We start from the raw sequence: 57,671 nt of genomic DNA on the forward strand, positions 1-57,671 counted from the left end.
CAGAGGCGACATCGAGGATAACAGCACAATAAACTTTGATGCTGCCATGGATGTTTCAGGTGTTGAAAGAATCGCTCCTCTCTTTTTTTTTGACAGCAAAACCACTAAAGGTGAACTCGAACTCAATGTGGTAGTGAGAAGCTTAAAGTTCCCCGTAAAAAAGCTACCATACATAAACGGATATGCAAAGATACGCAACGGCATTTTAAAACTGCCGCAGATGCATAAACCATTCGAAGATATCAACCTCACATCAACCTTTCAAGGTGATAACTTTAATATTGATGTGAATAATTTAAAGTTTGACAAGAACATTCTCAACACCGGAACACTCCATGTCGAAGGGTTTGAATTCCCCCGTTTTTCCCTCTTTATCAACATGGATAATTTTGAATACGATGATTTACAACCTGCCGGAGACTTTGAAATTCCCGTGGTTTATAAGAACAGTATAATGTCGAATGCAAGCGGCGACATATTCTTGCGGACAAAAAAGATAAAAATAGGCATTGTAACGGGCGAAAACCTCAACATCAAAGGAGCATTCAACAATAGAATACTGAATGTTTCTGAATTGAAGATGGATTCTCTTGAAGGTAATGTGGATTCCCATGGTTCAATAGATTTTTCAGCCCCGCTCCCGCATATGTATGCAAATGGAAAATTGAACAACATTGCGAGTGGGGTTTTTCTAGAATCATTTGGTGGAAAGTCACAGGTAATAGAAGGCAAAACAACTATATACGGGCATATAGACTCATCAGGAAAAACTATGAAAGAACTGTCCGGCAATATAAGCGGTGATCTTGCCATATACAGTCAAAATGGGTTAATAAAGCGCTGGAATCTGCTCTCGAAGATTTTCGGACTCCTCAACGTATATGACGTCTTCCGGGGAAAATCCGACCTGGCAAAGGAGGGTCTTCCGTATACAAGGATGGGTGCAACTTTTTCAATAAAGAATGGTATATTCAGCACAAAAAACTTCCTTATAGACAGCCCCTCCATGCTGATTAACGGTGACGGTAAACTGAACATGAAAAAGAATGAAATAGACGGTACCATTACTGTATCACCCCTTGTGACGGTGGACAGAACAATAGACAGGATACCCATCCTGAGGAACATCCTGAAAGAAAAGGAAAAGGGGTTTCTCTATGTAGTGTATAATGTAAAAGGCCAGTTAGACAACCCTGATATTAATGTCAGCTTTACGAACAGTGTGGGGCATAAAACCATTGAAATTTTGAAGAACATATTAGTGCTGCCGAAAGGAATGTTTGAATGAGAAACTGGGGTCTAAATGATTCAATGAAAATAGGCATAATAGGCGCGGGCAAAGTGGGTACATCCGTCGGGCATGTGATGAAAGACAAAGGGCTTCATGTGGTGGCGGTATCTGATAAATTTGAAGCTCAGCTCAATGTTGCAAGGAACTATATGGGCAATGGGTTACTCTATACCCATGACAACATGGAAATCATCCAATCTTCAGATGTAATTGCCATTACCACCCAGGATAGGGCAATTACAGAGGTGGCAGGCGAAATATACGAGAAATCGGAGAGGCTTGACGGTAAACTCTTTTTCCATACAAGTGGCGCACATCCGGCTTCTATTCTTTCACCACTTGATATGAAAGGGGCTCTTTTAGGCTCCCTTCACCCTTTACAGACCTTTCCTGATATTGAGAGTGCAATCCGTGTTATCCCTGATACATATATATTTATTGACGGTCATGAAGAGGCAATTCCTGTTTTAACCCTTATAGGCAAGACAATCGGCTTTGATGTTGTGAGGATAGAAGGGAAAAACAAGGTTCTCTACCATTTATCAGCGGTCTATGTATGCAATCTTTTGTGCGCCCTCCTCTATGCAGGACAGGACATTATGAATAAAGCCGGTGTGGAGCTTCAACCGTTTTTCCCTATCATAAAGGCCACATTGAAAAATATTGAAACCAAAGGTCCTCTCATGTCACTCACCGGTCCGGTCATCAGGGGTGATGCAGAGACCGTTTTCTCCCACCTCCAGGCGATGGAAGGCCTTGAACTCTATACAAAGGTCTACAAAGCCCTCTCTTCGGTAGCGCTTGATATGGTCAGGAAGAGAGGTGTGCTTGATGATGAGATACTTGAGAAGTTGCGGGAAATACTGGATAGTGAAAGGTAAAAGGTGCAAGCCTTAATCCTGCCGAAGGCAGGACAAGGTGAAAGGAGCGGGCTGAAGGAGAAAGACCGACTTGAAGTGTCTATGAATTAATACAAAAGCGTTACCCATCAACCCGGAATAATCTGATACCTATATGCATGTTCGGTCAATCAAGCCTTCAAATACTGCTTTAAATCCCGATAATAGTTTTCATGAGGACCGATCATAACAAGTTCCAAGTCTTCACCAATTTTTCGATATGCAAGCAGGTGCTGCATACTCTTAAGTTTAAACTTATGCACAAAAACTCCTCGCAGGTCACCTTTCTTTTCATCCCCGATGCTCGGGTCTTCCACAATTTTATTTATTTCTTGATCCAACGAATCCTTCTCCGGTTTAGACATCTTCTTTACTTTTTTCTCAAATGATCTGGACTGATATACTTTCATTAAGGTCTATCCAAAAATGTATTCGGTCTTCTCTCCCTGATCCAGTTCGTCCAATCCAATTAACATTTCTTTGATAAGAGAATATGGCAGGTCAGGATTTTCTTCGACACATTTGCCCATTTGTGCCCAGTGCTCAATCTGCCCGGCTAAAGATCTATGGTCAATTCGTCCAAATCTCTTTGCTTCACCTACAAGTCTTTCTGATATTCTTACTGCTGTAGCCATAATCGTTCCTCCGAATATCTTTATTGCAATATGCTATCATTATATGTCTATAGACTGCATAATACAACAAAAGATTGCACATTCGTTCTGAGGGTAACACCAGGCATCAGCCAGAGGCCGGCTTTATGGCCGATTCGCTGCATCCATTCGTTATGTGCGTCTACTATTTACCTTTTCTTTCATCTTGGCATCAAACTTTTCTTTGATGATAATGACCCGCTCGTGTTTCGGTACAGTCCGGTCACTCAGTTTCTCTCCTCTGCCTTTTCGTGTTCATGCTGCAGCCGCTTCTGCCTCTTGAAGAGCATGGTGAACGTGAGGCCCGTTAGAATTATGCAGAGAGTAGCATCGAAGTACACCCACCCCGGTAAGTTGATCATGGAGCTTCGCCGAAGAACAGACAGCCCGGCCGACAGGGACATAAGGCACGCCCAAACCAGGGTGATGAGGCGACACCCTTGGATAAACTTTGGGTCGTTCCATCGTTCTTTGGGCACGTCTCTTCGGGCATACTGCAAAGCAAATGGCTTCCCCACCAATATGGTTAGCCACATGGTGCCGGCAAGTGCGGTGTTGGCCAATAAGTCCATGTTGTCTGCCACCCAGACCACCTTGAAGAGATTCACGAGAACAACGCAAAAGCAGAAAAAAAACAACGTTCCCCACTGAAGAATATAGCCCCGTCTCAGTTCACCAAACCCGAACACGAGGGACGCAAAAAGACTTACAATTATGGCGCGTTCCAGGCTCATCAAGGTGTGACCAGCAAAAAAGAGAAAGAGCATCCAGGGAACAAAACCAAGTAGCAAAACACCGAGTTCTTTTAAGTCGCGCATATACCCTCCAAGAGATTTTGTAGTCATGTTCTAAGGCCAGCCCAACACAAGCGTCAGCCAGAGCCCGCTTTCCGGGCGATTGGCTGTATGCCTTTGTTATGCCATTCTTGAACGGATACTTTCCCTTCGTTGTATTTATGAATAAGCATCGAGATGAGGGATTGATAGGGGAGACCTTCTTCAATCGCCTTTGCCTGGATTTTCTTTAGGTCTCGCTCGGTCATTCGGATGTTGATCCTTTTCTGTTTGGTCAAGCTATTGCGGGCATATTCCTCATACTGCTTCTTTTCTTTCTTGGTGAGATCGGAAACCCACTCTTCGGTTTCAAGCGACCTTGATAGTTCCATTTCATCTTTATCAATATATTCTGCTTTTTTCATCTTTTTCCTCCTAAGCGCTTCTTCGTTGCCTTGCTGTTGGGTATTATTGTTTTTAAGAATATTTTCTCACCATCCTCAACATACGGCACCGAATAGATATAGTCCTCGATCTTCACCAAGAATATTCTCTGATTCGGGTATTTCTCCGGGTTCGGATGCCTTATGCGGTCAACCAGATCTCCCGAGACAATAGCCAGTACAACTTGTTCAAACGACACTCCGCGCAGTTTTTTGAGCAACTCATTTTTGTCATCATTCCAGTCATAATATTTCATAAAAGTGTGCCTATTGTATTCTTCTTATAGAGTAGCCGAGTTTGATGCTTCTGTCAATCATTTTGAAGGCATAACGGGAAGCTAAGCCGGAGCGGCCCAAGGGGCCACGATTGGCTCCAGCGGCTTATTAAGCCTTTTTTCTCTCGATAAGATATCCGGAAACATACTTATGAATGATACTGGATACCAACGTCTGGTAAGGTATGCCCTCTTGTACCGCGATAACCTGTACTTGATCCAAGTCTTTTGAAGACATGCGAATGTTTATCCGCTTGTCTTTTTGCAGTGTATTTTTTGCATACTGCTGGAGCTTCTTGATTTCCTTCTTCGCATTCTTAACTGGTACCCATTCTCCACGTTCATATGATTCAAGGATATCTTTTTCCTCATCATCCAGGATTATCTTTTTCATTTCTTTTCCCTCACATACTTGTTTGTAGCTTTTCTGCTAGGTATAATTGTTTTAAGAAATATCTCTTCATTGTGTTCAACATAAGGAACAAGATATGCGTATGCATCAATCATTAACACAGCAATTTTCTGTCCTGGATACCTTTCTTGATTTGGATGTTCAATGGTATCGAGAACTTCACCTCTTTCCATTAGCAGGACAACTTGCTCAAAGCAAACGCCCCTATTGTTCTTTAACAATTCATTCTTTTCATTGTCCCATCTGAATATATTCATATGCTTATATTACGACAACGTGTGCCTTATGTCAATATATTTTTGTGGCTTTTTTGGCATAATCGCCATCACCCAGAGCGTAGCGATTGGGTGTATGGGGTGGTTATGTGGAGTTTTTTGTTGTTTTTTCCGTGTCAATAATGCCTCTGTTTTCACAGGTTACTTACTTTTTAAAAACGCCCCCTTGGTCTCTACTGCTTTCCGAAATTCAAATGGCTTGGACTGCTTGAACTGCCCCGTGACATCGCCTACCCGATCAAGCTCGTTCACCAGATCGAGCTTCAAAACCGGGCTGCCCTCTTTTAACTGCAGCTTATCGAGATAGACCCAGATGATGTTCGGACTTATTGTAGACTCGAAGTAATAGGCCCGCTTGGTAAGATCGGCCACCGTCCGCCAACGAGTGGAAGAAATGTTGGGCCTTAGCGGGTCGGAAACCCCAAAGGGCGCTGACACGTTTCGCATCACACTCAGCAGGTACGCAATCGTTTCGCGCTTGTTTTCCGGCTTGGGCAGGCTTTCCAGATATCGCGCAGCACGGACGAAGCGGTCAGGGGACTGCTCTGAACCGGGCAAATCCTTAGCACCACCGAACGGCTTGTATTGCTTGAGGTTGGCAAGCTGTTCATCGAAGGGCGGCGAATTTGTCATGACCGTGTACTTGCGATCGTGATAGATTTTGGGCCTGCCATCGATGTACTCGATCACGGCCGAGTCTCCCGTCGCATCAGCCAGTGCTAAATGCCCGGCTGCTACTCTGTTCGTCGAGCCCATAGGGCCTGTGACTATCTGGAACGGTTTTGTTTCAATGAATCTGACCGCATCTGCCACAGTCTCGAAGCTATCCAGGAAGTATTGGGTTGCCAGGGTGAAGGATATGCCGGGGATGGACTCATCTCTCTTACCGTAATCCGACTCCGCCAGCCATAGCGGGTTGACGGCCAAACCTTTCTCGTTCATACCGTCAACAGTCATGATATTGTAGCCCGAAGCTATCAGGCTCCCGTACTTCGACGTCCACTTGAGCGAATTCTTGCCGACTCCGCCATCTCTCTGGATTCCCCGTGGAAAAACCCAGAGGTCGGTCTTCATGTCTTCGAACCAGTCCATATTGCGGCCGACTACGATTGCTTGTCCATTGTTGTTCCACAATACCCTGGAACAAGGATATACGGGGCAAACAAACAAGGCCAATAAAATCAGGGCCATTAAACATGCACTCCATAATTGTTTTTTTAGATTGCTCATGTCATCCTCCTTCTTCATATGGTTATCTTTCTGCCTAAAACACAAAGCTGAGCCAGAGGCAACGCTCTTTGTTGCCGATTGGCTCCAGAGATTTGTTGGAACTTTTTTGCCTCTATCTGCTTCTCCATGTTTTTGTTTTATTATATCTTCTATTCCGTTTTTTGTCTTTATTCTTATCTCAACTTTCAATAAGATGAAAACCTGCCATTTTCAAGAACCTTCCTTTTTACCTTCCTGTACTCAAATAAAGACATTTTTCAAAAGGTTTCCAAGATTATATTCACAGTGAATATAAATAATATATGATTGTTCAAGCCCAAGCCTGTATTGACTTTACAGAGATTTCCTGTTTTACACCAACAGTTGGTGTTAGCGCTACAGACACAGTGTCTGTAATCGCCAAAAATAATCTGAAATCGAATTTCTTTTCCATAACGCAGAGTTGAGCCGGAGCGTTAGCGATCGGCTCCAACGACTGGTTGGCCAATATATTCAACATGAAGACCTGAATTCTTTGCAGCCATAAATTGCCTTATGTCAGACGTTATAAACAAGTCAGCCCCCCATTCAAGGGCACATGCGACATGAAGAGAGTCCATAGCGCGTAACGCATTGTTCTCCAAGAGTTTTACCGAGCGCGAGACTACTGAAGGTGTTATATGCAAAACCGTTATATCGCTGACATCATTCAACAGTTGTTTTTTTACGGCACGATAATCAACAAGAGTTAAAATATTTTCTCTCAGTCGCCTATTGAGGCCAGAAATAATTTCGGGCACCAAAACAACAGAGAAAGCTAACTCCGAAGCATCTTCCAAGAAACATTCCAGTTTTTCGCTGCCGATCTCTTGCACATATCTTTTGGCAAACGATGATGAATCAACTGCAAGCTTCATGGGGTCATCTCACGCTCTTCTAAGATAGCCGAAGATAAATCGCTTCCCTGAATGCGCAGACGGATTCCTGGTTGCTTCCATGCCGGGGATCTGTGTACTTTATCAGAAAACGGGACTACTTCCGCTACGGGCTTTCCGCGCCTGAGAAGAATAATTGTCTCTCCATGTTCTACCTCAGTTATTAAATCTGAAGCCTTTTTACGGAAATCTGTGAATGCAACACTTTTCATTTACGCACCTCCTAATGTGTACATTCAACTGTACATTACAGGTGGTATTTTGTCAAGATTAGATTTTTATGGCCAACGGGGAGCTGAGCGGTGGCACGACCCTGCTCACACCAAAGGTGTGACTGCAGAGGGAGTGACAACGTTCCAGCGTTTTGTTAGGCGGACCGCTGGTAGCGGTACGCCGTGCCCGTAAGGGCAACAAATCGATGAGAGCGTAGCTCAGCTCCACGTAAGGCGGACGAGGAACCGAGCGGATCAGCGAACGCAGTGAGCAGCGAGGTGACGAGAGCGTGGAGGAGCGCCCATTGCTTTTAATTGCTTTTAATTGCCTTTATTATGCCTTTATCATTCATAATATTATCCGGGCGCGACTCAAGCGGTCCGCCTTACACGGGGATCAGCCAGAGCCTGATTTTTAGGCGATTGGCTGAATCCATTGGTTATGCTGTCTTTCCATTTCATGTCCTTTGTCACCGACTGATGTCTGTCTTTCTCCAAATGTCCAAATTTACCCACGCCCCTTTGGCCCCCTGTAGCCTGTTGTATTATTCATACTACAATGAACTTAACATTATAGTTTTTCCACAAAGAATTTATCAGAGCTTGTTCTTTGTCAGCACTTACAGAGCTTTTAATATCCTGTGCTGGCGTTGTGTCCACCAATAGATAGATTATGAAATTGAATTGTGTCGAATAAACAAGTGCTTGACCGATACCAGAGCGTAAGGATTGGCCAGAATCTCCTTTTTTTAACTCCATGGCAATTCTAAGCTTCTCGTTTATTTCCAGTACAGAATCGGGATGATGATTTGTCGCGAAGAAATTAAAACTTGGAACTGGGGTAGCAATTTTTTGTTCCCATTTAAAGCCTTCCTTTACAATTCTTGTTGATTTTTTTTCCGAAAACCCAAAATGACTCGACAGAATGGATGGCAATTCTCTTTCCAACTGAAGGAACAGCATCATTTGAATTTGCCTTTCGGAATTGTGTTTTAGACTTACAATCTTTGCAAAGATTTCATTCTTTTCCAACGATGATATTATTGCATTCACCAAAGAAGATTTTTTTCGTGTTTGAGCGGTTTTTTTCATATGCCTTCCTTTTTCAACGTGGGATATTGCGTAACTATCCTGTCCCTATATTTGTTGTCTAACTCAATTGGCCCCTTCGATACATCTCCTCTATTGCTGTGGCATAACAAAGAGCTGAGCCAGAGGCAGGTTTTATTGCCGATTGGCTCCAGCGTCTGGTTCGACGGTCCTCAAAAGATGCGACGCCAACGTTTGAAGGCACGCACATCATCGGCTGTCAGTGCGAACCACTCGTTCTTCATACGCTTATCCGTAAACCTACGATGCCAATAGACTTCAACCCCTGCGGGATCATCTGTCTCGATGACATGAATCGGCTCGATCTTCTCCGGAAGCTCAATGCCTATCTCACCTTCCCGTCGTAGTTGGTTATTTGTGCGACCGATTTTATACTCCCGACGAGAGCCATGTTTCAGAAGATAGACATAGCCAACAACAATTTTACCGCTCGACGCAACATCATCATTGTCCACCGGCAAATGCGCACGGAGGTAATCCTCACAATGCTCAACCACGTCGTCGAAGCCTTGTAGTAAACGGCAATGCTCAATGAGTTTCTTGGCCAAATCTGTTTTGGTTCCTAATCGGCCAAAGGTTCTCGAGCTTGGGAATTCGGGATCGCTCCGGCGCTTCAGGCGAAGCTCGCCTTCAGTTGGTAGCTGCCCCAATTCTCGGGTATATTCCGCATATTTTTCAAGAAGCAATTTGATATCGAAAGCTGTGTTGAATTCATTCGCGATAAACCCTGCCTCCCGAACTGCATCACCCCATTTTGCCCAATGGACGCCGAACCAGTCTGTTCGTTTGATTCCAGTTTCTGCCTCGAAACGTGCCTCGCCCAACGGGGCACCGCCGTTGGCAGCTGCCGTGCGGGTAATCTCGTTAAGAATATGTAGCTTCTTCACGTTTTACCTCTGTCGTCGAATCGGGGCAGTTAAGCCGTGCCCCGAAGGGGCATCGGTCTTCAACTCCTTGTTCTCCCGAAGCGGAGCGACGGGAAGGAGTTGACGGCTTAACTGCCCCGATTCTCCCGGCGCGAAGCGCCGGGAGAACAACGAAATCAGCCGCGAGTGTAACGAGTCGGCTGCATTGCTTCGTTGGACCTATGTTTTCCACAAATGTACAGTTTCGAAATCTTTCTTTCGCACGATATTGAAAGAGCGAAACGCTAACCTTGCCTTTATGACAGCCAACTTTGAGGTTTTAGGCAAGGAATCTTCTATTTTCTGAATTGGAATATCACAAAGAGGACCTAAGACAATGCCCTTTAAGCTTATGTCTTTTCCAAGTTCATAGAAGTACATATCCCCTTCCTTATGGCACTCAGATTTCCTCAATATTACACGGACCTCTTTCTCGTATTCCCATTCAACGTATTTTGTAAGCCATAAGCCTTCAATGTCTTCCCTATCTAAGCCCGTCGTGAGCTTTTCATAATTTAAGGAATACCGGTTTATTCTATACGCGATGGGATGAGCAACACTGTCCGAGACGTAGAACTCAAGGGCAACCCCTTTATGTCGATTAGCATAGTGGCTCCACAATAATGGACTTTCCCAATTCTTGCTAAAGCAGAGTATTCCATAGTCTCTCGCCATAGCACTTTTAAATTCTCTGATCTTTTTCCTAAATTGTCTGTCTGGCAACTCCACTGCGTTAAGCTCAAAAGGATCATTTAAGTCGTCAAGCAATGAGACTTTGAGCCTCTGAGCAGCTACCACATCTAACGCATGTTCTTCAGGTATGAAATGAAACAATCTCACATGGTCTCCAGATGATTATGACTTCACTAGTCTAACGACCACATAACCCGCAGGGGCTTTATCCCTGTCGGGTTGATGTGTTTGTTATGGGATCTTTTATGAAATATTATAATGAAGACCTCCTGCTTTTAAAAATGCGAGCATATATATTAGAACAGTGTTTTTTAAGAATGGCCACCATTGTAGATTATGATAAATATAAAAATTGGATTGAGAAGAGTCATGACAATAACAACCTTATCAAGAACAAAAAGCAGCCGACTATATCGCTTTATTGTCTTCGGTTTTTTGCTGTCATCAGGTTTATCGGGCACAGTATTGAACAGTTCGGAAAACGCCTCATTAAGTTCTCTTGTCTTTTGCCCGGTGGTGTCAATAAAGGATTGCCTCATTTGGTAAATGAGAACCACAATACCAACAACCGGAGTAAACGAAAGCACAAAATAAGGAATGATAAACGGAGAGTAAAGAGAAGGCTTAATGGCAACCATGATTGAAAATGCCGTAATCAATATGCCGTTGAATGTCAGCAGGGAATTATATAAGAGATGATGCAAACTCTCCGCACTATCAGCATTGTATTTGAGCGATTCAAGTATGTTGTTAATTTTATCTATACCCATAACAAGTTATTATGAGTCATACCTTTGTCCTTGCCATGAATTCGGTAACAGCCATGCACATCATTTTTACCTGCTCTGCATTGTATTGTTCGTAGGCACCGTGCGCAGCTTTGTTGCGCAAATCTAACCAGGCCGTGACGTTCTTCTGATCCAGCTTGCCATATACGCCCTTTTTCGCCAGCTCAGTGTTTAGGAAATCTGCCTTCAGGGGAAGTGCCTTTCCGGTCTTATCGTCACGAGTGGTATCTATTGCATTTCTGACGGATAGCTCTCTTAGGTGCTGCTCCAGAACACCACCAGCCATTACGGCAGAAGCGTCCTTGTACCCCTCGGTAAGAAGATACTCCGCCATTTCCAGAAAACCGGAAAACACTTCTGAAGCAACAATTCCTTTGAGAGAGGAAAGCCAGCCAGACTCAATTTCGTTCTTTGCAGCTTTGATTATTCCGATACCCCATTTTGCCAAGGATTTGAGGGACGACGTGACCTTCTCGTTGAATTCGCGGTAATATGGGTGGTCCTCTCCAAATACCTTACGTAGATAGGAAATACTTGACGACCTGAATTCACCAAATAGCTCGGGGGATACCCAGACAGTATGGTGTGCATCGACCATTTCCGTTGCCAGCACATCGTTGCCCAAATCAATCAAACGTTCAGCTTCTTTGATGAGGTTGTCAGTCTTCATGTCGTTTCTTCAAGCTCATAACCCGTGGCTTACCGTCAAGGGCCGCCTTCTGGTCTGAGTCCGCTGTAAACCCGTGCCATGAGGTTCTATTCATGATCATTTCTATGATAAAGAATACATGATAGAACGCCAGCCAGAATTTTCCGGTGGCCTTCTTCCATGTCGTCAAAATGTAATTGGCCTCTTACTATTGCGGCCCTTATTCTTCCGGCCGCAGCTAATACCAAGTTTTTTTGTTGAATGTCACTAAGACTTCCTTGTTCAAGAATGGCCTCATAATCTTCGCCAACCCAACGACCACTAATCTTCCTCACGTTCCATCCAAGATCCGAAATAACATGCTCTGCGAGCCGATCTTCATGGTCATGATATTTCGATGGTGGATTGACGTTAGCCAACTCTGCAATAAGAACGTTTAATAGGTTTGAGCAGCTTTCTTCTTCTACGAGATATTCTTTTTTCTCATAATCCCAAATCAATTCCCAATTCGGTCTAATATGTGACAGAGGTCTTGTAACAAGATAGCCCAGATATTCACATCGATGGAAAAATGACACTATGTCCTCACTCGGTACTTGCAATGCATCCATTTTCTTTCTCATAACAAGTTATTCTATAGTTTCTGCCTATTTCCACAAATCAATTATTCTTTCGCGATTCTATCCAATAACAATGCTCTGATGTCCATACAAATTATGGTCTTACCAACCTCTCAGTGACAACTTAAATCGTTGATATAATAATGTATAATCTCTTGATAAACTATTTGCAATAATATTATTTTATCTTTCCGTATATCATGTCAATTTTAAGATTATATAGAAATCGGAGGATTCCGGATGTTTGCTATCCCTTCTGCTTTACAGGCCAAATTTGAAGAACATTTACGGAACAAGACCGGATAAGAATCAGGATCGGACCAACCCCTAAAAATACTGGATTATGGAGTAGGGATTATGGATTATCAGCCTGTTGCCCAAACATATATGCAACCAATATAATATTGAAATATGAGCCGGAAGAACTTTTTGCGAATCGCGACTTCAAGCTTCCTTGGGACCCTGCCGGTAAGCAGAAATGTGCTCGCGGCCAGTGCCGCGCCTGGGCCGGCCTGATTTGTTCGAAGCCCAGTGGCAAGTTAGAAGGCCGAATGGATGCGAACCGTTGCATGGGTAAGAAAGCGCAGGGAGCAGAGAGCAAAACAGTGTTCCGGCGAAAACCATTTTGGACAACAGGCTGTTAACACTGTCTCTTACGGCGGGCATTTCGCACAGATCGACCTGAACTGCATGGTGCTGAGGTAGCGGTCACCACGGTCGGGTAGTATTACCACGATTATGCCCTGGTCTATTTTTCTCGCTATCTGGAGGGCCACTGCCGCTGCGGCGCCGCTGGATGTTCCCACGAAAATCCCCTCTCTCAGCGCAAGGAGTCTTGTAACTTCAAAGGCTTCACCATCTTCAACCATCACTTTCTCATCCAGCATCTCCGGCTTATAAATCCTTGGAACCATCGATTCTGTCATATTCTTCAGTCCCTGTATCGTATGCCCCTGGACAGGCTCTACACCGACAATTTTTACAGAGGGTTTCTTCTCCTTTAAATACTTTGCAGTCCCCATGAGCGTGCCGGTGGTTCCCATTCCTGCCACAAAATAATCAACCCCGCCATTTGTCTGCGCTAAAATCTCCGGCCCTGTTGTTTCGTAGTGAGCAAGTACATTATCACCGTTATCGTACTGATTGGGCATAAAGTATTTGCCGGGGTTCTGTTCAAGAAGTTCGTGTGCCTTTTTTATTGCACCATCAATATTCGATTTTGCCGGTGTGAGAAAAACCTGAGACCCAAGCCCTTCAAGGATTAAACGCCTCTCCATACTCACGCACTCAGGCATGCAAAGGTCAACCTTGTAGCCTTTTGCTGCTCCTATCATTGCAATTGCAATCCCTGTATTGCCTGATGTGGGCTCAAGGATGGTCTTGCCCTTTGTAAGTTCGCCGCGCTCTTCAGCCTTCTCTATCATATAAAGGGCCGGGCGGTCTTTTATTGACCCTCCGGGGTTACATCCTTCGAGTTTGCAAAGGACTTTTACACCAGGCTTGCTGACAATGTTCATGAGTTCAACGAGTGGTGTATTCCCTATTGCAGATAATATGTTCATACAGATATACCTCCTGATTTGTTCAATTCATAAAACAGTGGAAAAGATTATCAAAATAACATCATTTTAACAAGCAAAAGAAAGGCAACTCAATTACTTATTTACTTGTCCCTCTCATTCCTATTATACTTTTCAAAATTTCTGGCAATACTTGCTATAGGTGCTTAAATGAAAGCAATACTTTTCGACGGAGAGCTAACATATACCAACAAATATCCTGCGCCGGAACCGCAGGAAGGTGAAGCGCTCATAAAGGTAAATATGGCCGGGATATGCAATACTGACCTCGAAATTATCAAAGGATATCTGGGCTTTAAGGGTGTTCTGGGGCATGAATTTGTTGGAATGGTTGAAAAGGTGAACGGTGTCAGCCATGATTTATCGGGGAAACGGGTAGTGGGGGAGATAAACTGTGCCTGCGGCGTATGTGATTATTGTTTAAAAGGGTTAAAAACCCATTGCCCTGACAGAAAAACACTGGGTATCACCAATAAAGACGGGGCCTTCGCCGAATATACAACCCTCCCGGTGGATAACCTGTTTGTACTACCGGATAATATAACCGATGAAGAGGCAGTCTTTACCGAGCCATTGGCCGCAGCTTTTGAGATATTGGAACAGATCCACGTACATCCCGTTGATAAAATTCTCATCATGGGAGACGGCAAACTGGGCATCCTCATCGCCCTTGTACTGAAACTCACTCAGGCCGATGTAACGCTCGCCGGAAAACATGATAACAAGCTCATGGCAGCAAGCAATCAGGGTGTCAAAACCATAAAAATTACCCCCTTATTTCCCCTCACCAAATCCTATGACATTGTTGTGGAGGCTACCGGCACGCCTGAAGGCTTTGAACTTGCCCTTCAACTGGTAAAGCCGCGTGGGAAAGTTGTTTTGAAAAGTACCGTCGCCAAAGGGAAAGAGATAAACCTTGCACCCGTGGTCATCGATGAAATACAGGTCATCGGCTCACGGTGCGGCCCTTTCGAACCGGCGCTGAGAGCGCTTTCCCGGAAGCTCATCGATGTCAAGCCCCTTATCACGGAAGTTTACAGACCCGAACAGGCAAAAGAGGCCTTCGAAAAGGCGAAAGGGAAAGATTCGCTGAAGGTGCTTATCGATTTCCGGTAAAAAAAGCCAGGGAAACAGGGCACGAGGAAAACTGTTTAGTCACGCCCTGCACTGCTGACCATCTTTAAAAGGGAAGCTGCAATATCCAGAGAAGTAAAATCGTCCTTCAGAAGCGGTTCGATCATCTGAATATATCGTTCGAGTTTGCCCTCCTCAACGGTTTCCTTTATTTTATCAAGAAGCGCCGTTGTTCTCGCTTCTTCCACATCGGCAAAAGAGGGGGTGGGGTGACGGTCAATTTTTATATTGGCGTAATTCTGAATCTCTCTCAATTTGTATATTTCCCTTCCAACAACAAAGGTAAAGGCGCGCCCTTTTTTTCCTGCACGGGCTGTTCTCCCGATACGGTGAACATAATACTCTTCATCCTGAGGAAGGTCATAGTTAAAGACCGCCCCGATATCCTCAACATCAATGCCTCTTGCCGCTACATCGGTTGCCACAAGTATTTCAGTCATGTTTTTCCTGAACTTACCCATTGCCCTGTCCCTTTGCTGCTGTGTCAGATCACCGTGGAGGCTGTCAGCCACGTACCCTCTTGCCTGGAGATGCATCACCACTTCATCCACCCGTCTTTTCGTGTTACAGAAGACAAGGGAGGATTTCAGGTTATGCATATCGATGAGGCGGCTGAGCACCTCAAGTTTCATACTCTCCTTCAATTCAAAATATACCTGTTTAACACGGGGGACGGTAAGCTGTTTGTGGACTACCTTTATAAACTCCGGGTCTCTCTGGTATCTTCTGGTAAGGTCAAGGATGGGCTTGGGCATGGTAGCCGAAAAGAGGAGTGTCTGCCTTTCTTCCGGGACTTTTCTGAGGATAGTCTCCACATCGTCAATAAAACCCATGTTGAGCATCTCATCCGCCTCATCCAGAACAACCGTTTTCACATTGTTCAGCTTTAATGTGCCGCGGTTGATATGGTCAATGGTACGCCCAGGAGTGCCGATAACGATATGGACGCCGCTTTTTAAAGCCCTGATCTGACGGTCTATGGGCTGCCCGCCATAAACGGGCAGTATATTGATATCTTTCCTGTACTTCAGGAGTCTTTTCAATTCCTCTGCTACCTGTATGGCCAGTTCCCGTGTAGGGCACAAAATGATGGCCTGTACGGTTTTTGACCTTGCATGAAGCTTTTCTATTATAGGAATGCCAAATGCGATTGTTTTTCCGGTGCCCGTCTGCGACTGGCCGATTATATCCTTCCCTTCAAGTACAGTAGGAATGGTTTGTGCCTGGATAGGTGTTGTTTCTTCGAAACCCATATCCGCAACTGCTTTGCCTATTTCCCTTGACAGGGAAAGGTCTTCAAATTTTTCTGTCAAAATGCATCTCCTTTATTGTTCTTTTGTAGCCGTGGACCAGTCAATCCTTATTTCATTTCGTTGTTCTGTGATTAAGAAGAGGGATGGGTTGAGAACACGACAGCACACTATACCATTATTCGCCAAATACTGCAAACTAAAAGGAAAAATCTTACTTCTTGATATATGCGATGAATGATCTGCTTTAATATTTGAACATGCCGTTTTCGTAAATTACCATTTTTTTTCCCGACGTGAGGTGGGCCGTAACTGTCTTATCCTCTGTATTGACAAGGTCCCAGTGAAGGGCTGAATCGTTAAAACCCATCTTCTTTTTGAATTCCTTCGTGATGTCTGCGGGATCGCCGGCATAGGTATCCACATAGGATGCCCCGAGGGCAACATGGGAATTGCCGTAATCTCCACCGAAGTTCTCATCAAAGAGGGTGTCAGCCATGAACCTGTCAATCCTGGAGAACCGCCTGTCGGTGAGAGAAAACTCGCCCACTTTTGATGCTCCGGGGTCCATGGAAATCTGTTTTTTCGTGAACTCTTCCCCTGTCTTAGCCTCCGCCTTTATAACCGAACCTTTCCGGAAAGTAAGACGCACTTCTTCAACATAATTTCCGCTCCTGAAGGATGGGAGGTTCGCATAGTATGTCCCTTCTGTACCACGCCAGTCCGGGGAGAAAAAGACCTCAAAGCTCGGTATGTTGTGCCCTGAAACGCCACTCCATTTTCGTCTCTCACCAGGGGTAATCTTCAGGTCAACATTCTGCGACTCCATGTGGAAATATTTCACTTTAAGACCGTTTAACCATTTCTTGATGGAGGTAACGTTTTTCAGGATGGCGCTCCACTCTTTAACCGGGTTGTCTTTGTCGAGGTAACACGCCTTTATAATCTGCGCCTTGTATTCATCCATGGTGGTCTTTGCCTGCTCTGCAAGCTCAACAGTAGGAAAGGTGCACAGTGTCCACCCGTAAAGTCCCTTCTGCTCGCGATTTTCAAGAATTTCGCGCAGGGGTTTTCTGGAAACGAGAAACTTTCCAATCTTTGCAGGGTCTACATCTTTGAGGTGTGTAAGAGATTCCGGCGCCCGGAGAAAGATCCTTCCGCTCAGATTTTCCATTAACTCTTTATCGCCCGGCGCCTGAAAAACAAGCTGCCTGTTATTCGATAATGCATAAAAATTGTGCTCCATGCCATAGGTTGCGATCATACGCTGAACAGGATTCATACCCCAGCGAAGGAGCTTTTCATAGAGTATCCCGGCAAGCCCTATGGCAGGAAGGTCATATTGCAGGAGTATAATATCATTCTTTTTAAATCTCTCTTTCCGGGCTGTTTTTAATCCCCAGATCAGCACATCGGCATATTTGTTCAGCTCAGTTTTGGTAAACATCGTGTCATTGCCTCCCGTTTTTAATTGCCTCACCTTATCGGAAACATGATGAAAATAAAGGGGTCCCATACCATGTGGGAAATGAGGACCGGTATCAAACTCCCCGTGCAAACATACAGACCTCCCCAGAATACACCGCACACAAGGGCTGCAAGGATCATGACCGGATTAGCCGTCGGCACATGTACGCCTGTATAAAGGACTACTGTAACAAGAAAGGCGGTCCGCTTCCCCCACCTGCCCTGGAAATACCTCTGAACAAAACCACGCCAGTATACTTCTTCACCAAACCCTATCGGGAAGAAAAGGAGCAACCCGACTAACGATGGAGAAACATTCTCCTTATTTGCATAGATAGCATTCAGGTTTTCGGCCCGCTGCGGCAGCAGGCCGGTATATTCATTAATCAAAACAAGGATGTGGTGCCCGAACCAGAAAATTCCATAGAGAACTGCGGCGGCGGCAAACCCTGTGATCACATGATTTAGAGTACATTCCCCCCATCGGAAAGAAGGCCCGCCGAAGCAAAATGATATTGCACTGAGAAGTATTGTGCTTATTGTCATCATGAGCCAGAAGTTAAAAGGCCTTATATTGAACATGACAAACCAGAGAATGAAGGCAATAGCTACCGAAATAACAATACTTTTTCGCAAGGCAGGGGCATTAATGGATGACAAAATGCTGTACCAGGAGGGATATGAGAAACAGTATGCTGAAAACTGAATGCAGTTGCGCTGTCGCTGCATCGATCATGACAAACTGCTGTTCCGGGACTTTATTCTTCAGGTTTACGCGCTTGATAAGTTTCAGGGCAAGAGGCAACGAAAGAAGTGTAATGAGGGATATTGCAGGCAACCCGTTTGCTATAATAAGAACTACTACTGAAACATAGGCGCTGAGGACAAGCCCGTAATACATGAATTTCGAATTTCTTTCGCCGATCACGATAGCAACGGTCTTTATGTTAACCATTGAATCATTTTTTATGTCACGTAAATTATTGCTATGCAAAACGGCATCAACAAGGAACGCTACAGGGATTGCATAGAGTACCGGCGCCCATGAAAAATGGTGAGCCTGAACAAAATAAGCCCCTAACGTCATGGCAGGACCGAATGAGATAAAAACCGCAAGATCACCAAGGGCATGATACTTAAAAGAGAAGGGCTCTGCCGTATAAAATAAACCTAAAGCAGCGCCTATGAGGATAATCCAGATCAGAACTCCGCCATGGGGGGTAGTTGCGACAAGATATATCCCTATGCTTGTGGCGACAATATAAGCAATAATTGAGCCAATGAACAGTTTTGCCGGGTCGATCAGGTTGTCCACCAAAACCCCGCTTGAACCGAATGTGCCTTCCCGGTCCACCCGTTTCTTAAAATCAAAATAATCTGCAATCATATTTGCGCCGGCATGGGCAATCACGCAACCAACCAGCGCAAGCACAAAATGCAGCCAGTTAAGTTTTAGGCCGGGATTCTCGAGCTTTGCGATAATTCCGCCAAGTATAGGCGGAAGGATACTTACAGTAAGCGAAAAGGGCCTTGCCGCTTGCCACCATATTGATACTTTTGACATTTCTAAGCCTCCTCCACAAAAATGCTTATCCGAATAAGTATAAACAGCCTCAATATCAAGAAGACGATAGCCGCTTCACTTCCTCATTATAACCCACAAACCGCCTTCTGACATAAGGTCAATAGTGCCCGGTATTTTACCTGTCTGAATCTCCTGTCTTAGCATGTCTTCAGAAATTTCAATCTTGCCGGCCCGAAGGTTAAACTCACGAGACCTCTTCCCGATACCATCAATAACAGGCGAAGGGGTGTATTTTCCAAAACCTCCTCCGATAAGGGCAATCCCCCCAGTCCTTAACGCCCGGTAAACTGCTTTGAAATCCAGGCTGAAGAGCGATGGAAAAAACAAAGCACCGCGGAATAGTATCAGGTCATACGTATTATCACGTACCCCCTTCAGCGCGGCATCTGAGTCTATTACCTCAATTACGTCAGTCGTATTATGTCTTTCTGCTTCTTCGCGATAGAATTCTGTCAAACCTGACGGGAACGTTACAAGGGAAAAAGAGCTTCCAGCTTTAATCTTCTGTAAGGCAAATATGACGCCGCAGAAAGGACCTATTTCAGCAACACTGCCGTCATTCCGGTTATAGCATTCCCTGATATGTTCAGCCAGGAATGGATAGACAGGCTGCCAGAGATAGTATAGTTCTTTGACCGGCTCAAGGCTCTTGATTAATAGTGTCACAGGATAACCTTCAAACCCCTCTCTTTAAGATAAGTTTTTACTTGTTTTATAGAGAAAGTACAGTCCCTTTACAACACGCCCATCCTTCATATCCAGACAGGGCATAATTTTAATTACTGTTTCCATGCAGACTCCTTTCTTCCTGTGTATTAGGCGCTATTGAACGATATTTATAATGATTTCGCTCATATAAGTCAAGAAAAGATAACCTATTCCCTGAGGAGTTGCTTCAGCCTCTCCATGTCTTCCCAAACCTCCTTGACCCGATTCTGGTTGCGGAGGAGGAATGCAGGATGGTATGTGGGAAGAAGCTTTATGCCCTCATATGAGGTAAGCACACCTCTGATTCTGGTTATCTTCTCATCAACGCCAAACAGTGTATTATAGGCGTGTTTGCCCAATGTACAGATTATCTTCGGGCTGATAAGTTCTAACTGGGAAAGGAGATAATTCTTGCATGCCTCCACCTCCACCGGTTCGGGGTCTCTGTTGTTGGGAGGCCTGCACTTAAGAACGTTACAGATAAATACTTCTTCACGCCTAAGTCCGATCCTCTCTATCATCTGGTCCAGAAACTTACCGGCCCTCCCCACAAATGGCCTTCCCTGAAGATCTTCTTCTTCGCCGGGGGCTTCTCCGATAAACAATAATTGCGCCCTGTCGCTTCCCTCTCCGAATACTGCATTCGTTCTTGTGGCAGCAAGAGAACATTTTTTGCATTCACTCACCTGCTTCCGCAAAAGGGGAAGCGTCACAACGTTTTCCCTTTGAGAAACGTATGAGTCAATACCCATATTTTTAAGGGAAATAAGAAATCTGCGCGGGTCTATCTCGTTCATTGTTTTGAATAATCACCGTTCCTTATTTCCGTTTATGGGTTGCGGGTTTAATGCAACTCAGGCTGAAGCCTGCGGCTACCAGTACTGCTTCTCTCATTCGCCGATACGCCGATACGCCGGTTCATGAATTTTTGAACCGTTCCGGTATTTTCTTCACATTGTTCTCCGTCTCGAATACATATGCTGCCTGGAGCATTCTTGCCTCGTCGAGGGGTTGTCCGATAATCTGCAAACCAATCGGCAGACCGGCACTGTCAAACCCGCACGGAAGCGACATACCGGGCAGTCCGGCAAGGTTTACGGGGATTGTAAATATATCGGAGAGGTACATGGTCAACGGATCTTCTGTCTTCTCACCTGCCTTAAAGGCCGTTGTAGGAGAAACAGGGGTCATGATAATATCGCACTTCTTGAATGCCTCTTCAAAATCCCGTCTGATAAGCGTTCGTACCTGTCCCGCCTTTCTGTAATATGCATCATAATAACCGGAGGACAGAACATAGGTGCCGAGGATTATCCTCCTCTTCACCTCTTTTCCGAACCCTTTCAGCCTTGTTTTTTTGTACATATCGATAATATCTTTTCCGTCCACCCTTAACCCGTATTTTACCCCGTCATACCGTGCAAGGTTGGAAGAGGCTTCTGCTGTACAAATGATATAGTACACTGCAACTGCATATTCCGTATGGGGGAGCGAAATCTCCACTGTTGATGCCCCGTTTTTTACATAAAATGATATGGCGTCTTCGACAGTCTTTTTTACATCCGGCCCCATACCCTCAATGAGGTATTCTTTCGGTATGCCTATCTTCATGCCTTTTATATCTCTTCCGAGATATTCCAAATAATCCGGTACGGGCTGGGCAAGAGAGGTGGAGTCCATGGGGTCATATCCGGCAATAGCACTCATTAACATGGCACAGTCAGTCACATTCCGCGTGATGGGGCCTATCTGGTCAAGGGAAGATGCAAAGGCAATGAGACCATAGCGCGATACCCTTCCATAGGTAGGTTTCATGCCTACAGTGCCGCAAAGGCTTGCCGGTTGTCTTATCGAACCGCCTGTATCGGTCCCAAGAGAGGCCACACATAATCCGGCCGCTGTAGCCGAAGCAGGACCCCCGCTTGAGCCACCGGGAATACGCTCCAGATCCCATGGATTTTTTGTAACCTGGAAAGAGGAGTTTTCCGTGGATGAACCCATAGCAAATTCATCCATATTTAACCGCCCGAGGTGGACAAATCCCTCTTCTTTCAATCTTTTGATAACCGTTGCATCATAGGGGGGGATAAAACCTTTCAATATTTGAGATGCGCAGGTAGTCTCTATCCCTTTAGTACAATAGATATCCTTTATGCCGAGCGGGACACCGAGCAGCTTACCATCTTCACCTTTGGCAATCCTTGCGTCTGCCTCTTTTGCCATATCCATGGCCACGTCTTCTGTAAGTTTTATATATGTCAGCAGTTCACCATCGTATCTATTTATCCTGTCAAGATAGAACCTGGTAAGCTCTACAGAGGTGATTTCCTTCTTTTTCAAAAGCTCTCTTAACTGTGTAATATTCAAATCAAGTAACGTTTCCACTTTAACTCCTTTAAAATAGTCGATAGTGAATAGTATTTAGTGAATAGCAAAAACACTCCTCATTCACCATCCGCTATTCACTATTCACTGTTCACTATTCACTGTACTTAATCTATTTCAATAATCGGTGGAACTTTGAAAAATGAGCCTTTTTTCTCCGGGGCATTTTGAGTAGATGCATCTACACTGAACGAATCTTTTGCAACGTCATCCCTCAAGACACATACAACAGGCATAGGGTGGCTCATGGGCTCAATTCCTTTTGTATCAAGCGAATTAAGCTGATCCATATACTCCAGAATGCTGTCTACCTGCACTGTATAAAGCTCAATTTCATCAGGATCAAGCTCCAACCTTCCCAGATGTGCCACATGTTCCACCACATCTTTTGTAATCTTCATTTTCCCTCCAAAAAACCACGCAGGTTAAAACCTGCGGCTACCTTGTTGGCTCATAGCAAGGGCATTAAAACCATGAGCTATGAGCTATGAGCTATTATCCGCACTCTGCCACTGCCTTGATAATATCTCCTCTCGTTACTATCCCTACAATGGCATCGTTTTCTACAATCGGTATCCTGTTAATCTTTTTTTCAATCATCATTCTTGCCACATGAAATACAGACTCTGTAGGCGGAACAGTAATAACGTCTCCAACCATAACATCCTTTACCGTCAATTCCTGAAGCGTTCTCTTTTCTCCCTTCAGTTTTCGCAGAATATCGCTCTGGCATACTATCCCTGCAAGCCTGCCCTTTTCAACAACAGGCATACCTGCGATATTGAAAAGCTCGAATTTGTTGACAATAACGGTAAGTGTTTCCGAAGGGTGGCAGGTTACCACGTCTTTGTTCATTAGCTCCACGACTTTCATAATTCCCTCCACAAAATAGTGCTTTTGCGCAAAGCGCTACAATTTTCCTTCCATTTACTGCCCGAACATCAGAACTTCCTGTATGTACTTCTGCAATGCCTCCACAGACTTCATGGCCTTACGTATCTTTTCCTGTTCATCAGGCCTCAGTGTACCGGGGTTAATATGATTGGCGTCGGCTCCCGGATTGTTGCTGCCATCCGTCCTGTTGTTGATCTGATTCATGATTCTGAACCGGACAAAGGTTAAGTATGCATCAATTAAATCATTCTCCATTTCCTTCTTGATAACATTCATTTCGCGTAATAATTTTATACGTTTCAGGGTGTTTACCTCAAAAATACCGTTATTGATGGCCAGCATTCTTACCGATAAGATCAGCGGCGCCCAGCCCGTCAATTTGATATTGAAGGTATCCTTGTATTCACCATCCTTTTCCACCTTAAAATTGCCAAAAAAGGATAAAGCGGTGGGCATTAATACGGCAGTTTCGATAAAATCCTTCATAACATGTTTATTATCACGTAAAAATTCAAAAAAATAAGCTAACAGCTCATCTAATAATTGTTTTCTGCCGTATATATGTCTCGCATCGGTGAGGATAATAACATCCAGCGATTCAAAGATACCTTTTTCATAGGTAATCCTGTCCTCTAAACGCTTTTTCCAGCTTTTAAGGGAACCTCGCCACTTTTCGCTGGATGGCATAACCCCGCCTTTACACTTCTCGAACCCCGCATCGTGCAGCCTTTCAACAGCCCTGTTTGAAAATTCGACGAAATAATGATCTACGGTTTCCATTGTCACATCGCCACCGTTCACCTCTCCATAGATAACCATATTATCCTGATCCGTCAGCATAGTCTGCTCGTCACGGCCTTCACTGCCGAGCCCGATCCAGATATATTCCACCGGAGGATCGCCCAGACCATCCCTCTTCATATCCTCTTCTACGAGCTTCAAAACCCTCACCGTGATTGCATCCCTCACAATGCGAAAGAGGTCGTGGACATCGGTAACCGTATCTTCTTCAAGGAAAAAGTTTTCTATACCCACAACAGCCCTTGCGTGGCATTCATTCAGTTCTTCGTAAACAATAGCTTTTTCTATTCTGTGGATTACAAGAGAAGCCAGCTCCGATTCAAATTCTTCGTAGTCTTTAATGGAAGATTGGAGTTGATCTCTTAAAATGGCAAGTATCCGGTGCCTCTCCTGACGGAGAAGCCCCTTATCTTTCATGATCTCACGGTAATCTGATACAAAATTCTCAACAATGGAGAATGTAAGGGGCATTTAGTCTCCCGAAAGGGTTTTTAAAACCTTCCTGCTTGCCGTAAGCTTTTCTCTCTTTTCCTGGAACGTTTTGTAATTTATCTCATTCTTTTCTATCACTTCCGAAGGCGCTTTTTCCCGGAAGGAGGCGTTGTTGAGCTTATTGAATAGCCTTTCAAGCTCCTCGTCTATCTTTGAGAGCTCCTTTTCTATCCGTGCAAGCTCCCTTGGAACGTCTATGAGGTCTTTTATGGGAACAAATATCTCTACGTCTTTGTATATTCCTATTGCCGCCTTTTCAGGGGCAGGATCCGTTGTAAATGAGAGGCGCTCAACCTTCGCCAGTTGTTTAATATAAAATTCATATTCCTCCAGCAAAGCTGTGTGGCCGTTTGCACGCAGAATAGCTTCGATCTTCACGTTCGGGGCAATACCCGTTTCGCCCCTTATATTTCTTATGACATCGATAATACCCATAATGAGATCCATCTCCGATTCACTCTCTTCATCTACCTCGTCTTCGTCAAAGACAGGAAAAGGTGATATCATGATGCTTTCAAATCCCCCCTCACCCCCCTTTCCCCCGCTTCGCGAGGACAGGCCTAAAGGGGGAAACTGGGGGGGATTGTCCGGTAACTTCTGATAAATCTCCTCTGTTATAAAGGGCATAACAGGATGCATAAGTTTCAATATATCAAGCAACGTCCTGTAAAGCTCTCTCCTTGTTATGGTATCATCAAAAACCCTTACTTTTCCATAAAGATTGGGCTTAATAAGCTCAAGATACCAGTCACAGAATTCGTGCCATATAAAGTTGTACAGGATTGTTGCAGCCTCGTTGAATTTGTAGGTATCAATACTTTCAGTTACCTCCCGGATAACCTTCTGCGCCCTTGAGCGTATCCACCGGTCTGGAAGAAACGTAGACATGCCTTCAGAAGGAACGTCTGAAACATTCTCCAACAGGAAAAGGGTAAGCCTTGATGCATTCCAGATTTTATTCACAAAATTCCTCACGCCTTCAATCCTCTCCTCTGAGAGCAGAATGTCCCTCCCCTGTGCTGCCATCATGGTAAGGGAAAACCTGAACGCATCTGTACCATATTGATCTATCATTGTTAAGGGATCTATAACATTGCCCTTTGATTTGCTCATCTTTTTCCCTTCAGCATCTCTCACAAGCGCATGGATATAAACCTCCCTGAAAGGGACATCGCCCATGAACCGCAGTCCCATCATGATCATCCGTGCCACCCAGAAAAAGAGAATATCAAAGCCCGTTACGAGAAGCGACGTGGGGTAATAGGCTTTGAGGTCTTCCGTGTGTTCCGGCCACCCCAATGTGGTAAATGGCCAAAGACCGGATGAAAACCACGTGTCGAGCACATCGGATTCCTGTCTCAACTCCCCTTTGCAAACCTCGCAGGTGTTCAGGTCCTCTACTGAGACATACGTTGAATTGCATGCATCACAGTACCAGACAGGTATCCTGTGGCCCCACCAGATCTGTCTCGATATACACCAGTCCCGTATATTTTCCATCCATTCAAAATATACCTTTTCCCACATTTCGGGAATTATTCTCACTTTATGGTTCCTTACGGCCTCAATTGCAGGTTCTGCAAGGGGTTTCATCTTCAAAAACCACTGCAATGACAGGGAAGGTTCTACGACCGTCTTGCATCTGTAGCATTTCCCGACACCCAGCGCATAAGGCTCTAACTTTTCAAGCAACCCTTTCTGCTTCAACTCCTCAACGGTTTTATCTCTGCATTCGAACCTGTCCATCCCGTCATAATGAACTGCATGCTTATTCATCCGACCGTCATCGTCCATAACCTTTACCACTTCAAGGTCATGCCTCTTTCCTATCTCAAAGTCATTCAGGTCATGGGCCGGCGTAACTTTCAGCACACCGGTACCGAAGGAGGTATCAACATAACTGTCCCCAATAATCGGGATTTTCTTTTCTGCTATGGGGAGGATCACGTACTTCCCTATAAATTTTTTGTACCGTTCATCATCTGGATTCACCGCTACGGCAGTATCGCCGAACATCGTTTCGGGCCTTGTTGTGGCAACAGTCAGATAACCATCAGCGTCCGCCAAGGGATAACGTATATGGTAAAGAAAGCCCCCCGTCTCCTCGTGTTCCGCTTCGAGGTCTGAAAGTGCAGTTTTACAGCGCGGACACCAGTTGATAATGTAATTGTCCCTGTATATCAAGCCTTCGTTATACAACCTCACAAAAACTTCCCGTACCGCCCTGGACAATCCTTCATCCATGGTAAAGCGCTCTCTTGACCAGTCGCAGGAAGAACCGAGTCTTTTGAGTTGCTCAATGATAGCGCCCCCTGACTGTTCCTTCCACTCCCAGACCCTCTCAACAAACTTTTCCCTACCGAGCATCTCACGGTTTAAATCCTCTTTTGCAATCTCCCTCTCAACCACATTCTGTGTAGCAATGCCTGCATGGTCCATTCCCGGTACCCAAAGGGTATTAAAACCTGCCATCCTTTTAAACCTCGTTACAATGTCCTGTAACGTATTATTCAATGCATGTCCCATGTGCAAAGAACCCGTCACGTTAGGCGGCGGTATTACCATTGAAAAATGCGGGTTCTCCGATGCGTTGTCTGCAACAAAATAGCCTTTCTCAATCCACAATGTGTACCATCTGGCCTCTATATCGTGCGGATTATAAACCTTGTCCATCATAATCAAACTCCCTTCGTTCGTTAAATGAAGAATGAAGAATTAATAATTAATAATGATAAACACTTAAAAAGTATTGAATTCTCTTTGCCTGCCATCCCTGCGGAAGCGGGTATCTTTTCATGCGAAAACAACATCCGGTAATTTCAAAATGTCCTGGACTCCCTTTTTCAAGGGAGTAACGGTTTTTTGAATTTTTACGTATCCATCAATCCTTGCTTCTTCATTTTTTTTCATTCTTAACTCTTCACTCTTAATTCTTAATTCTTCACTCTTAATTCTTAATTCTTCACTATTCACTATTCACTGTTCACTGTTCACTGTTTTTAAACCGGTTTCTTTGTTTATTATCAAGGCTTCTCAACTATTCACTATTCACTGTTCACTATTCACTGTTTTTACACCGGTATCTTCCACGGTAAGGGAAGGAAAATCTTTTCAAAAAGAGTAAAGGCATATCTGTCGCTCATGCTGGAGACAAAATCACATACACAGACAGCCGGCTTATCATAATAGTAGTTGTTTCCCGTCTCCGCAAAAAGTGCATCAGGGGATTTCAGAAAATATGCATACAAATCTTCAATGATACGGGAGCATTTTATAAAATCGCCATGGACTACTCCACTATCATAAACCCTTTCATAGAGGAAATCTCTCAATTTTACAATATGGTATTCAAGCTCTTCACCGAATGTTATCGGTAAATCATCATGCCTGGTGGTTTCGTGAATAACACCGCGAACCATGCTGTCAATCCTTTTAGATGTGGTATGGCCCAGAAACTTTCTCGAATCCTCCGGTAAATCGCTCTCTGCTATGACATTTCCTCTTGTTGCATCGTCAATATCGTGGTTAATATAGGCAATAATATCGGCAACTCTCACCACTTCGGCCTCTTTTGTGAGAGGTTTGTCTCTTTCGTCTTTTAAAACGATCTCCCCTTTACCCTTGGAGTGTCTCAAGATGCCGTCCCTGACTTCCATGGTAAGGTTTAACCCCTGTCCATCCTTTTCAAGGATATCAACAACCCTCAAACTCTGCTCATAATGTCTGAAACCACCTTCGTGAATCCTGTTTAATACATCCTCACCGGCATGACCAAAGGGCGTATGGCCAAGGTCATGGCCAAGGGCAATAGCCTCCACGAGGTCTTCATTGAGTGAAATAGACCTTGCAATAGTCCGTGCAATCTGCGACACCTCCAGTGTATGGGTAAGTCTTGTCCTGTAGTGGTCGCCTGCAGGAGATAGGAAAACCTGTGTTTTATGCTTGAGGCGTCTGAAAGACTTACAGTGTGTTACCCTGTCCCTGTCATGCTGGAATGCAGGCCGGATATCGCATTCCGTCTCTTCCCTGAGTCTCCCCCTTGTTTTGCTGCTCTTCTGCGCAAGTGGAGATAATATTAATTCTTCCCTTTCCTCTAAAATTTTTCTTATATTCACTTCACAATCCGCAGTTAGAAATCGGTCTCAATAATTCAGATTCGTAATGTATCACAATAACTTGCGTAATTCAACAAGAGGTTGAAGCCCGGATTAAGGTTAAGGTTGATTGGGACAATGCAAAAAGGTATGATGTGCCGTAAAAGGTTATTTATGAATAAAAATATTTTTTCCTGGTGCTTATTCGATTTTGCGAATTCAAGTTATTCGGCTGTCATAGCGGCCACTATCTTTCCCGTATACTATGCAAATTTTATTGTGGGGAACGAGTCAGGCGCAGGAGATGTCTGGTGGGGGCGGGCTATAGCTACGAGTATGGCAATCGTGGCCATTTCTTCCCCTTTTCTCGGCGGGATTGCCGATTATTCAAAGACACGTAAAAGGATGCTTCTCTTTTTTACACTCCTCTGTGTTGTCGCTGTGGCATCCTTTTCATTCCTTCAGAAGGGCATGGTCATTGAAGGCTTTGCGCTGATAGTGCTCGCAAATATCGGCATGGAAAGCGGCATTATCTTCTATAATTCATTTCTGCCCGTCATTTCTGAGCCGACCCACCACGGAAGGGTATCCGCATGGGGATTCGGAATCGGGTATGCAGGTTCTATCTGTTCACTTATCTTTGCCCTTCTCCTTATCAAAGCAGGTATGATAGGCGCTGCCTGGCTTATGGTAGCGATTTTCTTCGTCATATTCTCCGTGCCGGCTTTTCTTTTCCTCCCGGGAGACAACAAAAGCAAATCCTTCAATACCACTTCTATGAATGAGCACATGATTTTTTCTGCCGCTCAAGGCTTTAAAAAAACAGTGCAGCATCTCAGGAAAATGTGGTCACAGAAGGACCAACGGCGATTCCTGCTGGCATATTTAATTTATGAGGACGGGGTAAATACGGTAATTGTTTTCTCAAGTATATTCGCTGCCACCACACTGGGATTTAAGCCTGAAGAACTCATCTATATGTACCTTATCGTACAGATAACAGCACTAATAGGCGTTTTTGGAATGGCACGCTCAATAGATTACCGGGGGCCGAAAAAGGTAGTTTCTCTTTCACTTGCACTATGGATCGCAATCACGGTAGCCACTTATTTCATTAATGGAAAAATTCAGTTTATGATAATCGCCTCCGTTGCTGGACTCGGCCTCGGCACAATCCAGGCAGCCACACGGGCATTCTACACACAATTCATCCCCCCAGGAAAAGAATCTGAATACTTCGGTGTTTATAATCTTGTAGGAAAATCTTCAGCCATCATGGGTCCTATTCTTTTCGGAACCCTATCCTCCACATTTGGAAGTCAGAGGCCTGCAGTTCTCTCTGTTTCTCTGTTTTTTATTATCGGATATCTCATCTTGAGAAATGTACAGGGCGGCAAGCCAAATGTGACTTGAAAATTTCCTATACTTTCCGTATATTAATAGCGTGGAGCATATAGGGATTAAAACTAAACGCTATCCACTATCCGCTAAAAAAGGGGGAACACATGGCGATAATCGATGAACTGAAGAAAAAAACAGAGGAAGGCTTAAAGACTCTCAAGGAAACCGCACAGGATTTAGCCTTCAATGTAGAAAAACAGGCGAAGATCGGAAAGAGAAAGTATGTTGACATATCGAAACTTCAGCGGAGTATCCATAATGTATATGCAGAGATAGGTGAATACGTCCATGACCAGTTCACTTCGGGGAGAGCCCCTACCATGGATAGCCCCTTTCTCAAGGAAAGGGTAAGCTCCATAACCCGGATGAAGTTGGAAATCAGGGACATCGAAGAAGAGATTGACGACATACAAAAGACCCAACCGCCAAAACACGATGAAGAACCGTAATGTCCCGCCTTCGGCAGGATTAGGACTTACGCGATTCGTAATCAGGTAAAGGGACATGGGCGTTTGGGTAACAGGCCGAAAACATCTTTCATCAAAATCTATTCACGCTGCTTTTTCGCTGGCATGTTTTGTGGTTGCTGTACTGTTCCGGATTGGTTCACGGATTCCGGTCCTTGAGGTTGCACAGGACCTGCCGTTGAACCCTCAAGCAGCCCGAGCCGGTCTTCAAGCTCTACCATCTTGGTTTTTACCGCCCCTATGTTGGGAGCGTTCGGTGCGAGTTTCATAAATGTTTTGAGCGATCGCAGGGCATTCTGGTAGTCGCCGGAAAAATCATAAACCAGTCCGAGATTATAGTAAGCGTCGACAAGCCACGGCGCTTCGGAAAGGGCTGCCTCAAACTCCTGTATCGCTTCATTGTATCTTTTCTGCTGCGCCCTGAGTATGCCGATACGGTACTTCCTATCGGCGCTTTCCGGAACCGGGATATTTGAACGCTGCGCAATGGTGATGACCTTCGTGGATACTTCCTCTTCATCGCTTAAAAGGAGGAAGCCTTTCATTGCGGCGAGATAGTGGACGAGAGCATCCTTCGGTCTGCCGGTCTGTTCAAGTATCAGGGCGGCGTTATAATCTGCCTTTGGTATGAGGTTTGGTGTTGTCTTTACTGCCTCCTCAAATTTAGCAAGGGCATTGGGCCGCTGCTGTGCCTTGACAAGAGCAATCCCTTCCCTGTTCAGTCTCTGTGCATTGCATGCCTGCGCATATGTTTCTCTCTTCTGATCCAGCAGAGAACCGACGGTAATGGTCTTCTCCATCGTTTCCTGCCCGCGCTGAATCTTGACGCCGATGGTTTTGCCTGGTTCAGTTTGCTTGAGCAGGTTTACTGTTTGTGTTATATTGTTGACCGGTGTTCCGGCAACTTCAACGATTGTATCATTCTCCTGGAGCCCTGCCTTTTGGGCGGCTCCATTGGCAAATAAAGAATTAACATTTACCTTTCCCTCTTTGATCTCCAGTATGATGCCGACAAAACCTACACCGCCGAGATACTCGCGTGCTTTGGCTGTATCGCCTTTTTCGTTATATGCGAAGCCGATAACGTCCCTTAATCCACTGTATTCAGGATTTTCCTTTAAACTTTTTTCTGCAACGCGGATCGCGCCATCGGGATCACAGAGAAATAAGAGGAAATCCGATGCCTGTCTGTATGATCCCGGATAGCCCGGGTTACTGCGGATAGCGCTCCTCAAGGCACTCAAAGCTGCTGCATAATTGCCTGCCTTCTGAGCGGCAGATGTTTGGTCCAGGTACTGGATGGTGGTTTTCGAGGCCTTTTTCGCAACAGCAGTTGCCCTCAGTTTGCCTTGATTGTAATCGGCGAGAAGCTTTGATCTCATATCCGCCAGAAGACCCTTCAGGCTTTCCTTCAGGTTGGATGAAAAACTCATCATCGATGTACCAAGTCCTGATTCTCCGGAATAGGTTGTCAGCGTCTCGTTTCTCCTGGGATCAATAGTCTGCATGGTTACCTTCAACGTGTGTTCGAAAGTTTTAGACTCTATAGAATCTATCTTGATGAGAAAATCATAATCAGTAGCTTCATTACTCGCGATCCTCGCGAATAGTCCTGATTTTGCCATATCTTCGGTTTCGAGCTCTGCGATAGCCTTTTGCCAGTTGGCAATTGTCTCATCTGTATTCATCCAATTCTTCCAGATGGTGGCAACCTCGGGGGCGAGCGTATGAGTTGCCTGTATACGTGCTGTTGCGTCTATGCTGCTCTGGAGACCGTATCGTATCAAATCTCATTGAACCTTTGTACTGTTCTGACGAAACCGTGATACAGCCCCACAGGGTTGCTATCAGGATGAAAAGGAAAAAACCTTTCATTAAATTTTTCGTTATCACAACATCCTCCTGTCGGTCATTCCTTGAATTCTCCCGATGATCCTCCTGGCATGCCATCCTTCTCACCTGTGATCGTCAGTTTTTCAAGACCTGTTATTTTTACCAGCCTTCCTGCTTTAGGGTCAAGGATAAAAAGGGCGTTACCGGAATACCGCAGATACCCTTCGATACCCTTCACGATCGATATTGCAGTCCCTGCCCGTGCAGCATAAACAGTGGTCCCTGAAGAAAAATAGATAATGCCGGCATGAGTGTCGATAGCGAGAGAGCGCACCTGTTTTTCACCGGATGCGATAAAAAAAAGTCCAGGTTTTTCATCTTTTGCAACAGTATATATACTATTGTCAACAGCGTAAAAGATACGTTTTCCAATGGCTGCAAAGGCTGTGATGCTCCCTTTCGAGATTTCAATAATGGGTATCTCTTTTCCATCTTCAAGGAGATAGATGATGCTTCCCGTGCCTTTATCTCCGTAAACATAGATACGTTGCCTTGGACCTGAGGCGACCTTCATTCCTGCATGGGGAAGCCTGATACGTTCTTTTACCCCTGAATCTTCATACCAGCCAAGCATATCATTGCATATTACCACACACAAACCCGAGTTCATTGTAAACGAGGTAATAGAGAGCGGTTTGGTATGCGGATAATAGGTATTCTTCTGCAGGTCATAGAGGCTCCCTTCGCCGGTCAACAGTATGGGAAAGGTCCCATCGATGATCTCAAAGTGAGGTGTCAGTTTTATACGGAGGGCCTTTGTACGATCCGGTGTCAGGAGATGTATTAAGGCAGCTTCCTTCCAGACAAAAATCTGGGATGCAGGACCCTTCTGCTGTCCATAGAGGGTTGTTGTAAACATGAGAATAATAAGAAGCGGGACAAGAATCCAGCCTGTACGGGTCATAATTTCATAAGCCAGTGATCCATTTTTTCAAGGTATTTTTTAGCGGTATCTTCTGCTTTCTCTTTAATTTTATCGGTGACGGTCTCCTTGAGCTCGTCAAGGATGACTTTGTTCGATTCCTGAAATGCTTCATCGGGTCTTCCTGTAAGGGATGAGAGAATGACCTTGCCATAAGGTGATGCTGATTCAAGCATCGAATCTCTCGTGAATTTGGCAAGTTCTTCGGGGTCGCTTTTCCTGATAGCCTCTTCAGGATTATAGATGGCATCTGTCAGTATCTCGAAGGTGTTGGCTATTAGATTGTTCATAAAGCCTTTGTATGTCTCGATATTCCGTGACGCGATCTCGCCCTGGATACCAGGAAGCGCCTGTGAGCCAAAATCCAGGTAGGTGGTAACGAGCATGTCGGCCTGTGTGCGAGGGTCGGCTATCTGTTCCGCGTAGTCCATTATTGTTCTCCGTGCCGTTGCAATGATCGAATCTTTGTATGGGATCCACTGGGATTTCACTGTCGGGGCGGCATTGAGGGGCACGTTTGTTGTCATGTTGGCAGAGGGAGGAGGCACAGAAATGGTGTCGAGCCTCATTACGGGTGCCTTTCCGGAAGGGAACGAGCAGAGTTGCCCTCCCATGCTGCTGATACATTTTAGCGAATCCATACTGTCTTTTGAATAATCGAGAATTTTATCGCTCATCCGGAGAGGCTGAGTACCTGTTGCCTGGCCCGCGGATGATGTTGAAAACCATGCATCATGCATCGAAGACCATTGAGAATCTGGAAGCAGCGATGTGCCGTCAAACGCCATTCCCGCCCTTGCCGATGCATTTTCAAGGATGGTGAGGTCTGACGATGAATCCTTGAACTGGTTTGCCGATACATCGAGCATGTTCGACAAAAGCTGTTTTTCTCTTTCTTCCTGGAACCTTCTCTGCTGTTCAACGGCCCTTTGGAGGGCGCTGGCCTGCGTTGAAAGGTTCTGACCGGGGATATTCCCTGATGCAGCAGCTCCGGCTGAGGCAGTCGCCGATGAGGTTACAGCGTCAACAAGAAGATCGGTGATAAGGGAGGCTGCTATAGATCCGAGCATCCCCCCGAACATATTCCCTCCGCCCATCCCGGGCCGGAGTCCTCCTGTGGGAGGCCGCATACCTTGCGGCTTGAATGCCTTGATTCACCCTGTTCCATAACCGGCTGCACCGCAGAGTTGATTTAAGGCAGTACCTGCATAAGCAATTCCATTACCCCACAACATGAAACCGACAATTGCTATAATAAATATTTTTATAAAGGTATGCCGGAATATGCCTATGATCATTCTATTTCTCACGAATTCGATTTAACAGATAGACCATGCTTTGTCAACACAATATCCCATGGCAATTTGTGCCGTCTTTCCTTTCATGAATTGCCTTGTGCAACCCTGCTGATAGGAATTTGCTTTTCAGCATGCGATAAGAATAACAAAAGAAAAACAGATTAACAATACAAACGTGCCAATATCATCGGTTAAAAACCGATAATGTCTACCAAAAAATCAATATCTACTTGGGTGTTGATTGCCAATATAGTGTTGTATATCTGGCGTAGATTCTAAAAACTCACTTACAGCAATGAACGGGAGTCGGATCGAATAATTTCTACCACAAAAAACAAGCACTTTCTGAGACTCCAAGAAGTACACCTTATAACTGGTAATAAATAAATCCGAACAAGTGCAAAATGTGTAGATAGGTATTTGAAAGTGAGCATACTTCCTGTTTGATCAAAACCTATTGCAGGAAGGAAGTGAAGCTCCCCGCCTACAAGGCGGGGCATCTTGCGTGGCTTCGTGAACGGTTGCGGATGTCACCTACACCCATTTCGGAATATATAGATTTCGGATTGCGGATTTCGGATTGCGAAAAGCTGCTCAAAGTTCAAAGTTCAATGTTTTTACTTCTCACGAATGACGGCCTTTACAGGTACTTCTTAATCAGCGCTTCCGCTATCTGTACCGCATTCAATGCGGCGCCTTTTCGTATATTGTCAGCCACAATCCACATGTTCAGCCCATGTGCAACAGATTCGTCACGCCTGATCCTCCCCACAAATGTATGGTCCTTACCGGCTGCATTGATTGCAAGGGGATAGAGGTTTTTTGAAGGATTATCGACGACCTTCACGCCGGGCGCTTTCTTTAGAATTTTCCTTGCTGCTTCGGGGGTCAAATCCTTTTCAAATTCAATATTAACAGACTCAGAATGACCACAGAAGACGGGGACCCTTACCGTTGTGGCGGTAACCTGGATGTTCTGGTCTTCCATGATCTTCTTTGTCTCATCCACCATCTTCATCTCTTCCTTCGTATAACCGTTCTCAAGGAAAGAATCGATATGGGGGAGGCAGTTAAAGGCTATCTGGTGTGGATATACCTTTTTCACAATCGGCTTTTGACCATATATGGCAAGAATCTGCTGTTCAAGTTCATAGATGGCCTTTTTGCCGGTTCCTGACACGGCCTGATATGTGGAAACCACTACCCTTTTGATCTTTGCCGCATCGTGAAGCGGTTTCAATACAACGACCATCTGAATGGTAGAACAGTTCGGATTTGCAATAATCCCTTTTTTCTTGTAGTCCGCAATGGCATGTTCGTTTACTTCGGGCACCACAAGAGGCACATCAGGGTCCATCCTGAAAGCGCTTGTATTATCAATAACCACACACCCGCTGGCCGCTGCGATAGGGGCAAATTTGAGACTTACCGAGCCACCCGGCGAAAACAGTCCGATGTCCACCCCTTTGAAGGAATCTTCTTTCAATTCTTCAATTTTTACTTCCTTACCCTTAAACGTAATGGTCTTGCCAACGCTTCTTGACGAGGCAAGAAGCTTCAGATTCTTTACAGGAAACTTTCTCTGTTCAAGTGTTGCCACCATCTCGTTTCCGACGGCGCCTGTTGCCCCTGCAACTGCTACATTGTACTCTTTCATATTACTCCTCCAGTTTCTTTTTGAGATATTTCACAAGTCCGCCATGGTTTATAAGCTCTACCATAAAGGGCGGAATGGGCTTTGCCTGAACTATTGTTTTTTTACACGTTATCATCCCCGAGGATATATCAACCTCGATCTCTTCGCCTTCCTCAACCACATCGTCTATATCCGCCTCCAGAAGGGCAAGCCCTTTGTTGAAAGCATTTCTATAGAATATCCTCGCAAATGTCTTTGCTATGACAAGGGGGATGCCGATGGCGGATATGGCGATAGGGGCATGTTCCCTCGATGAGCCGCAGCCGAAATTGAGTCCCCCAACGATAATGTCGCCCTGCCTTACCTTCTTATGAAACCCCGGATGCAAAGGCTCCATACAATGTTCACCGAGCACCTTCGGATCAGTGTGTGCAAGATATTGTGCAGGGATTATAATATCCGTATCAATATTGTGACCGAATTTCCAGACTCTTCCTTTTAATTTCATATCAACTCCTTCTAAAATCACATTACTTCTTCCGGATGGGCTATCCTGCCCTTTATGGCGCTTGCCGCTGCCACTGCTACCCCTGAAAGATAAACCTCGCTCTCAGGATGCCCCATCCGTCCGATAAAATTCCTGTTTGTTGTAGCAATAGCCCGTTCACCCTTTGCAAGCACACCCATATGCCCGCCAAGACATGGTCCACAGGTGGGAGGTGATATTATGCACCCTGCTTCGAGAAAAATCCCGAAAAATCCGCGCTTCAATGCCTCACCGTATATCGTTGGTGTAGCCGGAATAATAATGCACCGGACATGCTTAGCCACCTTTTTGCCTTTCAAAATCTCTGCAGCAATCTCTAAATCCTCAATCCTTCCATTTGTACATGAGCCTATCACTGCCTGGTCAACCTCAACATCACCTAATTCACCCACATCCTTCACATTCGACGGGAGTGACGGACAGGCAACCTTCAATCCAATCTTACCGGCATCGATTTCATACACTTTCCTGTAACTGGCATCTTTATCGCTCTCGTAAACCGTGTAGGGCCTCTTTCCTCTCCCCTTCACATACGCTAAGGTCTTTTCGTCCACTTTAAATATCCCGTTTTTCCCCCCTGCCTCTATAGCCATATTGGCAATGGAGAAACGGGAGTCCATGGAAAGCGCCGAGATTGCCTCGCCCTCAAATTCCATGGCAGCGTAAAGTGCGCCATCCACCCCGATCATCCCGATAATATGGAGGATCAGGTCTTTTCCGGTAACCCATTTCTGCCATTTTCCCGAGCAGCTGAATTTTATACTTTCAGGCACCTTAAGCCATATACGCCCCGTCACCATCCCGTACGTCACATCAGTGCTCCCCATGCCGGTTGAAAAGGCTCCCAGGGCACCGTATGTACAGGTGTGGCTATCCGCCCCTATCACTAAGTCACCAGGCACTACGAGTCCCTGCTCGGGGAGCAGCGCATGTTCAATCCCGCATTCACCGCCTTCAAAACAATATCTGATACCGTGTTTTTTTGAAAACTCGCGTATCTTTTTACAGTTCTCGGCGGAGAGGATATCCTTGTTCGGGGTAAAGTGGTCCAGGACAAAAACCACCTTTTCCGGGTCAAAGACCTTTTTTGCGCCAACTTTATCAAATTCCTCGAGGGAAAGCGGGGCAGTAATATCGTTTGCAAGGGCAAGGTCGATCCTTGCATCGATGATCTCTCCCGGTTCCACGAAGTCTTTTCCTGCATGAATTGCAAGTATCTTCTCTGTAATCGTCATACCCATCTATTTCACCTCAACCCTTTTACTTTTAACATATTCAAGCCTGTTAAGCGCGTTGATATATGCCTTCGCACTCGCCACAATAATATCCGTATCCGCGCCTTTTCCAATGGCAATAAGCCCTTTCTCCTCAACTTTCACAAAAACCTCGCCCTGTGCGTCCATATCCTTCGTAATGGAATTAACAGAAAATTTTACAAGCTTGCTGTTTGTCTTTGCAATTTTCTTGATGATCTTAAAAGTGGCATCAACGGGCCCATCGCCGGTTCCAACCTCCTGGTAAACATTCCCGTCAGCCTCAAGTTTTACCGTAGCAGTGGGAATTGTTATATTGCCACAGCTCACATTGAGATATACGAGTTTGTATTTTTCGGGTATCTTGTATATTTCATCCATGATGATCATCTCGATATCTTCATCATAGACATATTTTTTCATGTCCGAGAGTGTTTTAAATCTCTTGAAGGTAAGGTTGAGCTCCTTATCATCCAAGGTGTACCCAAGACCTTCAATCCTCTCCCTGAATGCATGCCTTCCGGAGTGCTTTCCGAGGACGAGTGAGCTTTTCGATATGCCCACGGACTCGGGTGTCATAATCTCATAGGTAAGTTTCGCCTTCAAGAGACCATCCTGGTGAATACCCGATTCATGGGCAAAGGCATTGGCGCCCACTATGGCCTTGTTCGGTTGAACAGAGACACCGGTAATAGCAGTAATCAGCCTACTCGCAGGATAAATCTTCTCGCTCACAATCCTTGTATCAGCGGGGAATATGTCCTTGCGTGTGCGAAGAATCATGGCAATCTCTTCGAGGGAAGCATTCCCTGCCCTTTCACCGATGCCGTTTATAGTGCATTCCACCTGACGGGCGCCATTCTGAATAGCGGCAATGGAGTTTGCGACAGCAAGTCCCAGATCGTTATGGCAGTGCACGCTGATGATAGCCTGAGAGATGTTGGGAACATTATCTTTAATATAGCGGATGAGTCTGCCGAATTCCTCAGGGACTGTGTAGCCAACCGTATCAGGGACATTAATGGTAACCGCCCCTGCAGCAATAACCTCGGCAAAAACCTTGCACAGATAGTCCCAGTCGCTTCTGGTGGCATCCATTGCAGAGAATTCTACGTTGGATGTATACTTTTTTGCCCTTTTCACGGCATTGACGGCAATCTTTAATATTTCATCCTTGTTTTTCCGGAACTGATGTTTCAGGTGGATGTCAGATGTTGAAATAAAGGTGTGGATTCGCGGCTTCTGAGCACCCTTTATTGCCCCCCATGCACGGTCGATATCGTCATCGTTCGCCCTTGCAAGGCCTGCAATTTCGCTGTTTTTAATGGTGTCTGCAATCTGTCTGACTGCATCGAAATCACCATCCGAAGCTATAGGAAAACCGGCTTCGATAATGTCAACACCGAGGAGTTCAAGTTGCCTGGCCACACGGAGTTTTTCCTGGGTGTTCATGGTATTTCCCGGAGACTGCTCTCCATCCCTTAATGTTGTGTCAAAAATAAAAACTCGTTCAGACATGTTTACCTCTTTATACGGGCATTTAGCTATTTAGCTATTTTTTGTTATCCTTTTTTGCTAAAAGCTTAGAGCGAGCGGCTGATAGCTTCTTTTGGATCAACAACATCATTTCTTCTTCCCTTTCTATCTTCGCTTCTACTGTAAGATAATACAGGTTCTCAGGCGCAGCTTCCGGGTCAATCTTTACCGCATCCTTTTCAGTGGTCACAACGATCTCTGCGTCCTGATAGCGTGAAAATCTTTCCATATCTTTTCTTCCATAAAAGTAATGATCCGGATATGGCATTTCACAGACAACGTTTGCACCTAATTCCTTTAAAAAATCGAAAAACGCATTATTGTCACCCAGCCCTGAAAATGCAAGGATGTCTTTTCCCTTTAAAAAATTATAATGGCCCGTAAGGTTATATTTAAGATTACACAGATAGACAGGCTTGTATTGAAACCTGAAAACCGGTATGCCTTCTGTGTAATGCTTAAGATTGCCGTTGAGTTCGCCTTTGCTTACCAGAATCATGTCCGCATCCTTTATCCTTTCAGATGGTTCTCTATAAGGTCCAAGAGGAAAAATATTCCTGTTCGTCTTTCCTTTGCCGCCGCTAACCAGGAGAATCTCTACGTCTTTCTTGAGGTTCTTCAACTGAAAACCATCATCCAGTAAAGCAACATCTATCCGAAACGATTTCATACCCATTGTGATCGCATCAGCCCTGTTCGTTCCCACGACAACAGGCATCCCGGTCTTCCTTGACAGCATGAACACTTCATCCCCGACATCTTCAGCAAGATACTTGTCCCCATATACAATAAAAGTACCTTTCCTGTTCCTCTTGTAACCCCTCGTCGCGATTGCCGGATGAAAACCTTCTTCAGCCAACCTTCTTGCTATCTTCTCAACAACGGGTGTTTTCCCTGTTCCGCCCAGGGTTATATTCCCTACGCTAATCACAGGAACAGGCACCTCGCTTACTTTTATAAAACCAGTGCTGTACATGTAGTCTCTCGCACGGAGACAAATTCTATATATACAGGAAAGAGGAAGAAGCAGAGGGCACAAAAACCATTGCAGAAATTTTGACTCATCTCTCCATACCTTTAAAATTGCATTCCTCATTATATATTGGCAAGTTATACCAGATAAACAGTAAAAAATCAATAATGAGACCAACGACGCAGCAATTTTCTATGATACCGAGATTCGTGAATCGTGAACAGTGAACAGGTTTTTAACTGACTACTATTCACTAACGACTATTCACTGAAGCAGTGGAGCCCGCAGCCTATTAAACCCTTGTCATTTTGTTTCCTTTTAGATATTATAAAAGTTACGGGGTATGATACATGCGATTAGACGTACTTATTATTGATGATGAAGAAGGGATCAGAAGGTCACTTACAAGAATACTGCGGGAAGACGGCTATTCCGTTCAGACGGCATCAAGCGGTGAAGATGCACTGACGATTCTTTCGAATAATGGTACCAACCTCGACATTGTAATCTGTGACCTTATTATGCCGGGGATAGATGGTATAAGAACAATAAAAGAGATAAACAGAACACATCAGGGCATTACGAAAATCATCCTCACGGGGTATGGCACCCTGGAATCTTCAATAAAAGCGATAGAGGCCGGCATTGATGGATTCATTACAAAACCATTTCAAAATAAAGAATTAAAATGGAAAATCAAGGAGTATTATGTCAAGAGAAGGATGAGACAGTTTGTTGCGCCGGATATTTTCGATAAACTCCTTGATGAACCGGCATACCTTGAGCCAAGAATATCGCCTGTTACAATATTGTTTACCGACATCAGGGGCTTTACACGGTTAACCTCCACTATGCCTCCCGAAGAGCTTGCTTCCTTCCTTAACAAATATTATTTTCAGCCTATGAGCGACATTGTCTCAAAACACAAGGGGATAGTAGACAAATATATCGGCGATAGTGTCATGGCGCTCTTTGGCGCCCCTATCCATTATGATAAAGACGAAGAAAATGCAGTGGAATGTGGCATTGAGATGATAGAAAATATGGAAGGTTCAAAAAAGGCTTTTCAAATGGGTATCGGTATAAGCACAGGATATGTTGTTACGGGCATCTTCGGCTCAATAAGCAAAAAAGAATATACCGCTCTGGGCATGCCGGTAAACATTGCAGCCCGTCTTCAAAAATTCGCCGCACACGGTGAAATTGTTATTTCAGAGGAAACACTGAGAAAACTGAATGGTTCCGCCACTTTCAAAAAGGTGGGTTCATTCAGCCCTTTCCCGTCGTCCCCGCCTGTCGTATATTATAAATGGATCAGAAATGGTAAGATTTAATGACATTGTCGATGAAATATTAAAATATAATCCACAGGCCGATGTGCCGACTTTAGAAAGGGCCTATATCTTCTCTGCCCAGGCGCACAAAGGACAGATAAGACTCTCCGGAGAGCCCTACCTCGTTCATCCCCTTGAAGTAGCATACACATTAACCAAAATGAACCTCGATATTCCGAGTGTCGTATCCGGCCTTCTCCATGACACCATAGAAGATTCGTATGTGAACAAAAAGGAGATAGAAGAATATTTCGGGAAGGAGGTTGCAGAACTTGTCGATGGGGTGACAAAGATCGGTCAGATTCCCTTAAAAACCTCGGAAGACTCAAGGGTTGAGAATTTCAGAAAGATGATACTCGCCATGAGTAAGGACATAAGGGTAATACTCATTAAACTGGCTGACAGGTATCACAACATGCAAACCCTCAATTTCCTTAACTCTGACAGACAGGTTGACATTGCCAGAGAAACCCTCGAGATATATGCGCCCCTTGCTCACCGGCTGGGTATCGAATGGATAAAGGGAGAGTTGGAAGATGAGGCCTTCAAATATCTCCACTCTCTGGAATATAAAACCATAAACACAAAAATTGCAAAAAAGAAGAAGGAAAGAGATGCCTACATCCATGAAGTCATAGAACTCTTAAAGAGCAAATTTGAACAGTATAAACTACATGCTGAAGTATCTGGAAGGGCCAAAAGGCTATACAGCATTTACCGTAAAATGATGCTGGAAAAGGTAGAATTAGATGATATTTACGATATAACTGCCTTCCGGGTAAAGGTTGACAGTGTCAAAGAGTGTTATCTGGCCCTTGGTCTGATACACTCCTTTTTCAGACCCATACCAGGAAAGTTCAGCGATTTTATTGCATTGCCTAAACCCAACATGTATCAGTCCCTTCATACCAAAGTAGTTGGGCCTTACGGTGAAAAGATTGAGATCCAGATAAGGACACACGAGATGCATAAGATTGCCGAAGAGGGGATTGCTGCACATTGGAAATACAAGGAAGGAAGGGCCTTTGATCCTAAAGAAGATAAAATATTCGGATGGCTTAGAAGGGTAATTGAATCACAACAGGAATTAAAAGATAACAAGGAATTTATGGAGGTCTTTAAAATAGATCTCTTCCCTGATGAAATCTATGTCTTTACACCAAAAGGTGATGTGAAAGAGCTCCCCAAGGGGGCGACAGCTGTTGATTTTGCCTATGCCATACATTCGCAACTCGGTCATAAGTGTGTCGGGGCAAAGGTGAACGGGAAACTTGTTCCTTTGCGGCATGAACTAAAAAGCGGTGATATTATTGATATTCAAACTAATCCGGCCCATAAACCAAGCAAAGACTGGTTGGGTTTTGTCAAAACATCGAGGGCAAAAACAAGGATCAGGCAATGGATCAAGGCAGAACAACGGGAGAGAAGCGTTGAACTCGGAAAAACACTTATCGAAAAGGAATTATCAAAGCACGATATGAGTTTTTCCAAAATGCTCAAGTCGGGAGAGCTTCTCAATATCGGCAAAGAATTTAGCTTCGAAACAGTGGAGGACTTGTTTGCCAGCGTAGGGTATGGTTTGTACACACCCTTGCAGGTACTCGGTAAGGTCATTCCGGAAAACGAAAAACCCGGAAAACTCAAGCAGATAATCAGCAGTATCAAGAGGAGTAAAGACAGCGCAATAAAGATTCAGGGTGTTGACGGGATGGTTGTAAGATTTGCGCAATGTTGTAATCCCATACCCGGCGATACAATTTTCGGTTTTATTACAAGGGGAAGGGGGTTGACAATACATACGGCAGACTGTCCAAACATTCATACGTATGACGAACAGCGCAGGATTGAAGTCTCGTGGGAATTAAATAAGAACTTCACCTATCCGGTAAAGCTGAAAGTATTGGGGGACGACAGAAAGGGCCTTCTCTCGGATATCAGTTCGACTATGGCCTCAAATAAGGTCAATATCATCGGTGCCCAGGCAATGACCAATTCCGATAGAACTGCAGCCGGTATCTACGAAATAGAAATCGGGCACATGTCACAACTCCAGAAAGTCATCAAATCGATACAAAAAATTAAGGGTGTACGGTCGGTAGAAAGAATCCTGGGAACGGTTTAGGCTGCCTTTTGAAAACTACCTTTTTTAATGCACTTCGTGCAGAGTCTTGCTTTTTGCGTTGTACCATCTTTCACGATTTTTACAGTCTGTAAATTGGGGAACCATTCTTTCTTTGATTTGTTGTTCGCGTGACTTACATTATAGCCAATCTGCTTACCTTTGCCGCATATCTCACAAACCCTTGCCATCTATTCCTCCGTTCATATTGCCTAAGGTTTAAGGTTAAGGATTTTACTAATTTAGACCTTATATGTCAATACAAATTAAAGCATTCATCTTTTCCAATTGACAACAAATTTTCCAATTGACAACAAATGAGTTTTTAAATATCTTAACTCCATGTCCCTTTACATCTTGTGGATTGTCATTGCATACCTCATCGGCTCTATACCCGTGGGCATAATCCTTGCGAAGATAAAAGGCGCTGACCCGAGGAAAGTAGGGAGCGGAAACATTGGTGCTACCAATGTCATGAGGGCGGCGGGTAAAACCCTTGGCATTCTGACTTTGATCGGGGATATTCTTAAAGGACTGATCCCAACAACCTTTGCGCTCTATTCTAAACAACCGGCTTTTGTGATCACCGCAATAGGGTTCGCGGCCTTCATTGGCCATCTGTTTCCTTTGTTTTTGAAATTTAAGGGAGGTAAAGGCGTTGCAACTGCAGTAGGGGTTTATCTTGCAGTCAGCCCTCCCGCTATATTGATAAATGTTGTAATTTTCATCCTTGTACTTCTCAAGTGGCGTTATGTGTCCCTCGGCTCCCTCGTCGGGACAGGCCTTATGCCGCTTGCCCTGCTTGTGTTAAAAAAACCCCATGAATATATCTACCTCTCTTTGGTTGTCGGGATTCTTATCTTCATAAAACACAAGGACAACATCAGAAGATTGTTTGATGGGAAAGAGAGTAAAATTCGCTCATAGCTTCTTGCCTTTCACCTTCAGCCTTCCCGCCTTCAGCCTGCCTTTTACCTTTCACCTTTCACCTTCTTCCCTAAACGAAGAGTGACACCAACTTTTTATTCTTAATATCCGCCAGCCCTTTGTCCGTTATCCTTAAAAAAGGCAGCCCCGTGAAGGGAATTGTCTGGATTGTCAGAAAAGGCCTTTCGAGAAATGAACCGATTTCCTTCATCTTTTTTTCAAGTTCCTTCGTTTTATCTTTTATTTCTTCCAGTCTGGCGACGGGCATGATACCAAATACCGGCATGGAAAACTCATATATTACATTTCCGTTGTGCACAATCACCGTACCGCCTTTTATATCGATGAGTCTGTTTACGGCGGCAGCCATATCCTTTTCGTCACTTCCTATGGTAAGTATATTTCCCGTATCCCATATGAGCGTTGTGGCAACAGCACCATGTTTAATACCGGTACCTTTGATAAATCCTTTACTGATTTTTCTCCCACCTCTCCTGTTAATGATGGCAACGGGTATTATATCCTCGTTAAGATCCTTTTCTAAAAAACCGTCCCTTGTTTTAGCTTCATAGTGGATTTCCTTCGTTATTGTCTGATTTACTACTTCGATCACCCTTATAATGATTTTATGCGACTTAGACCTGACTCTGAGTTCCTCTTCCGTAAGCTTTTTAGCAGTGACAGTGTCCTGAACCGAATCGGGATAAATATGAGGCTCAATAGTTTTCAATAATTTCTTATCTGACCATACGATTTCACCGTTTGCCATTACCTTCTCTATCGACACTTCCATGATATCCTTCAGAAAAAGGATATCAGCTTGCCTCAATGGCGCAATTGCACCAAGATACCTTAATCCATAATAGTCGGCAGGGTTGATGGTCATCATCTTTATAGCCTCTATCGGCGAGAATCCGTACTGTATGGCCTTCCTTGCAATGGAATCCAGATACCCGTCTTCATAAAGCATTACCGCATCGAATACGTCCGAAACCAGCATGATCCGGCGCTTATCTACATCCAAATCTTTTATTTTCGAAAGTTCGGGGAGCTCCATCCTTACCCACCCTTCCCTGATCATAATATACATGCCAAATCTAAGTTTTTCCAATACCTCATCAATGCTTATTGACTCATGGCACGATGTTATTCCTGTAAGAACATACTGTATAAGGTTTTTCCCCCTTGCCCCCGCTGAATGGCCATCGAGCGCCTTATGCAGGGTCTGTGCATATGCCGCCTGCGCAAGAATCCTCTCGTCGCCCTCTACAATCCTTGTCCAGTAAGCCTCACCGATACCCAGAAATTCCTCCCTTCTCAGGATTGCCTTCATTTCTTTCAAACTTAACCCATCTGAACCTTCCATCTTTGGAAAAGGTGGAGTGAGGGGGGGTGCAAGAAAAAAACACCGTATCGGATATCCCTTTGTGCTGTCAACAAGGGCATTCACCCCTTCTATTCCACACGCACATGCCGCTGCACTTGTTTCCGTAACAACTGTCGTTGCACCTCCCCTGAGGGCATAGGGGACAAATTCGCAAAAGGGAATCATGCTGTCAAGGTGGGTATGGGCATCGATAAAACCCGGACATAGATATAAACCACCGGCATCCATAACCTTTGTATTTTTGTATACAGTCTTGCTGTCATCCTTCTCCACGGAAACAATCCATCCATTCTTGATAACAAGAGTAAAATTTTCATCTATGCTGTTGGTAAAAACATTTACAATATTTCCGTTTTTTATAATCAAATCAGGCGGCGTTAACCCTTTGGCAACATTTAACAATGTCTTTAATGTCTCTTTCTGCATGATATTTTAACCTTTCCCTTGTTTTATTACTGATACCGAGCTGCCTTCATTTGCTCATCTTTGTTATCTCTTCCTCACGCTACTCGACGTACTTCTATGTACGCCTGCGTCGGTTCGTCATCGCTGCCTCGATGCGCTTTTGAATGCAACTTGGTATGAATCCGAATTGGTACTATTCTACACAAAAATCTCCGGCTTGTAAAACCGATAAATCCTCAGTTTTATCTTGTCTGTTCACCCTATCTGATTTATAAGAATTAGCTGAGGGCTAAAAACCAAATTCGCATGCATGAAGGATTAAAAAAGGCGTTACGCTACAGATGGTTCATCTTCTGGATCCTGTCGATCCAGTACCTGCTCGTTTACTTTCACCGTGTTGCACCGGCAATTACAGCTCCTGAACTGATTAATGCTTTTGAAATATCCGGTACAGCCCTTGGGGTTCTCGCTTCAGCATATTTTTATTCCTACGGGATAATGCAGATACCTGTTGGTATTCTCTCTGACAGGTGGGGACCGCGAAAAGTCATTATACTTTCAAGCTTCATAGCTTCATTGGGCGCTATTTCCTTTGGTTTATCACCAAGTTTTTCAGTTGCCATCATTTCAAGAGTTTTTATCGGGATCGGTGTTTCTGCTTTGTTTGTTGCAGCCATGAGGATTCTGGCTAACTGGTTTAAGGGGGTGGAACTTGCCAGGGTTTCCGGCGTACTCATGGCAACGGGCGGATTGGGGTGGCTTATGGCAACAACGCCTCTTGCTTTAATGTCACAAGCGTTTGGCTGGAGAGAGTCATTTATTGCAGTCGGTGTATTCTCTCTTATACCGGCGGCTTGTTCATGGTTTATTCTGGCCGATACCCCTGCAAAAAAAGGATTTCCAAATATAACTGAGATACCGGGTTCTTCAGAAAACACAAACATGAACATCATAAAAGATTTAAAAATGATCCTCAGGGAAAAACACTTCTGGGCAATTGCAATCTGGTTCATTTTCAGAGGTGGTGCACTCTTCGGCTTCTTTGGCCTCTGGGCAGGCCCATATCTTATTGAAACCTACCACCTCTCGCAGTATTCTGCGGGTAACATCCTGTCCATGATTGCCTTTGCCATGATCTTATTAAGTCCGGTTCTCGGCCACATGTCCGACAAAACCCTTTCAAGCAGAAAAAAGGTTCTCGTATGGACTTCAGTTCTCAACTCTCTATGCTGGTTTGCCATGTTAACCTTTTTTGAGCAACTTTCAACCGTATGGCTCTATGTAATTTTCTTCATAATGGGTATCACAATCAGTTCTGTGGGAACAATCGCTATTGTGGCAACAAAAGAACTTTTCCCTCCAGGTATAGCCGGTACCTCGATGGGCACGATGAACGTATTTCCTTTTATCGGAGGCATTATATTTCAGCCGTTAATCGGGTACATTCTCGATAGGACAGGAAAAATTCAGGGGGTATATCCACCTTCGGCTTACAAATCGATGATCTGGCTACTTTTTGTTATAAGTCTTCTCGCTTTGATAAGTATTATGTTCTCGAAGGAAACAATAAAAAAGATGTAGTGCTTCATTTATGCATTATTTTGAGTTTCTCCTTATCCACAGGGATTCCCTCCCACCTCTTAAAGAGCGAATGATCAATATCCATAAGGTCTAAAATCTTGCCAACCGTATGATCAATCAAATCTTCGATATTACGGGGGGCATGGTAAAAGGCAGGTACAGGCGGTAATATGATCCCTCCCAGATCAGCTACCTTGCTCATTAATTCAAGGTGGCCCTTATGGAGAGGCGTCTCTCTTACCACGAGGATCAGCCTCCTCCTTTCTTTAAGCATAACATCGGCCGCCCTCACCATAAGATTATCATTATATGAATTCGCCACACCGGATAATGTTTTCATTGTACAGGGTACTATCACCATTCCATATGTCCTGAAGGATCCGCTTGAAACAGGAGCTGCCAGATCCTTCACGTCATAAACCTTGTACGCAAGATCTTCAACGTGCCGTACAGAAAGATCCGTTTCTATTGATATGTTCTGTTTTGCAGCATCAGAAAATATAAGGTGTGCCTCTATGCTTAAATCCTTTAATACTTCAAGCAACCTTACACCATATATAACACCCGTTGCGCCTGTTATACCCACCACAATCCGTTTCACCATTTTTGTACCTCCGTAATTACTTTTTCTGTTATCGTCCTGCAAGCCTCCATAATAATTTCTATTTCTTCCATTGATAGTTCATCCCAGTGTATCCCGGCAACAACAACAACCTTTTTGTTCAGCCTCTTTGCGATTTCCTCCGACATTGTTTTTACCACTGCATCTTCTTTATGGCCGATATATGTATAGGTTGAACTGGTAGCACTGGCTTTTTCGGGATCCCTCAGGCTGGCCCGCGGCTGAGCCATACCAATAGCCCCTATGTGTGCTGCACCGCCATAGACAATGACAAGAAGGTCCTTGCCTAACTGTTTTATTTCGGCGAATATTTCAAACCGGCCATTCTTCTCTTCTATAACAAGATAATCCATATTCAAGGACCTGTCCGGATAGCGTTATATTCGCGAGATGCAGTATGCATGTTATGCCTTTTTAGCTCTTATCATTTCATCGAGTATTTCTACTGCTCTTTCAGCGAAAGCAGGGTCACTGATATGAACATCCATTTCTTCAACAGGTATAGTTGGTTTGAGTGATCTTTTTAATTCATCCGCAAAGACCTGGTCTATTTCCGGATCAAACAGCTCCATTCCGGATTTATCGGCTTCAGACCAGCCTTTTCTGGGTATCAATATGTGTGTGGGGTCCTGTGATTTATTCAGTTTTTCTCCTATGATCCGTGCGAACAGCTTCATCTCTTCCTGTTCCATGCGTACACAAAACCTGGTATCATGCATATGGGTTCTTCGACCTTGCAAGCTGTCAGGCATAGGATAGAACGGGCTGAAGACCGCGTTATCGAGGCCACCGGGGGCAAAAACAAGCGGCACCCCGGCTTTCCCTGCCATTTCAAATCGTTTCTGTCCTATACCCCTGCAATATCCACCATACATCTCGTCTGCCAATTCATGGGAAGTAAAATCGAGTACACCAACAAGCAGACCCTCCTCAATCATCTCTTCCATTGCCATTCCACCAACCCCATTAGCGTGGAAGGCAATCATCTCGTACCCCCTCTTCTCAAGGAGGGGTTCAGCGTAAAGCGCACAGGCAGAATTGATGCCATATGCAGTAACGCCCACCATCGGCTTCCCTTTTTTAATAGTATCACCCATCTGCATCATTCCGCATACGGCATGGACTGCCTGCCTGAGGATATGACACATGAATTCGTTCAGGCCGAGAATGTCGGCTACAGAATGAAACATGACGATGTCTTTCGTGCCTATGTATTCCCTGATATCACGGGATGCAACAGTAGAAACAACCACCTTTGGAAGACCAAAGGGCAATGATCGCATAATGGATGTGACTATGGACGTACCGGTCCCGCCGCCCATGCCGAAGACACCGCCCATTCTTCCCTCATGGAGCAGTTGATTCGCCAATACCCTGCCCCCTTCCTGCATTGACTGTACCGAGGCTGAACGATCTCCCGTCCTTTTCAATCCTTCAGGGTCATACCCTGCTGCCCGGACAATCTCCGCACTGGAAATATCAGGGGCTGATAAGGGGTCGCCCAGTGTTCCCACATCCATCAATACGGTGCCGATCCCGAGGCTTTCAGCACACCCCTTTACAAATTCTGCCTCACGGCCTTTTGTATCAAGGGTAGCGATGATAAGAAGTTTTTTATCCAATACTTTACTTTCTCCTCAACGAATAGCGCTCAACCTGGAGCGTTTAGTTTTAAATCCTATACGCCTGTTCCTGTCCTCACGCAGTGGGGGCTCACGCAGCGGGGGCTATGCGCTCTACGCTATAGATTACTTCACGCTATACGCTCTAAGTTGTTATTTCAGCTTCACCCCGGTCAACAGTTGGCTTAATATACGTTCCATGGGGTCCTTTTTTTTCTCAGTTCGGGCTGTAACTTCTTTTTTGTTCCATATAGACTCCGGTCTCACCTGAAGAATAATGACACTTTCAGGAAACACGAGATCTGCATCGATGCCGAATTCAATGTCATAGTGTTTGCCATAATAATCTTCTATCACTTTTCCAAGACGGCAGAGTTCTTTCACCTCATCAAGTGAAACGCATAGTTTCTCCCTCTGTTCCTTCGGAACATCAGCCTGGACGATATCGCTCCCCCCCTCCCTGTACACACATTGAGTCTCCTTGCTCCCTATGGTTGTTTTGACTGTATCAAGGGTTACTTTGTCCACGAGGAAGCTGTCAGGTGTAACAAGACCGCTCACCACCGCCTCACCAAGGCCGTAACTTACATCCAAGGATATCTTGGACGGATCGCCATTCAAGGTGTTCAGGGTAAAAATGATGCCGGAAACCCTCGAATTGACCATTTTTGGAATTCCAACACCGATATTGAAGAGGAACCCTACCCCTTTATTTGCCCTGTACATGATGGCTTCCACGTTATAGGCGCTGGCCCAGCACTTCTTTACATATTCTATAAGATCCTTATCCCCCCGGATATTAAGGTACGTTTCCATCTGGCCCGGCATGGAGATGGCGCCGCTGCTTCTCACCGCTACAGGAACATTGTTTGTACGGGAAAACTCACAGAGTTTTCTGTAATTTGCCAGGATATCATCTTCAATTTCGGCAGGCAATGCTGCCGATTCAATCAAAGAGATTGCATAGGCGCTCGCCTTCTTTGTTGTCTCATATGTGGCTTCACCAAGCCCTTCCAGATACTTACCGAGCTTTTCCTTAATGCCTGTATCAATGATAAATTTCTCATTTGCAGCAATTGTGACGGAGAAACCTGGGCTGGTCCTGATTCCCGCCTTTATCATCTCGCCAAGGTTCGCATTTTTCTTGCCCACGAGAGGGAAATCCTTGCCATCCGTCTCTTCGTACCATAACGTAAATCTTTCCGTCTTGTCTGCCATTCATCCCTCCCTTACAGTGATCCCGTGCAAGGGCGGCAACAGGCACCCCCGGCCCGTTGCTGCCCTTGCTACAGGAAAAGGAGCCAGAGATTATTTATTTACCCTTTCGAGTATCTCTACTATCCCGGAATCCCCGTCTATCCTGATCAGATCCCCAGTTTTAATGAGGCGTGTGCCTTTGCCTGTTCCCACTACCGTGGGAAGCCCATACTCTCTGCATACTATAGCGGCGTGACACATCGGTCCTCCTACATCGGTTATAGCGCCTGCGATCTTCACAAAGGCAGGTGCCCAACTCGGGGATGTTGTAGTGGCGACAAGGATTTCACCCTCCAGAAGATCCGCAAGTTCTTCCACATTCTTCAAAACCCTTGCCCTGCCTTCCACTTTGCCCGAGGAGCCGGGTGAACCCTTCAGTATATTCTGATCACCCTCTGCACCCTCCCCTTTGAGCCATTCAGACAGCACGTCAGTCGTCACACCCCAAAGCACTATGGTAAAAGGCTCTGTGACTACATCAGGCGGGACGCCCAGGGCAGGAGGAGGTGTCCATTCTTTAAATTTCTCATATATACCCTTTCTCTTTGCAATTTCCTTCGGCCAGTATGACGGCCCCCTCGGCTTTACCCCCGTTGCCCATGCAGTGGTGTAATCCCATAGGGCCTGTTTGATCTCGTCCCTTTTCAGGAACCAGATATCTTCGTTCGCATTTTCAATGAAGCCTGCATTCTGGAGCATCTGACCTACCTGACGGATTTTTCCCCAGAAGATGCTGTGAAACCAATGCTCTATATAGAAAAGGTGGTCTTCCACGTAAGGGAATACTGTCCTTGCTACTCCGAGGACCTGGTCAAAGGCCTCCCGATCATCATCAGTCTTGATCAGCTTCCTGTATTCATCAACGATTCTGTCCCGTTCTTTTATGATTTTTTCAGTGGGGCGTTCAACCTCTTTACCTTCTTTGATGCTGTTTATGCGCATCCTTATCGCATCAAAGGGTATGTCGAGGTTGTCATTCCAGCTTATGTGATGATGATACCAGCCTGTACCCGTTGATATATGGAACCATGGGTAACGGGATTTTTCCAACTCTGCAAGCCATTCCTTGCCTGCCGGTACCCTTGCCAGTTCATTCATAAGGTCCCCTGATTTTAAGGGTTTGAGGACCAGTTCATCGAGACCTGTATCAAGCGCGAGTTTAGCAAGCCTGATAAGTTCGGCATCAGGTCTGTACATGACCACATCAATACCCGCCACCATCTTTGTAAGGGTGGATATGGGTACCCCGGGGAATATCTGATTGCACGTATTGATGAAGGTCACATATGCAGCGTATCCGAGGTTCAGAAATTCGAAATGGTATTGCCAGTTGAGAAGCCCCATGTTGATGACATCATCATACTTCTTGAGGAGCGTATATCCACTGCCTACACCTTTGCCCTCGGTTATTACACTTATATCTTCAATCTCGGGAAGATCAGTAAAGTTGACTGCCTCAAGCTCCGCAATAAGGGCCGTTACCTTCTTTTTCCAGTTTTCATACAATCTGTCCCAGTTCTGATAGTAATATCCGGCCCTCTCCATAAATAACGGTATTCTCTTCCCGATAACCTCAGGATCTGCGATACCTACAGGGGTGATATAGACATAACCATTAACAATTCTGTGATCAATGCCCATCGCCGGCGGAATAATAAAGTGGCGCGTGTTATACTGGGAAAGCGCCAATGACCAAGCCTCATCCCATATAAGATCAAAAGGAAAATGCGGCTCCGGGTAGTGCAGACCATCATAATACCATATCTGGCTGCTCTCGAAAGCGGCCCGTTCAGGATCATCTTTTGAAAATTGGTACTGATACGGGTAGAGCTTTTCCCATCCCTCTGTCCCTGGAATGGTGGGAACATCGTGCGGATCCATGAATGTTTTACCGGCCATAACCTCTCCTCCCCTTTTTCAAGGATTTTATAAATTTTTTAAAGCCTGAGCCATTTCGGCTCATCGAAGCGCTCTGTGGAGCGCAATACCCTGCTTGCATAATTCCTGACATATTCATTCTTCAATGTCAGGGTGATTCTCCTGAAGTCCTCGTTATTGAAAAGCCGCCCGATATCTACAGGGTCCTTGAAGGTAAATTCCGCAATAATTTCGCTGAAACCGCCAAAGACAGTATTCCACCCGCCAGTCACCTCCACATAATCAATCTTTTGCATTGCCGGCAAGTGTTCATTGATGACAAAATCCGCATAGGCCTTTTTCATGCCGGGCATAATGTCATAATACTGGTTAAACTTCCAGACCCCCTTCTGTATCGTGTACTTCTCTCTTTTCACTGCTCCCGTGGGCTCATATACCGAGCTTTTGTAATTGTAAACAAACGACTTTAATTCAACTGTCAGATCCTTGAATCTCTTACTCGTAACAAAAGCTGTCAACTCTTCCAGCGCGTTACAGGCATATACCCCAAGCACTTTTGGTCCGAAACCGACTTCTACATAATATCCCCCAACCGGAATAAAACCCATGGCTGAGGTTTCGGGTATGTAGGTATCGGTCACAAATCGAGCATACTCATCCCCTTTGCCGTGAATAATATCCCAGTTCTGGATAAACAAGATGGACATGGGCACCTCCTTTCATTTTTTATTTTTTTCTCTTAATGCCATAAGCACACGTTCGGATGTGACGGGAAGCTCCTGTATCCTCACTCCTGTGGCGTCATAAACGGCATTTAATATAGCAGGGATCGTCGGCATGATTGCACCTTCACCGACTTCCTTTGCGCCAAAAGGACCGTTGGGCTCATTGCTCTCAATAATGATTGTTTTCACATTGGGCATATCAAGAGAAGTTGCTATCCGGTATTCTCCGAGTGTCGGGTTTGCCACCCTTCCCTTGTCATCAAACTTTATCTCTTCAAACAACGCTTCACCTAATCCCATAGAGAGAGAACCCTGCATCTGCCCTTCGACATTTGTACGGTTAATGGCAAAACCACAGTCATGGGCATCGGTCATATCGTCTACCGTAACCTTACCGGTTTCCATATCCACCGTAACTTCCACAATCTGAGCCGAGCACCCATAGGCAGGGGATGTCCCCACTGTGGCGCCCTTGTATTTTCCTCCCAACTCTCCCGGTTTATATGCACCACCTCCTACGACGACCCCTTTCTCGAGGTACGCAATGCGTGCCGCCTCTTCAAATGTCAGTTCATCCCCACCGGGCTGCTCAAGCCACCCCCGGTGTTCTTTGATGTAATTTGACCTGAGGGCGGAAAAATCAACTTTTCCTTTCTTGAAGAGAATAACCCCGTTTTTTATATCCATATCCTCCACGGGGATTTTCATTTTTTCCGAAAGGACTTCCAGCACCTGCCGCTTAACATCTTCTGCTGCCTCTTTCACTGCATGACCGGACATGAGGGTCTGCCGCGATGAATAGGCCCCGAGGTCAATACCAAAATCAGTATCACCCGAAGACACCCTTACATCCTCGTACCGCACCCCAAGCGCCTCCGCTGCTATCATAGTAAGAACCGTATCGGAGCCCTGCCCGATATCCGCTGCCGGAGTATAAAGATTTACTGTACCTCCGTCCTCTGAAAGCTTTATCATTGCCGTTGAATGGAAGGTTTCCGAGCGGTAAATAGGAAATCCTGCACCGGATACGAAGAAACCGCATGCTACACCAATCCCTTTGCCCTTCGGGAGTTTGCCTTTCTTGTCTTTCCATCCCGAACCATCACGGATTGCCTCCAGACATTCCTTCATTCCCAGACTGCTCATGTTGAAATCATTGCAGGTCACATCACCTCTCTGCATGATATTCTTAAGCCTGAATTCAATAGGGTCCATGCCGAGTTCTTCCGCAATTACATCCAGTTGCTGCTCCCACGCCGCCCTCGCCGCAACGCCGCCGTGTCCGCGCTGTGCACCGTTGGCAGGTTTATTTGTGTATATTCTGTAACCGTCATATTTCATATTGGGAAGCTTGTAAGGTGCACCGAGAAGGGAACCTGCATAGTATACCGTGGCAATGCCAAAGCTTGAATAGGCACCACCGTCGAGATAGCATGTATTCTTTAAGGCAATGAGGGTGCCGTCTTTTTTTACACCCGTTGTCAGCTCATGGAAAAACTGGTGACGTGCACGGCTATGCCAGAACACCTGCTCTCTGGTGAAACCCATTTTCACGGGTCTTCCCGTGCGCACGGAAAGAAGACATGCAGAAAGTTCAAGTGTATTTGCCGACGCCTTCGGTCCAAAACCGCCGCCCACATAAGGCATTGTGACCCTTACTTTTCCTATCGGGATGCCAAGCACCATTGAAACAGTCCGCTGAACATAATGAGGTGTCTGGGTAGACGAGTAAAGGGTAAGGTTCCCGGTGTAGTCATAGACGGCAACACAGGCCTGCGGTTCAAGAAAGGCCCCATCCTGTTTCTTATTTACAAATTTATCCGTTCTTATATAATCGCATCCCTTTAAGGCATCCTCAACGTTCCCGAACTCCTGATGAACCTCAGCGCCTATATTGTTCGGGTAATCATCGTGGATTGCCGGCGCCCCCTCTTTTATGGCTTCAAAGGGATCAAGAAGAATCGGCAGTTCTTCATACTCTACCTCTATCAATGAAACAGCCTCGAGGGCAGTCTCTAAATCTACTGCAGCTACAGCAGCGATTTCATCTCCCACATATCTGACTTTATCGAAACTAAACACAGTCTCATCGTATCTGGCAGGACTTACGCCGAATTTTACAGGACCTGCCTCCTGTGCAGTTACTACGTCCTTAACACCAATTAGCCTTTTTGCCTTTGATGTGTCGATATGCTTAATCTTTGCGTGTGCAAGGGGGCTCTGAAGAAGCGCCCCGTACAACATATTCGGCATGGAGAGGTCTGCGGCATAGCGCGCATCCCCTGTGACCTTTACACGGGCATCGACCTTGGGAAGCCTTGAATTTATCACATTAAAGTCCTTCATAATATGCTTTCCTCCTTGATTATTTCTTCATGTTCTCCGATGCAGCCTTCACAGCCTCTACGATCTTTTGATACCCTGTGCATCTGCAGAGATTGCCTGATATAGCCTCTCGAATCTCATATTCTGAAGGATCAGGATTTTTATCCAGAAGGCTTTTTGCCGAAAGAACCATCCCGGGGGTACAAAAACCACACTGAATAGCACCATGGTCTACAAAGGCCTGCTGGAGAGGATGGAGCGTCTGGCCCTCCGCAACCCCTTCAATTGTCGAAACCTGGCTGCCGTTTGCCTGGACGGCAAGGACCAGACAGGAATTCACGGGTCTTCCGTCAAGGATTACCGTGCATGCGCCACAGTCCCCTATCCCGCATCCCTCTTTTGTTCCGAGCAGATTAAGGTCTTCTCTTAATACCTGGGCAAGGGTCTCGTTTGGGGCAACAGCAATTTCATATTCTTTATTATTTACAAAAAGCGTTATAAGTTGTTTCATCGCACACCTCTTTCTCCTCAATTAGCCTTGGGCTTCTTTTACTGCAGCCAATAATGTCCTTTTTGTTAATACTTCCACCATTGCGCAACGATATTCAGCGCCGCCTCTGATGTCTGTAATAGGAGTACAGTCGGTTCCCGCAAGCCGGGCTGCCTTTTCTAAAAGCGCATCGGTGGGTTTTTCACCGATTAAAACCTTTTCTGCCGATACCGCGTGAATGGCTGTTGGTGCAACGGAGCTCAATATAACTTTAGCATCTTTTATCACACCATCAGGACTATTCAGGGTAATCCTCGACGCCACTGCCACAATTGCTATCTCGAGGGACTTTCTGTGTCCTAATTTTATATAGTCACTTCCTGTGAATGGCGGCATTTCATCGACTACAATCCTGCTTAATATCTCGTCCGGCCTCATTATGGTTGCACCGGGAGCCAGGAAAAAGTCATCAAGGGCGACCTCTCTGATACCCTTCACGCTTTCCAGTTTTACCTTTGCACCCATTGCGAGAAGCGGAGGC

Annotated in this window: 59 protein-coding genes and 1 pseudogene (1 of these 60 running past the window's edge); 9 read left to right on the forward strand and 51 right to left on the reverse strand. The window is 45.1% G+C overall.

What is annotated here, in order from left to right; all coding sequences use genetic code 11:
• Both NTX75_11455 and NTX75_11460 read left to right on the forward strand, forming a co-directional pair.
• Positions 1-1,288: AsmA-like C-terminal region-containing protein (locus NTX75_11455; protein MCX5816836.1), on the forward strand; the 1,288-nt coding region annotated here is incomplete at its 5' end.
• Positions 1,289-1,311: 23 nt separating this feature from the next.
• Positions 1,312-2,172, forward strand: a complete 861-nt coding sequence (locus tag NTX75_11460; protein MCX5816837.1) for a DUF2520 domain-containing protein — start codon at positions 1,312-1,314, stop codon at positions 2,170-2,172.
• A gap of 149 nt (positions 2,173-2,321) precedes the next feature.
• On the opposite strand, the gene NTX75_11465 is transcribed toward NTX75_11460, so the two are convergent.
• The 18 genes from NTX75_11465 to NTX75_11550 all read right to left on the reverse strand — a co-directional run bounded on the left by NTX75_11465 (position 2,322) and on the right by NTX75_11550 (position 13,704).
• Positions 2,322-2,600 carry a type II toxin-antitoxin system RelE/ParE family toxin gene (locus NTX75_11465; protein MCX5816838.1) on the reverse strand — a complete coding sequence of 93 codons (279 nt, stop codon included), beginning with the start codon at positions 2,598-2,600 and terminating at the stop codon, positions 2,322-2,324.
• Between the two features lie 6 nt (positions 2,601-2,606).
• The gene (locus tag NTX75_11470) at positions 2,607-2,825 is read right to left on the reverse strand and encodes a hypothetical protein (protein ID MCX5816839.1); all 219 of its coding nucleotides are present in this window, start codon (positions 2,823-2,825) and stop codon (positions 2,607-2,609) included.
• A 245-nt stretch (positions 2,826-3,070) separates the two neighbouring features.
• On the reverse strand, positions 3,071-3,661 hold the full coding sequence (locus tag NTX75_11475; protein MCX5816840.1) for a hypothetical protein: 591 nt from the start codon (positions 3,659-3,661) through the stop codon (positions 3,071-3,073).
• A 53-nt stretch (positions 3,662-3,714) separates the two neighbouring features.
• Positions 3,715-4,041, reverse strand: coding sequence for an antitoxin (locus NTX75_11480; protein ID MCX5816841.1), 327 nt, complete (start codon positions 4,039-4,041; stop codon positions 3,715-3,717).
• On the reverse strand, positions 4,038-4,316 hold the full coding sequence (locus NTX75_11485; protein MCX5816842.1) for a toxin: 279 nt from the start codon (positions 4,314-4,316) through the stop codon (positions 4,038-4,040). Before NTX75_11485 ends, NTX75_11480 begins: the two co-directional genes overlap by 4 nt.
• 127 nt (positions 4,317-4,443) lie before the next feature.
• The gene (locus NTX75_11490; GenBank protein MCX5816843.1) at positions 4,444-4,728 is read right to left on the reverse strand and encodes an antitoxin; all 285 of its coding nucleotides are present in this window, start codon (positions 4,726-4,728) and stop codon (positions 4,444-4,446) included.
• Complete coding sequence (locus tag NTX75_11495; protein MCX5816844.1) at positions 4,725-5,003, reverse strand: BrnT family toxin; 279 nt, start codon at positions 5,001-5,003, stop codon at positions 4,725-4,727. The genes NTX75_11490 and NTX75_11495 overlap by 4 nt, the downstream gene beginning before the upstream one ends.
• A 159-nt stretch (positions 5,004-5,162) precedes the next feature.
• On the reverse strand, positions 5,163-6,251 hold the full coding sequence (locus tag NTX75_11500; GenBank protein MCX5816845.1) for a linear amide C-N hydrolase: 1,089 nt from the start codon (positions 6,249-6,251) through the stop codon (positions 5,163-5,165).
• Between the two features lie 455 nt (positions 6,252-6,706).
• The gene (locus NTX75_11505; protein ID MCX5816846.1) at positions 6,707-7,147 is read right to left on the reverse strand and encodes a type II toxin-antitoxin system VapC family toxin; all 441 of its coding nucleotides are present in this window, start codon (positions 7,145-7,147) and stop codon (positions 6,707-6,709) included.
• Positions 7,144-7,377 carry a type II toxin-antitoxin system Phd/YefM family antitoxin gene (locus NTX75_11510; GenBank protein MCX5816847.1) on the reverse strand — a complete coding sequence of 78 codons (234 nt, stop codon included), beginning with the start codon at positions 7,375-7,377 and terminating at the stop codon, positions 7,144-7,146. Before NTX75_11510 ends, NTX75_11505 begins: the two co-directional genes overlap by 4 nt.
• 372 nt (positions 7,378-7,749) lie before the next feature.
• Positions 7,750-7,893, reverse strand: a complete 144-nt coding sequence (locus NTX75_11515) for a hypothetical protein (protein ID MCX5816848.1) — start codon at positions 7,891-7,893, stop codon at positions 7,750-7,752.
• Positions 7,894-7,926: 33 nt separating this feature from the next.
• Complete coding sequence (locus tag NTX75_11520; protein MCX5816849.1) at positions 7,927-8,469, reverse strand: hypothetical protein; 543 nt, start codon at positions 8,467-8,469, stop codon at positions 7,927-7,929.
• Positions 8,470-8,639: 170 nt separating this feature from the next.
• The gene (locus NTX75_11525; protein ID MCX5816850.1) at positions 8,640-9,374 is read right to left on the reverse strand and encodes a GIY-YIG nuclease family protein; all 735 of its coding nucleotides are present in this window, start codon (positions 9,372-9,374) and stop codon (positions 8,640-8,642) included.
• Positions 9,375-9,572: 198 nt separating this feature from the next.
• A complete protein-coding gene (locus NTX75_11530; GenBank protein ID MCX5816851.1) occupies positions 9,573-10,232 on the reverse strand; it encodes a DUF2971 domain-containing protein in 660 nt (219 codons plus the stop codon).
• A 164-nt stretch (positions 10,233-10,396) separates the two neighbouring features.
• On the reverse strand, positions 10,397-10,855 hold the full coding sequence (locus NTX75_11535) for a hypothetical protein (GenBank protein ID MCX5816852.1): 459 nt from the start codon (positions 10,853-10,855) through the stop codon (positions 10,397-10,399).
• Between the two features lie 16 nt (positions 10,856-10,871).
• Positions 10,872-11,543 carry a hypothetical protein gene (locus NTX75_11540; protein MCX5816853.1) on the reverse strand — a complete coding sequence of 224 codons (672 nt, stop codon included), beginning with the start codon at positions 11,541-11,543 and terminating at the stop codon, positions 10,872-10,874.
• An 86-nt stretch (positions 11,544-11,629) separates the two neighbouring features.
• Positions 11,630-12,145 (reverse strand): hypothetical protein, encoded by a 516-nt coding sequence (locus NTX75_11545; protein ID MCX5816854.1) that lies wholly within the window; start codon positions 12,143-12,145, stop codon positions 11,630-11,632.
• A gap of 650 nt (positions 12,146-12,795) precedes the next feature.
• The gene (locus NTX75_11550) at positions 12,796-13,704 is read right to left on the reverse strand and encodes a cysteine synthase family protein (protein MCX5816855.1); all 909 of its coding nucleotides are present in this window, start codon (positions 13,702-13,704) and stop codon (positions 12,796-12,798) included.
• Between the two features lie 168 nt (positions 13,705-13,872).
• Here NTX75_11550 and NTX75_11555 point away from each other — a divergent pair, with 168 nt between their 5' ends.
• Positions 13,873-14,838 (forward strand): alcohol dehydrogenase catalytic domain-containing protein, encoded by a 966-nt coding sequence (locus tag NTX75_11555; GenBank protein ID MCX5816856.1) that lies wholly within the window; start codon positions 13,873-13,875, stop codon positions 14,836-14,838.
• Between the two features lie 59 nt (positions 14,839-14,897).
• Here the strand turns inward: NTX75_11555 and NTX75_11560 are convergent.
• The 13 genes and pseudogenes from NTX75_11560 to NTX75_11620 all read right to left on the reverse strand — a co-directional run bounded on the left by NTX75_11560 (position 14,898) and on the right by NTX75_11620 (position 28,553).
• Positions 14,898-16,172 (reverse strand): annotated as a pseudogene (locus NTX75_11560) (DEAD/DEAH box helicase).
• A 181-nt stretch (positions 16,173-16,353) separates the two neighbouring features.
• Positions 16,354-17,553 (reverse strand): aminopeptidase, encoded by a 1,200-nt coding sequence (locus NTX75_11565; protein MCX5816857.1) that lies wholly within the window; start codon positions 17,551-17,553, stop codon positions 16,354-16,356.
• Between the two features lie 29 nt (positions 17,554-17,582).
• Positions 17,583-18,032, reverse strand: a complete 450-nt coding sequence (locus NTX75_11570; protein ID MCX5816858.1) for a CPBP family intramembrane metalloprotease — start codon at positions 18,030-18,032, stop codon at positions 17,583-17,585.
• A gap of 187 nt (positions 18,033-18,219) precedes the next feature.
• On the reverse strand, positions 18,220-19,137 hold the full coding sequence (menA, locus tag NTX75_11575; protein ID MCX5816859.1) for a 1,4-dihydroxy-2-naphthoate octaprenyltransferase: 918 nt from the start codon (positions 19,135-19,137) through the stop codon (positions 18,220-18,222).
• Positions 19,138-19,212: 75 nt separating this feature from the next.
• Entirely contained in the window at positions 19,213-19,824 is a 612-nt protein-coding gene (locus tag NTX75_11580) for a hypothetical protein (GenBank protein MCX5816860.1), read from the reverse strand.
• A gap of 209 nt (positions 19,825-20,033) precedes the next feature.
• Positions 20,034-20,663, reverse strand: a complete 630-nt coding sequence (locus NTX75_11585; protein MCX5816861.1) for a uracil-DNA glycosylase — start codon at positions 20,661-20,663, stop codon at positions 20,034-20,036.
• Positions 20,664-20,784: 121 nt separating this feature from the next.
• A complete protein-coding gene (gene gatA / locus NTX75_11590; GenBank protein ID MCX5816862.1) occupies positions 20,785-22,251 on the reverse strand; it encodes an Asp-tRNA(Asn)/Glu-tRNA(Gln) amidotransferase subunit GatA in 1,467 nt (488 codons plus the stop codon).
• A 107-nt stretch (positions 22,252-22,358) separates the two neighbouring features.
• Positions 22,359-22,652 carry an Asp-tRNA(Asn)/Glu-tRNA(Gln) amidotransferase subunit GatC gene (gene gatC / locus NTX75_11595; protein MCX5816863.1) on the reverse strand — a complete coding sequence of 98 codons (294 nt, stop codon included), beginning with the start codon at positions 22,650-22,652 and terminating at the stop codon, positions 22,359-22,361.
• 94 nt (positions 22,653-22,746) lie between these two features.
• Entirely contained in the window at positions 22,747-23,124 is a 378-nt protein-coding gene (locus NTX75_11600) for a CBS domain-containing protein (protein MCX5816864.1), read from the reverse strand.
• 54 nt (positions 23,125-23,178) lie between these two features.
• A complete protein-coding gene (locus tag NTX75_11605) occupies positions 23,179-24,417 on the reverse strand; it encodes a DUF294 nucleotidyltransferase-like domain-containing protein (protein MCX5816865.1) in 1,239 nt (412 codons plus the stop codon).
• Positions 24,418-27,114, reverse strand: coding sequence for a valine--tRNA ligase (locus NTX75_11610; GenBank protein MCX5816866.1), 2,697 nt, complete (start codon positions 27,112-27,114; stop codon positions 24,418-24,420).
• A 117-nt stretch (positions 27,115-27,231) separates the two neighbouring features.
• Positions 27,232-27,411 (reverse strand): hypothetical protein, encoded by a 180-nt coding sequence (locus NTX75_11615; protein ID MCX5816867.1) that lies wholly within the window; start codon positions 27,409-27,411, stop codon positions 27,232-27,234.
• Positions 27,412-27,509: 98 nt separating this feature from the next.
• Positions 27,510-28,553 (reverse strand): deoxyguanosinetriphosphate triphosphohydrolase, encoded by a 1,044-nt coding sequence (locus NTX75_11620; protein ID MCX5816868.1) that lies wholly within the window; start codon positions 28,551-28,553, stop codon positions 27,510-27,512.
• A gap of 153 nt (positions 28,554-28,706) precedes the next feature.
• On the opposite strand from NTX75_11620, the gene NTX75_11625 reads away from it, so the two are divergent.
• Positions 28,707-29,945, forward strand: a complete 1,239-nt coding sequence (locus NTX75_11625; protein ID MCX5816869.1) for an MFS transporter — start codon at positions 28,707-28,709, stop codon at positions 29,943-29,945.
• Between the two features lie 92 nt (positions 29,946-30,037).
• Positions 30,038-30,382, forward strand: a complete 345-nt coding sequence (locus NTX75_11630; protein MCX5816870.1) for a hypothetical protein — start codon at positions 30,038-30,040, stop codon at positions 30,380-30,382.
• A gap of 98 nt (positions 30,383-30,480) precedes the next feature.
• On the opposite strand, the gene NTX75_11635 is transcribed toward NTX75_11630, so the two are convergent.
• From NTX75_11635 to lpxK, 9 genes are all read right to left on the reverse strand, one after another.
• Positions 30,481-32,187 carry a tetratricopeptide repeat protein gene (locus NTX75_11635; protein MCX5816871.1) on the reverse strand — a complete coding sequence of 569 codons (1,707 nt, stop codon included), beginning with the start codon at positions 32,185-32,187 and terminating at the stop codon, positions 30,481-30,483.
• 122 nt (positions 32,188-32,309) lie between these two features.
• Positions 32,310-33,197: a hypothetical protein gene (locus tag NTX75_11640; GenBank protein ID MCX5816872.1), complete on the reverse strand. Its 888-nt coding sequence runs from the start codon at positions 33,195-33,197 to the stop codon at positions 32,310-32,312.
• A complete protein-coding gene (locus NTX75_11645; protein ID MCX5816873.1) occupies positions 33,194-34,312 on the reverse strand; it encodes a hypothetical protein in 1,119 nt (372 codons plus the stop codon). The genes NTX75_11640 and NTX75_11645 overlap by 4 nt, the downstream gene beginning before the upstream one ends.
• Positions 34,313-34,369: 57 nt before the next feature.
• A complete protein-coding gene (locus NTX75_11650) occupies positions 34,370-34,513 on the reverse strand; it encodes a hypothetical protein (protein ID MCX5816874.1) in 144 nt (47 codons plus the stop codon).
• Between the two features lie 640 nt (positions 34,514-35,153).
• The gene (locus tag NTX75_11655; protein ID MCX5816875.1) at positions 35,154-36,170 is read right to left on the reverse strand and encodes an aspartate-semialdehyde dehydrogenase; all 1,017 of its coding nucleotides are present in this window, start codon (positions 36,168-36,170) and stop codon (positions 35,154-35,156) included.
• A gap of 1 nt (position 36,171) precedes the next feature.
• Complete coding sequence (locus NTX75_11660; protein MCX5816876.1) at positions 36,172-36,657, reverse strand: 3-isopropylmalate dehydratase; 486 nt, start codon at positions 36,655-36,657, stop codon at positions 36,172-36,174.
• Positions 36,658-36,674: 17 nt separating this feature from the next.
• Positions 36,675-37,937, reverse strand: coding sequence for a 3-isopropylmalate dehydratase large subunit (gene leuC, locus NTX75_11665; GenBank protein ID MCX5816877.1), 1,263 nt, complete (start codon positions 37,935-37,937; stop codon positions 36,675-36,677).
• Positions 37,938-39,467, reverse strand: coding sequence for a 2-isopropylmalate synthase (locus NTX75_11670; protein ID MCX5816878.1), 1,530 nt, complete (start codon positions 39,465-39,467; stop codon positions 37,938-37,940).
• Between the two features lie 34 nt (positions 39,468-39,501).
• The gene (lpxK, locus tag NTX75_11675; GenBank protein MCX5816879.1) at positions 39,502-40,581 is read right to left on the reverse strand and encodes a tetraacyldisaccharide 4'-kinase; all 1,080 of its coding nucleotides are present in this window, start codon (positions 40,579-40,581) and stop codon (positions 39,502-39,504) included.
• A 227-nt stretch (positions 40,582-40,808) separates the two neighbouring features.
• On the opposite strand from lpxK, the gene NTX75_11680 reads away from it, so the two are divergent.
• Entirely contained in the window at positions 40,809-41,792 is a 984-nt protein-coding gene (locus NTX75_11680; GenBank protein MCX5816880.1) for a response regulator, read from the forward strand.
• Positions 41,779-43,914: a bifunctional (p)ppGpp synthetase/guanosine-3',5'-bis(diphosphate) 3'-pyrophosphohydrolase gene (locus NTX75_11685; protein MCX5816881.1), complete on the forward strand. Its 2,136-nt coding sequence runs from the start codon at positions 41,779-41,781 to the stop codon at positions 43,912-43,914. The genes NTX75_11680 and NTX75_11685 overlap by 14 nt, the downstream gene beginning before the upstream one ends.
• Here NTX75_11685 and rpmB read toward each other — a convergent pair.
• Complete coding sequence (rpmB, locus tag NTX75_11690; protein MCX5816882.1) at positions 43,911-44,102, reverse strand: 50S ribosomal protein L28; 192 nt, start codon at positions 44,100-44,102, stop codon at positions 43,911-43,913. The two genes, NTX75_11685 and rpmB, sit on opposite strands and share 4 nt — an antisense overlap.
• Before the next feature lie 151 nt (positions 44,103-44,253).
• Between rpmB and plsY the strand changes: the two genes are divergently transcribed.
• Positions 44,254-44,838, forward strand: coding sequence for a glycerol-3-phosphate 1-O-acyltransferase PlsY (gene plsY, locus NTX75_11695; GenBank protein MCX5816883.1), 585 nt, complete (start codon positions 44,254-44,256; stop codon positions 44,836-44,838).
• Positions 44,839-44,908: 70 nt separating this feature from the next.
• Here the strand turns inward: plsY and NTX75_11700 are convergent, their stop codons facing one another.
• Positions 44,909-46,651 carry an amidohydrolase family protein gene (locus NTX75_11700; GenBank protein ID MCX5816884.1) on the reverse strand — a complete coding sequence of 581 codons (1,743 nt, stop codon included), beginning with the start codon at positions 46,649-46,651 and terminating at the stop codon, positions 44,909-44,911.
• A 285-nt stretch (positions 46,652-46,936) separates the two neighbouring features.
• Here NTX75_11700 and NTX75_11705 point away from each other — a divergent pair, with 285 nt between their 5' ends.
• Positions 46,937-48,211 (forward strand): MFS transporter, encoded by a 1,275-nt coding sequence (locus NTX75_11705; GenBank protein ID MCX5816885.1) that lies wholly within the window; start codon positions 46,937-46,939, stop codon positions 48,209-48,211.
• Between the two features lie 4 nt (positions 48,212-48,215).
• Here NTX75_11705 and NTX75_11710 read toward each other — a convergent pair whose 3' ends face one another.
• From NTX75_11710 to NTX75_11750, 9 genes are all read right to left on the reverse strand, one after another.
• On the reverse strand, positions 48,216-48,812 hold the full coding sequence (locus NTX75_11710) for a UbiX family flavin prenyltransferase (protein MCX5816886.1): 597 nt from the start codon (positions 48,810-48,812) through the stop codon (positions 48,216-48,218).
• Positions 48,809-49,186 carry a hypothetical protein gene (locus NTX75_11715; protein ID MCX5816887.1) on the reverse strand — a complete coding sequence of 126 codons (378 nt, stop codon included), beginning with the start codon at positions 49,184-49,186 and terminating at the stop codon, positions 48,809-48,811. The genes NTX75_11710 and NTX75_11715 overlap by 4 nt, the downstream gene beginning before the upstream one ends.
• 51 nt (positions 49,187-49,237) lie before the next feature.
• Positions 49,238-50,455 carry a Tm-1-like ATP-binding domain-containing protein gene (locus NTX75_11720; protein ID MCX5816888.1) on the reverse strand — a complete coding sequence of 406 codons (1,218 nt, stop codon included), beginning with the start codon at positions 50,453-50,455 and terminating at the stop codon, positions 49,238-49,240.
• A 153-nt stretch (positions 50,456-50,608) separates the two neighbouring features.
• Positions 50,609-51,673, reverse strand: a complete 1,065-nt coding sequence (locus tag NTX75_11725; protein ID MCX5816889.1) for a hypothetical protein — start codon at positions 51,671-51,673, stop codon at positions 50,609-50,611.
• A gap of 90 nt (positions 51,674-51,763) precedes the next feature.
• On the reverse strand, positions 51,764-53,611 hold the full coding sequence (locus NTX75_11730; GenBank protein MCX5816890.1) for a PEP-utilizing enzyme: 1,848 nt from the start codon (positions 53,609-53,611) through the stop codon (positions 51,764-51,766).
• Positions 53,612-53,649: 38 nt separating this feature from the next.
• Positions 53,650-54,297 (reverse strand): hypothetical protein, encoded by a 648-nt coding sequence (locus NTX75_11735; GenBank protein MCX5816891.1) that lies wholly within the window; start codon positions 54,295-54,297, stop codon positions 53,650-53,652.
• Positions 54,298-54,309: 12 nt separating this feature from the next.
• Positions 54,310-56,661, reverse strand: a complete 2,352-nt coding sequence (locus NTX75_11740) for a molybdopterin-dependent oxidoreductase (protein MCX5816892.1) — start codon at positions 56,659-56,661, stop codon at positions 54,310-54,312.
• Between the two features lie 19 nt (positions 56,662-56,680).
• On the reverse strand, positions 56,681-57,151 hold the full coding sequence (locus NTX75_11745) for a (2Fe-2S)-binding protein (protein MCX5816893.1): 471 nt from the start codon (positions 57,149-57,151) through the stop codon (positions 56,681-56,683).
• A gap of 21 nt (positions 57,152-57,172) precedes the next feature.
• Positions 57,173-57,671: the 3' portion of a xanthine dehydrogenase family protein subunit M gene (locus tag NTX75_11750; protein MCX5816894.1), read on the reverse strand. It continues 380 nt past the right edge of the window; only the last 499 of its 879 coding nucleotides appear in the window; its start codon lies beyond the right edge, outside the window; it ends in the stop codon at positions 57,173-57,175.

The organism is Pseudomonadota bacterium (assembly GCA_026388315.1).
Taxonomy (GTDB): domain Bacteria; phylum Desulfobacterota; class Syntrophorhabdia; order Syntrophorhabdales; family Syntrophorhabdaceae; genus MWEV01.

Coding starts and splice junctions, on each gene's coding strand:
- NTX75_11500 (MCX5816845.1), bottom strand. CDS start 6,251: ATGAGCAATCTAAAAAAACAATTATGGAGTGCATGTTTAATGGCCCTG.
- NTX75_11735 (MCX5816891.1), bottom strand. CDS start 54,297: ATGTCCATCTTGTTTATCCAGAACTGGGATATTATTCACGGCAAAGGG.
- NTX75_11510 (MCX5816847.1), bottom strand. CDS start 7,377: ATGAAAAGTGTTGCATTCACAGATTTCCGTAAAAAGGCTTCAGATTTA.
- NTX75_11655 (MCX5816875.1), bottom strand. CDS start 36,170: ATGAAAGAGTACAATGTAGCAGTTGCAGGGGCAACAGGCGCCGTCGGA.
- NTX75_11645 (MCX5816873.1), bottom strand. CDS start 34,312: ATGGGCGGAGGGAATATGTTCGGGGGGATGCTCGGATCTATAGCAGCC.
- rpmB (MCX5816882.1), bottom strand. CDS start 44,102: ATGGCAAGGGTTTGTGAGATATGCGGCAAAGGTAAGCAGATTGGCTAT.
- NTX75_11715 (MCX5816887.1), bottom strand. CDS start 49,186: ATGGATTATCTTGTTATAGAAGAGAAGAATGGCCGGTTTGAAATATTC.
- NTX75_11520 (MCX5816849.1), bottom strand. CDS start 8,469: ATGAAAAAAACCGCTCAAACACGAAAAAAATCTTCTTTGGTGAATGCA.
- NTX75_11545 (MCX5816854.1), bottom strand. CDS start 12,145: ATGAGAAAGAAAATGGATGCATTGCAAGTACCGAGTGAGGACATAGTG.
- NTX75_11610 (MCX5816866.1), bottom strand. CDS start 27,114: ATGATGGACAAGGTTTATAATCCGCACGATATAGAGGCCAGATGGTAC.
- NTX75_11660 (MCX5816876.1), bottom strand. CDS start 36,657: ATGAAATTAAAAGGAAGAGTCTGGAAATTCGGTCACAATATTGATACG.
- NTX75_11485 (MCX5816842.1), bottom strand. CDS start 4,316: ATGAAATATTATGACTGGAATGATGACAAAAATGAGTTGCTCAAAAAA.
- lpxK (MCX5816879.1), bottom strand. CDS start 40,581: ATGAGGAATGCAATTTTAAAGGTATGGAGAGATGAGTCAAAATTTCTG.
- NTX75_11700 (MCX5816884.1), bottom strand. CDS start 46,651: ATGCAGAAAGAGACATTAAAGACATTGTTAAATGTTGCCAAAGGGTTA.
- NTX75_11625 (MCX5816869.1), top strand. CDS start 28,707: ATGAATAAAAATATTTTTTCCTGGTGCTTATTCGATTTTGCGAATTCA.
- NTX75_11480 (MCX5816841.1), bottom strand. CDS start 4,041: ATGAAAAAAGCAGAATATATTGATAAAGATGAAATGGAACTATCAAGG.
- NTX75_11460 (MCX5816837.1), top strand. CDS start 1,312: ATGAAAATAGGCATAATAGGCGCGGGCAAAGTGGGTACATCCGTCGGG.
- gatC (MCX5816863.1), bottom strand. CDS start 22,652: ATGAAGATTACAAAAGATGTGGTGGAACATGTGGCACATCTGGGAAGG.
- NTX75_11585 (MCX5816861.1), bottom strand. CDS start 20,663: ATGAACGAGATAGACCCGCGCAGATTTCTTATTTCCCTTAAAAATATG.
- NTX75_11505 (MCX5816846.1), bottom strand. CDS start 7,147: ATGAAGCTTGCAGTTGATTCATCATCGTTTGCCAAAAGATATGTGCAA.
- NTX75_11730 (MCX5816890.1), bottom strand. CDS start 53,611: ATGGCCGGTAAAACATTCATGGATCCGCACGATGTTCCCACCATTCCA.
- NTX75_11470 (MCX5816839.1), bottom strand. CDS start 2,825: ATGGCTACAGCAGTAAGAATATCAGAAAGACTTGTAGGTGAAGCAAAG.
- NTX75_11680 (MCX5816880.1), top strand. CDS start 40,809: ATGCGATTAGACGTACTTATTATTGATGATGAAGAAGGGATCAGAAGG.
- NTX75_11685 (MCX5816881.1), top strand. CDS start 41,779: ATGGTAAGATTTAATGACATTGTCGATGAAATATTAAAATATAATCCA.
- NTX75_11555 (MCX5816856.1), top strand. CDS start 13,873: ATGAAAGCAATACTTTTCGACGGAGAGCTAACATATACCAACAAATAT.
- NTX75_11600 (MCX5816864.1), bottom strand. CDS start 23,124: ATGAAAGTCGTGGAGCTAATGAACAAAGACGTGGTAACCTGCCACCCT.
- NTX75_11640 (MCX5816872.1), bottom strand. CDS start 33,197: ATGACCCGTACAGGCTGGATTCTTGTCCCGCTTCTTATTATTCTCATG.
- NTX75_11670 (MCX5816878.1), bottom strand. CDS start 39,467: ATGTCTGAACGAGTTTTTATTTTTGACACAACATTAAGGGATGGAGAG.
- NTX75_11705 (MCX5816885.1), top strand. CDS start 46,937: ATGCATGAAGGATTAAAAAAGGCGTTACGCTACAGATGGTTCATCTTC.
- NTX75_11565 (MCX5816857.1), bottom strand. CDS start 17,553: ATGTTTACCAAAACTGAGCTGAACAAATATGCCGATGTGCTGATCTGG.
- NTX75_11475 (MCX5816840.1), bottom strand. CDS start 3,661: ATGCGCGACTTAAAAGAACTCGGTGTTTTGCTACTTGGTTTTGTTCCC.
- NTX75_11540 (MCX5816853.1), bottom strand. CDS start 11,543: ATGAAGACTGACAACCTCATCAAAGAAGCTGAACGTTTGATTGATTTG.
- leuC (MCX5816877.1), bottom strand. CDS start 37,937: ATGGGTATGACGATTACAGAGAAGATACTTGCAATTCATGCAGGAAAA.
- NTX75_11725 (MCX5816889.1), bottom strand. CDS start 51,673: ATGGCAGACAAGACGGAAAGATTTACGTTATGGTACGAAGAGACGGAT.
- NTX75_11465 (MCX5816838.1), bottom strand. CDS start 2,600: ATGAAAGTATATCAGTCCAGATCATTTGAGAAAAAAGTAAAGAAGATG.
- NTX75_11550 (MCX5816855.1), bottom strand. CDS start 13,704: ATGAACATATTATCTGCAATAGGGAATACACCACTCGTTGAACTCATG.
- NTX75_11630 (MCX5816870.1), top strand. CDS start 30,038: ATGGCGATAATCGATGAACTGAAGAAAAAAACAGAGGAAGGCTTAAAG.
- NTX75_11535 (MCX5816852.1), bottom strand. CDS start 10,855: ATGGGTATAGATAAAATTAACAACATACTTGAATCGCTCAAATACAAT.
- plsY (MCX5816883.1), top strand. CDS start 44,254: ATGTCCCTTTACATCTTGTGGATTGTCATTGCATACCTCATCGGCTCT.
- NTX75_11745 (MCX5816893.1), bottom strand. CDS start 57,151: ATGAAACAACTTATAACGCTTTTTGTAAATAATAAAGAATATGAAATT.
- NTX75_11490 (MCX5816843.1), bottom strand. CDS start 4,728: ATGAAAAAGATAATCCTGGATGATGAGGAAAAAGATATCCTTGAATCA.
- NTX75_11740 (MCX5816892.1), bottom strand. CDS start 56,661: ATGAAGGACTTTAATGTGATAAATTCAAGGCTTCCCAAGGTCGATGCC.
- menA (MCX5816859.1), bottom strand. CDS start 19,137: ATGTCAAAAGTATCAATATGGTGGCAAGCGGCAAGGCCCTTTTCGCTT.
- NTX75_11495 (MCX5816844.1), bottom strand. CDS start 5,003: ATGAATATATTCAGATGGGACAATGAAAAGAATGAATTGTTAAAGAAC.
- NTX75_11605 (MCX5816865.1), bottom strand. CDS start 24,417: ATGCCCCTTACATTCTCCATTGTTGAGAATTTTGTATCAGATTACCGT.
- NTX75_11650 (MCX5816874.1), bottom strand. CDS start 34,513: ATGATCATAGGCATATTCCGGCATACCTTTATAAAAATATTTATTATA.